Consider the following 57,671-nt stretch of genomic DNA (forward strand, 5'->3'; position numbering starts at 1 on the left):
TTTCAAACTATAATATTTTCATGGTTCGGTGTTCCTTTAAACGCCGCTCGGTGGCGCTCGTCTTTCAGGCACTTATCTAATATAGCGAGCGTCTATAAGTTTGTCAACTCTTTTCTCCATTTATTTTTTCCTCTCTCTGAAACTCCCCACAGTGCTAGGTTGTAGGCAACAATGGTGTATGCACTTTGCTGATTAAGGGAGGGTAGAGCGTGAATTTTCAGTCTGTGATTACTGTATTGCACCAGTTTTGGGGTGAAAGAGGTTGCTTAATTGCCCAGCCTTACGATATTGAGAAGGGAGCGGGTACGAAAAACCCTCATACATTTTTAAGGGCATTGGGACCGGAACCGTGGTCTGTGGCTTATGTTGAACCTTGTCGTCGTCCTACTGATGGACGCTATGGGGAAAACCCCAATCGCTTTCAACATTATTATCAGTACCAAGTTCTGATTAAGCCGTCGCCAGATAATATTCAAGAAATCTATCTCGATTCTTTGCGGGCTTTGGGGATTCGACCGGAAGATCATGATATTCGGTTTGTGGAAGATAATTGGGAAGATGCAACGGTGGGAGCTTGGGGTACTGGTTGGGAAGTTTGGTTAGACGGGATGGAAATTACTCAATTTACCTACTTCCAACAGTGTGGTGGGATTGATTGTCGTCCGGTGTCGATTGAGATTACTTACGGATTAGAGCGACTGGTGATGTACCTCCAGCAGGTGGAGGCAATTACTAAGATTGATTGGACGGACAATATTACTTATGGTGATGTTTTTCTGCAAAGCGAGATTGAGCAGTGTACTTATAATTTTGAGGGGTCGAATCCTGAGTTGCTGCTGACACTGTTTAATCTATATGAGCAGGAAGCTAGTCAATTAACTGAGCGTGGGTTGGTCGTACCGAGCCTGGATTATGTGATGAAGTGTTCGCACACGTTCAATTTGCTGGATGCTAGAGGTGTGATTTCGGTGACGGAGAGAACTCGTTACATTGGGAGGATTCGTCATTTGGCTCGGAAGGTAGCTCACTTATATGTTGAGCAACGGGAAAGGTTGGGTTTTCCTTTGCTCAAGGGGACAGCCGTTTAGGTTTGGTCGTAAAACACTAAAACGCAAATGAAGAGGAGGAATTTTAATTTTCCTTGTTTCTGGTGATTGGCGGGCAAGATGCCCGCTCCACAAAGCATTTTGGGATATTGTTCGATTTAGAAGCCCCTAAATAGAATTTTGTGGCTCATAGTCAGTTATTGAGGATTGAGGACAGGGGTTTTCAGGGACAAAATCCGACTACAAAAAAGTAGGTTTTTTCAGGGGTGACTTATGATTCAGACAAGTGGTGTATTGATCTGTCTTGGGTTCATTGTGGGATTGCTGTTGACGGGAGTACCAGGGGGTGGTTTTTGGGTTTTAGGTTTAGGGATAGTAGGGGCTGTTTTATTTAGAAAACCTAGATCAAGGCAATTTGGTAATAAATCCGAAATTTCTGGGAGTAAAACTAATATTTGGGAAAATACTCCCGACTCTAGAATATGGCTGGTGGCTGGGTTGGTGGGTTTGTTAGCAACTGGTTATTTTCAATGGCGATCGCCACTACCAGATGAACAAGATATCAGTAATTTTATTGCGTCGGAAAATAACGGTAATCAACAGCAACTGGTGATTGTGCGTGGGGAGGTTGCGAGTAATCCGCGTTTGACTCGCAGTCAACGAGGTCAATTTGTGTTAGCAGCTACTCAGCTGAATGAGGTGAAAAACGAAACTGGCCCGATAGATGTCCCTAAAGGTGTGACGGGGAAATTATATGTAACTGTGCCGATGCTTCAGGCTACTGGTTTATATCCTGGTCAACAAGTTGCGGTAACGGGAGTTTTATATCAGCCGAAAGCAGCATCAAATCCCGGTGCTTTTGATTTTCAGAAGTTTCTGAAGCAACAAGGCATATTTGCTGGTTTGACTGGAAGACAGATTAATTTTCTGGATCAGTATGGGGAACGCAAGTGGGGATGGTGGCAAGTTCGGCAACGTATTGTGCGATCGCAGGTTCGTTGGTTAGGTGTTCCAGCCGGTCCTCTTGTGAGTGCAATGGTTTTGGGTAGTAAGGCTGTTGATTTACCTGATGATATCCGTGATTTATTTGTGAAAGCTGGTTTGGCGCATACTTTGGCTGCTTCAGGATTTCACGTTTCTTTGGTGTTGGGTTTAATTCTACAGCTAACAAGGCGTGCATCTCAGAGAACACAATTTACTTGTGGCTGTTTGGCATTAATTATTTTCCTGAGTTTAACAGGGTTCCAGCCTTCGGTACTGCGTGCTGTAATTATGGGTTTTGCGGCGTTAGTGGGTTTGCTATTAAAACGAAAAGTTAAACAATTTGGATCTCTACTGCTGGCTGCAACTATATTATTGTTAATTAACCCGTTATGGATTGGGGATTTAGGCTTTCAATTGAGTTTTTTAGCGACACTAGGGTTAATTGTCACAGTTCCGGCACTTGTGAAACGCTTAGATTGGTTACCACTGGCGATCGCTTCTTTAATTGCTGTTCCCCTGGCTGCGACAATTTGGACTTTACCTCTGCAACTATTTGTTTTTGGGGTTATGCCCGCTTATGGTTTGTTACTAAATATTATCAGTACACCTTTGATTGCCACAATTAGTATAGGTGGAATTATCAGTGCGATCGCCGCATTAATTTGGCCGGAGGCTGGTAGCGCTTTAGCGGGGGTATTGTATTACCCTACTGATTGGCTAATTAAATTAGTAGAATCATTTAGCAACTTACCCGGTAATTCTCTCAGTCTTGGGAGTATATCTACTTTGCAGTTACTGGGCATATATGCAGTACTGATTGCGGTTTGGTTAGTACGTTGGTGGCAGAAACGCTGGTGGTTTGCAGGTTTAATGGCTATTGCTTTAGTAATCATCCCATTGTGGCATTCTGCAAATACACTATTCAGAATAACAGTCCTCGCCGCAGGAACAGAACCGGTTATCGTCATTCAAGACAGAGGTAGGGTGACACTAATTAACAGTGGTGATCAGGGAACTGGACGTTTTACGATTTTACCGTTTCTGCAACAGCAGGGGGTTAATCAAATAGATGCGGCGATCGCTAGTAATTTTAAATATCAGGATAATAATTCTTGGTTAGAAGTGCTGCAAGGTCTACCAATCAAAAATTTTTATGAATATTCCCCTAATCTCAAAACTACCTCAGCTATTCAGATAATTCAACAGGAACTCCAAAAGCAGCAAGGAATTTACCAACCATTAACACCTGGTCAAACAGTAAATACTGGTTCAGTAGTTGCGCAATTAATTAGTGAGCAGTTACCTATTTTACAATTTCAAATTCAAGATCAAAATTGGCTGTTGGTAGGCAATGTCAAACCTCAAGAAGTGGAAGAGCTAGTTAAATCAGGAAGTTTGGTACGTCCACAAGTGCTGTGGTCCAGCCCTCAGTCCTTAAAGAAATTAGCCCAAATATTGCAACCACAGGTGGCGATGTCTACCACTGGCTACGCCTCTAGTGCTAACCTTGACTCCAAAACCTTATCTGAACTGACTCAAAACCAGACACAACTATTTTTCACGAGAGAAGACGGCGCTATCCAATGGACACCCAAAGGTGAATTTGAGACATTCGTGCAACCAACAGAGAATAAATCTGCGGTTTTTTGAGAATGCAGATTCCTGAAGGGAAAGCTATCTATGTGGGTGAAAAAGCTATTTGTGCATATTCAGACAATGGTTTTCAGATATCCTCTCAATTTTTGATACCTTTAAACATTTCCTGTGCGGTCTGAAAAGCTTCTTTCATCACCACCTGAATTTTTTGAGGATCAGGTTTCTTACCACCCATCAAGTCACCAAAATAAACACAAGCACCTTCCCCCAACGCCCAAGTGTAAGCAGCAGCCCAGGAAGCAGCAATCACACTACCGAAACCAGGCACAAACTTGATTAACTCTCGTGCAACAGCCTGTGCTAGAAAACCGCCGGCGATCGCACTCACAACACCCCCTGTCTGTGATTTAGTTAACCTTTGACCATATAATTTACCTAGCAGACCTACCATTGAGACTTGCAAAGAAGTCAAAACTGGCATAGTAGCAAATGGTAGTGGCACAGCCGCCAAAGCTGCTGCCATAATTGCAAATGGTAAAATGTAACGCCTTCCAGTATCCCGGTAAATATCACCCAATTGCTTACCAGCGACATCATCTAATAACTGATAAATTGCTCTGGCTTCCGCTTCTGGAAGTAGTTCCGCCAGAGAATCCCGGAGTGATTCCAAGCCATAGAACACAGGCTGATAGCCATCTTCCTCCAACGTAAAGTCAATGAGGACAGAGCGATTATACATTCCGGCAAAAGCTTGCTCAATAGCTGCAAAGGCGCGTTTAACTTCCTCGTTATCTGGGGGATATTCAGAATGATTCGCTGTGGTGGGGGGATAAACCTCATGCAAACAGGTAACAACCAGAAGACAGGGAACCTCTGGATACTGCTGACGTAGTTGTTGAGCAATTTGTCGCAGTGTCTCAGTTGCGAAATCATTGATTTTGACAGTGAAAATTAGGACTCTAGCGCGGCTACTTGACTGTTGTAAATCACTAATTAAATCCTCAATTACTCCTTGAGTATCTTGATTGACATCTCCTAATCCCACCGTATCGGTAAAAATGAGTAATGGTAATTCGCTAGAAGGATAGGAATAACGCTCAGTATGTTGAGTATGGGGGCGAAATCCCTGACCCACAATTTCCGCCGATACTCCCGTTAATCCCCGGACAATTGAACTTTTACCAGATTGGGGCTTCCCAATTAGCAAAGCTTCTGTAGTTGGGAGTTCGGATCTAACTGTCGCCAGAATTTCTGCCACCTGAGTTTCACTCACACTAAACCACTGACCAATGGTCTGTGTTATTTGCTCTAAAGGTACGCGGTTCACTAAGCTGGTTTTAGTCTGATTCCAGATCCTTGTAATCCTTTGTGGCCAAGCACTATTCACCGACTTAGGGCTGTCATCAGTCGGGGTAGTAAATTCCTGAAGATCAACTGACTCCTGGTCAGGATGTGATTTCTTGGTCATCTATTCATACTACCAAAAATGCGGGAGTGAAAATATTTTCAGAATTATCTTGTGCAATCAGATTATTTTCTGCTATACTTGCTTATGTCTGTATACAACGACAAATAAATAAAACCTTACTTGTAGTTAATAAATTAGACAACCTAAAAAATCGCACATTGCGGGCGTAGTTTAGTGGTAAAACTTTAGCCTTCCAAGCTAATAATGCGGGTTCGATTCCCGCCGCCCGCTTATTAAAAACCCCTGTAAGTTAACTCTTGTAGGGGTTTTTTAACAAAATGAAAAACTAAAATATAAGTTAAGAGAATTTGGCGAGGAAAAACGATGAGTACGCTAGTCAAATCCATCAGCTTAGAAGAATTCCTGGAACTCCCCGAAACCAAACCAGCTTCCGAATATATTGACGGAAAAATTAGCCAAAAACCCATGCCTCAAGGAGAACATAGCCGTTTACAAGGTAAACTGGTCGCTACTATTAATGACGTTACGGAAACTTCAAAAACTGCCCTTGCTTTCCCCGAACTGCGTTGTGTTTTTGGCGGTGCTGCCATAATTCCTGATATTGCCGTATTCCGTTGGGAACGCATTCCCCGTGAAGCATCCGGTAGAATTACCAATCGGTTTCAAACTTATCCCGACTGGGCAATAGAAATCCTTTCCCCAGACCAAAGCCAAGCCAAAGTTCTCCGTAACCTGCTGCACTGTTCCCAAAATGGCACAGAAATAGGCTGGTTAATTTTTCCAGAAGAAGCCAGCATTTTAAGCATATTCCCAAATCAACGAGTTGAAATGCTCACAGGTGCAGACTCGTTACCCATTCTCAACAACATAGATTTATCCCTAACTGTTGAGCAAGTTTTTAGCTGGCTAACGCTTTAGTCCTATAGCTGTAATACAAAAGCATAGGTACTTATCACCTCATCAACTCAGTAAACTCCTCATTCTCAGCGAACCTTTGCGTTAAAAAAACATTACCCCTCTCCGCTAGCGGAAAGGGGATAAAGTGAGTTGATCAAAATCCTTACTGCTGAAAGCCAGCACTACCTAATAAGCATCTTGCAACTCGTAGAAATCAGGAGAGATATAATCCTTCCGCAAAGGCCAACCCACCCAATCTTCTGGCATTAAGAGCCGCTTAAGATTCGGATGACCTTCATAGACAATGCCAAACATATCGTAAGTTTCGCGCTCTTGCCAGTCGGCGGTTTTCCAGATCCAGTAAACAGAAGGAACGCTGGGGTTTTCACGAGGTAAAAACACCTTTACCCGGATTTCTTCAGGTTGATCAGCATTATCACTAATTTTAATCAAGTGATAGACACTAACCAAATCTTCTCCTGGTCCAAGGTCTACACCAGATTGAAACTGAAGACAATTAAACCCGTAAGCATAAAGGGCGGTAGAGATTGGGAGTAAAAAATCTGCCGCAACCTTAATGATTTCTACTCCTTTTTTATCAGGTTCCAAAGAGTCATGCTCAAAACCATTTTCGGTTAACCATTGGGAAATGGGACCGGCTTTAACCAGAGACTCTTCTGCTGCTGGTACTGGTTTAGAATCTTCTTCAGCCACGGTTCTGCTCCTTTTCTTGTGTCTTTGCTGTCAGCAGGGCGGGTGGAACTGGTAGACCAATAGCTTCTGTCAACTCTTTGGGTGGTGTGTAACGAGTTTCTGACTGCAAATATTTACCAGTTAAAATCTGCTCTGTGGGCTTGAGATTGTGAGTTGTGCTGTAGAAACGGTGGGTTTGCTTAATTTGACCCCGTTCCTGGATGGAATCATTAGCTATTTTTTTCCGCAATTTAATAATTGCGTCGATGATTGCTTCTGGACGGGGAGGACAACCGGGTAAGTAAACATCTACAGGAATGAGTTTATCAACGCCACGTACAGCTGTGGGGGAGTCCATGCTGAACATTCCGCCGGTAATTGTACAAGCGCCCATAGCGATGACATACTTGGGTTCGGGCATTTGTTCATAAAGACGCACTAGCTGAGGTGCCATCTTCATGGTAATTGTCCCGGCAGTGATAAGTAAATCGGCTTGACGGGGGCTGGAACGGGGAATAAGACCGAAACGGTCAAAGTCAAAGCGGGAGCCGATTAAAGCTGCAAATTCAATAAAGCAGCAAGCTGTACCAAACAGCAAAGGCCAGAGACTAGAAAGCCTCGCCCAGTTATGGAGGTCATCAACTGTGGTCAAAATGACGTTTTCTGACAGATCCTGAGTGATTGCCGGACGTTCAATGGGGTTGATGATTTGCTCTTTGTCTGGGGTTGTTAAGTTTGAATTCAAGACCATTCCAACGCTCCTTTACGCCATGCGTAGACTAGGGCAACTACAAGAATTGAAATAAAGACTAGGGCTTCAATGAATGCCAAAAGCCCTAGACGGTGGAAGGCAACCGCCCAAGGATACAAGAAGACTGTTTCTACGTCGAAGACGACGAAGACGAGGGCAAACATATAGTAGCGAATGTTGAACTGAATCCAGGCTCCACCAATGGGTTCCATGCCACATTCGTAGGTAGTGCGCCGTTCGAGGCTGTTACCACTGGGTCGCAGGAGCTTGGACGCTGAAAGTGCAAGGGCTGGAACTAGGCTACAGATAATGAGGAAGCCTAGTAAGTACTCGTAACCACTGAGGACAAACACAATGAATATCTACCGCTTATGGTGTAAATAAGGCTGTTAGTTTCTTTTACATTATATCTTTTTGCTTTTTCTGAACTCTGGGAAACAAACTGATTTTAGGTATCCATGCTTTAAGCAGATGATGGAAAAGTCTCATAGTTATGTCATAATTTTTAACGTATATTTAATATTTCTCCCCTGTGAGGTTTTAGCCATGAGCGAACAAGCTAGCGAACAAGCTGTTGAAACTCCGGAATTAGACTGCTATGAATGCCGTGCCTGTGGTTATGTTTACGAACCTGAAAAGGGAGACGATAGCCATAACATTGACCCTGACACTGCCTTTGCGGAATTGCCAATCACTTGGCGTTGTCCAGTCTGTACTGCAAAGAAGACTGCGTTTGCCAATATTGGACCTGCTGGTACGGTGTCGGGTTTTAAGGAAAATCTGGGTTATGGTCTGGGTGTTAACACGCTAACTCCAGGGCAAAAAAATATCCTGATTTTTGGGGCTTTGGCTCTGGGTTTCTTGTTTTTTATCAGTCTCTACGGCTTACAATAAGACCCGTTATCTTTTTTAACAGGTTCAGAGGGCTGCGATCGCCATTAAGATCAAAAATTTAGAAAAAAAGTCAAAAATACTGATGCATCTAATGGGTATTATGAAAAGCTGGCAAAGAATATTTGCCTTGGTGATGGTAGTTTTCTTGTGTATAGGTTGTAGTAAAGTTCCCTCTACAAGCTATAACCCTTGGGCGATTATTTCTGTGCCAACAGAGTCTAAGCTACTAGATATTGCCTTTACTGATAACCCTCAACATGGTTTTCTCGTAGGTAGCGATGCTACTCTTTTGGAAACAAATGATGGTGGGAATACTTGGCAACCGCTAACATTGGCACTCAATGACCCCAAGATTCGGTTTGATTCAGTCAGTTTTGCGGGTAAAGAAGGTTGGATATTAGGTGAACCATCTCTGCTATTGCACACTGATGATGAAGGTGGTTCTTGGTCGCGCATTGCTCTGAGCGAAAAGCTTCCTGGTAATCCCATTGCTATTTATGCTTTGGGAGAGAGTTCTGCTGAAATGGCTACAGATGTGGGGGCTATTTATAGAACTCAAGATGGTGGTATTAACTGGAAAGCTCAGGTAGAAGGAGCCGTTGGTGTGGTGCGGAATATGGAACGCTCCCGTGATGGCAAATATGTTGCTGTTTCGGCTAAGGGTAGTTTCTATTCTACTTGGGAACCAGGACAAAGTACTTGGGAACCTCATAACCGGAATAATTCTCGACGCTTAGAGAATATGGGTTTTGCTGAAAATGAGCAGTTATGGTTGCTCGCACGAGGAGGTCAGGTACAGTTTAGCGATCCCGATAACCTTGGAGATTGGCAAGAACCGCAAAATCCGGAGTTAGCTACTAGCTGGGGTTTACTGGATTTGGCTTATCGCACTCCTGATGAACTGTGGATTGGTGGCGGTAGTGGTAATTTACTCCGCAGTGGTGACGGTGGTCAAACTTGGGAAAAAGATCGTGATGTGGAAGGTGTCGCGGCTAATTTGTACAAAATTGTGTTCTTCAACTCTGATCAGGGATTTGTGATCGGCGATCGCGGCATTTTGTTAAAATATCAACCAAATATCGCCAAAAGTTTCTCACAAGAGGCCGCTTAATGGGATGATGGGCTTCGGTATTCACCCTGATTTCTGAGAAGTAAGTTACAACTTGTCACTCTTTCTAAACTTTGTAGGATAATAGACAATAACAATCTTTTTGAAGGTAGGAATCTAAATGTCAGGTACCACTGGAGAACGTCCATTTTCGGACATTATTACCAGCGTTCGTTACTGGGTAATTCACAGCATCACCATTCCCGCATTGTTTATCGCCGGATGGCTATTTGTCAGCACTGGACTGGCTTATGATGCTTTCGGCACACCTCGCCCTAACGAATATTACACACAAACCCGGCAGGAAGTGCCAATTGTGAAGGATCGTTTTGGCGCTAAACAGCAAGTTGAACAATTTATCCAAAAATAGTTTGAGATCATGACTAGCGGAAATGACATCAATCAACCAGTTTCCTATCCTATTTTTACGGTTAGATGGCTGGCCATTCATACTTTGGGTGTACCCTCTGTCTTCTTTTTAGGCGCGATCGCCGCCATGCAGTTTATTCAACGCTAGGAGAAAATTATGGACAGATCCCCTAATCCGAATAATCAACCGGTTGAACTCAACCGAACTTCTCTATACCTGGGACTACTTTTAGTGTTTGTTCTAGGAATTCTGTTCTCCAGTTACTTCTTTAACTAAGTAGAACAGTGTTTGTAAATCTTTGTTTATTGAATTAGTGCTGATTTGTTATTAAGGGAGGAGAGAAAGCTGTGTCTGCTGGAAGTGGAAGAATTCCCCTGTGGGTTGTCGCTACAATCGCAGGTTTAGGTGTAATTACAGTTGTAGGTATTTTCTTTTACGGAGCCTACTCTGGAGTAGGCTCTTCAATGTAAAAATAGCTTGAGTCTAGATTTTCTGGCAATTGTTTAAAAATTAGCATTAACAAACCGCTTGTTTTTCTTTATGAGAGACAGGCGGTTTGTAATTTTAAGAATACTAAGCCCAGAGACATTTACTGAGCAGGATATCTGTCTGTAACTACATTATTTAAATAAGGTATTGTTTTAGTAGCATTAACAGGTAATCTCTATGCTTAGAACTACGGGAAGCGCTCTTGACTGGTATTCGTTGTGCGTTGTAGTGCTATTCTTAAAAATGTTTGCGCTTTCAGCTTATCAAGGATTTTATCGGATCAGCAGACGTGAGTTTGTCAACCCAGAAGACTCCGCAGTATTCAATCAGCCACCTGCAAAGGAGGATTTACCACAAGTCCAACGAGCGGCTAAAGCTTGGCTGAATGATTTGGAGAACATTCCCATATTTATTGGTCTGGGAATAGCTTATGTGTTAACCGAAGCATCGCCAGGATCAGCAGCTTGGCTATTTTCTACTTTTACCATCGCGCGGATACTACATACCTTGATGTATCTTCTCGGTTTGCAGCCTTGGCGATTATTTACGTATGCAGTGGGAATCCTTTGTCTACTAGGAATGAGTTGGAATATAATAAGTGCGCTTTTATACTAAATAATTTAAAAGAGAATCCCACGCCTGGGAGACGTGGGAGCATTTTAATCAGCTAATTAGCTGATATCGTCGCTTTCCATGTACAACAAGAAAAACGCCATTGTCACTGCTGGAAAAACTAAACCAGTCAGAGGAACCAAAATAGATGGTAAAAAAGAAGCTGCCATAGTTAACTTTCCTCTTGAATAATTAGACAATCCTCGAAAACGAGCTTACTGCAAATTTCACCAGATTTTTGAAATTCTCAAAATTTTTAACACAATTGTGGGTAAACCAAATTAAATACCTAGTAATTCGTCTAGTTGGAAATTCGGTAAGTCTGGAGGAATCACATTCTTAACTACTGTGACTTTGTGACTTTCTTGTTGGGTAGTCTGATGGTAAGCGATCGCCTCCACAAGAATTTCCATACAACCAAAAGGAATATTTAATTGAGTCGTTACTTCCAAATTCCCCAAAACGTTAGGTAGCAAGTCTGTCAGTAAATGAGGGTCATCCAGTAACCAGCGAGTTTGGCAATCTTTCATCCATAATTTCACCACTATTTCGGGGGATACCAGAGGTAATTCTACCCTCACCCTCACAGAAGTCCCTGCAATCAGTTCACCATCTGGTACATATAATTGGGGAATTGGCAAAGGTTCCACAATGCTTCCTTCCAGAAGCGGGGTATGGGATAAATCTGAGATGTCTTCGTGCTGTTGTGCAGAGGAGTCGCTGTACATCACATCTAATGATGATTCAATATACTCATCTTCCACAACAAATTCCTGTGCTAACCAATCAGAATCTGTGGTGACAACATCTGGGAAAGAGAGAGAACTTGTTTCTACTATATTTTTTGTATCTGGCTGTTCTAATGTTGGCATCTCCTCGATGTCTAAAGGGTTAGCTGTAGTATCTGCGATCAAAGGTTCATCATCTGCTGTAATCTCCGTTTCCGGTTCTGGGTCTGATAATGAATTAATATCTACACTTGGACTTAAAAGGGGAATCTGTTCATCAGCTCTTGTCTGCTGATCTAAAACCTCAATCACAGATTCAGGTAAAGAATATCCTTGGCTTTGCATCCACTTTCTCAGTAAGGGGGATGAATGGAGATCAACCTCTGGATTTAATTCTAAATCTGGGGTCAGAGATACTTCTGCTACCGAATCACTAGCTATTAATTCAGGTGTATCTATCTCCGGAGAATCCTCAAAATCCTCAAATGATAGCGTCTCTGGTGTATGGTTGGGAATTTCTGCTGTTTGCGCAGGTAAAACTTTAAGGCGTTTTAAGTAAGGAAAAGTGCTGTTCAGCATCCGTAGAGGATGATGTTTAATAATTAGTTCTGCTAGGTTGATGGGGGCTAGAGTTTTTTCTTTGTCTTTAAACTCTTGATCTATAAAAGATTCTGTGTCTAAATCACCAGTACCGACAGCTTCACTCAGGGCGGTTTGGGGATTAATTTGATTTTCCGGTAGCTTTGGTAGTTGGGGTACTGGAGAATCGGCTAATTTATTCAGTTGAGATAGTCGCTGGGAGGCTACTGCTAATTCTATCGGGTTAAGTTGCGGAGGTAGTAACTGCTTGGGAGAAATTTGAGTTGACTGAGAATGGTTTGTTTGCAGATTTTTAGCGAGATTAAAAAGCCCTAAGTCAATGCTAATAGCTGATTCTGGCTTTTTTGGTGGTGTTATGGGGTGATCTAATAAATTTTGTTCTCTAAATTTAGCGGCTTTTGTAATTTCTAGTAATTGTGTAACATCTGCCGTAATCGTAAAAGATTGACTAGATAATAGTAATACTTCGCCAAATTCGCTGAATGAGCCGTATAAGTTGATATCTGCCAAAATCAATTGGGATTCACAATCCACGGGTATATCAATTGCAGAACTAATTGTAATGGGTAATAAGCTATTGGGTAGAGGCTGACGAACTTGGGTTAAAATTTCTGAGGCTAAGGGCGATCGCAGTTCAATGACTAATTCCAAGCTATGGAGAATGTCTGGATATGCTGTTTCACTTTCTTGATTTATCTGCTTTGGTCGCTCAACTCGCCCATGAATGACAAGTATTTCTCCCCAATGAGCAATGTAATTTTCCTGATCTAAAGTCAAGGATAGAGTTGTCGGGGCTTTTGTGGCTAAGGTCTCGTCAACTTGGCGATCGTCTAATAGAGTTTCAGCACTAGGTATAGCTAAATCCATTAAATTGTGTAAAATTTGTTCAGCCGTTTCACCTTTGAGGTCTACTGGGCTAACAGACTGATTGATATCTGTATTATCAATTGGGGTTACAGTTGAAAAGTCACTAGGCTGAGGTTCTACTACAATCCTGGATTGAACTTTGCTATCAGGAATAGCATCTGGATGGTCAGGTAAATTTGACTTTACATTCTTGTTCCTCGGTCGTTCTTCCCCTATACTAGTAGATTCACAGGGTAAGACTTGTAAACAGATGCCATATTCCCAAGACTTACTGAAAGAATTGGATATTATATTCCCAGAACATTGCAATTCCAAAATTCCCGGCTGAAGATAGGTAAAAGGAATTATCGGGATTAAACCTTCTGAGTTAGTGCGCCGCAATTGCTTTTCAATTCGCGCCTGGGCTGGAAGTTCTGGAAGTAAAGAATGGGTTATCCGTATTTCTACGTCAGTATTACGCAGGTGAGATCGAGCTAAGACTCTGTACCAACCTTCCGAAATTTGTAAGTTTGGCCATTCCAGATTATGCCAAGAGCGATCGCCCTGTTTCTGTATGAGAAATTGCCATTGTGCCATTATGAATTATGCCCAAACCAAAAAGGGTCTGAGTAGGATTGTGATGATTTTGCTTGCAAGTTTAACTCAGTAACTAGCAATTGCATCTCCCAATATTACTATTTGCAGAAAATTAGAGCAAGATTAATCTCTACTTCACAAAAGCTTTAACTACTTCATTTTTTCCAGTTCCTCTCCAGGAGTAACGCGAATTTCCATCCGTCGCCGTGTATTATCTTCACTGATACTAAGTATTTGTGAGGCTGCATATTATTTCGACCCATTCCCCAAGTTTCCCTGGAGGGAAATACTCCTTGTGAGTTTTCTCCGCAAGCGAGGAGGTGAACTGGATTTCTAGTTCAATTTTATGTATGTATTTTTATATTAAATCAGTATAATCACATAAATTTATTATTAAAAATAATTATTCAGACTTTGTAATTTATCTTCATTAATTCAGCCTGGTACATTTATTAAGGAAATGATCATAAAAATAATTATTCAGAAATAAATCATCAAGCTTTTGCAATTAGCAAATTTTACCCCTCTCCCTTGATGTATAAAATGTCTAGCAAATTTCATCAGTAGTTGTTAGCTATTTTTGCCCCAACGCAAAAAAATAGACCTCTATAATTAATAAGGTCTTATTAGACAAGAAAAAGCCTAATTTTATTTACAGGTTAATTAGAAAACTAGAAACTGTAACAGTTACGATAGTAAGCCAAGATTTGTTGTACACGTTCCTGATTTTCTAAACCAGAATTGGGTATCCCAAAAATCTGTAAGCCAGCAACTTGACTCTGATGGTAATCAAATTCTGTAGATGCTTGGGGAATTAAGCCAACTTGTATCCCTTCAACTTGACGTAAATGAGCAGCTATTTCTCTGTAAACTGCTAAAGATAAACCAGGAAATTTAATGGTTTCTGGAGTTTCCATATTTATGAAGCTTCGACTGTATTATCTGATGATGCGGCGTTAATAGGTTGTTCACCTACCATTCTTGCAACTTCAATCCCATATTGCTCCAGAATTACGATGGGATTGGAACCTTCGTTCATTTCAATACGTTTAATTAACAAACCACTTCCTAAGCGCTGTCCTGCTTGTACATGGCGACTGGTTTCTTCGTTCGGTACTTTAATAATCGCTTGAGCAGTTTGACCAATTAAAACTACGCCAGTTACCATCACACCTTCAGCTAACTCAGGTTGTGGTGGTGGTGGTAGCACAGCTTCTAGACTAGACTCAGGAAGCACTCCGGGCATAACTTCTGGTAGCACTGAGTCAGGACGAGGGTTTGGTTTGGTTGCTGTTGTTTTTGGTGGATTTGAGGCCACAGGAGGAGTATTTGCTCTTGGATTTGAAGGATTTGGACGAGTCGCGCTGGGTGTCGGCTGTGTTGGAGGAGTAGGTAAGATAGGTATTCGGGGAAGTCCGGCGGGAGCAACAATATTCCGACCATTATTTATAGGAACTATCGGCGGTAGCGGAGTCTGCTCAACAATTCCAGCAAATGGGTCATCTCTCCCTTTTGATACTATACGTTCACGCTCTATGCTATTAGTTGGTTGAATTAAACTAGCTGTAACAGAAGTTGTGGGTTGAGTAACGACAGGAGTACTAAAGGGTTCAGCCTCTGGTGTTGATTCTGCAACTGGGGGAGTAACGGCGGGATTAGGAGTGGGGTTAGGATTAGCTACATCTGGGGGATCTCCAATAGTACATCCAGCGATCGCTAACATTGAAAAAGCTACAAATACAATGGGAAAATTTTTGTCCATTAGCTGTTCTCAAAAGCTCTAGGAAATCTCAGTATTGCCTATTTAAATTTTAGGCAACTCATGTTACCTTTATAACCTATTTTGTGAACTTTCCAGGTTAGTTCTAGCACTACTAGGCAAGAATAAATCTCATTGAAGCAAGCTGATGGTTAATCTTCTGTGCCTACCATGAGTTCCTTTAACAAGCCCAGCCCTTTTTTGACTCTGCGAGAAACTGTGACTACACTAATTCCCAGATGTTCTGCAACTTGTTTCTGGGTCAAATCCTGTAAAAAGACACATTCTACGACTTCACGAGTACACTTTTCTAATTCAAACAGTGCTTGTTGGAGACGAATTTGATCTTCTTGAGCCAGTTGAAAGCTTCGGTACTTAGGATCTGGGACCAATTCCCCTAGACTAGTTGTACCTTCTTCTCCATCGACAATTGGAACATCCAAACTGAGAGGAGAGCGATTCACCCATGCTAATTTAATTTCTTGCCATTCATTGACAGAAATATCCAATCCTGCGGCTACTTCAGAGTCTGTAGGTTGGCGATTATATTTTTCGCGCAGGGTCCGTGATACCCCTATGGCTTGTTGTTGTATTGCTAAGTAGCGCCGAGGGATTCTCACTGCTACCCCTTTATCTCGGAGATAGTGTTGAATCTCACCGCGTATGTAGGGAATAGCAAAGGAGCTAAAGGCGTGTCCTTTGGAGATTTCGAATTTCTCAATAGCCCTAATTAAACCTAAATAACCAACCTGGACTAAATCATCATAACTTTCGGAACATTGATTTATCCAATAGTGGGCTTCCTTCCTAACAAGTCCAAAATTTATTTTTACTAGTTGGTTACGAATAGTTTCTGAACGAGTGTGTTCATACTCTTTCAATAACTGCCAAATTTCATTCTTGAGTTCATTACTGGTTGTAGTAGGCATAGCACCAAATCTATTGATTAAAATAAAAAGTGAATACCCGCTTAAAGAATTTGCAACTGTCGAATAAAGGACCAAAGGAGTATATCATTCTTTCTCAAAAGAAATTCTGTAAATCACAAGGTTCTCTGTATATGGCTTCGTTAATTCGACAATTTAACAAAATTAGAATAGGCGGAATCGGTATTTTGGACTGTTATTTAGGGTTTTCGATGTCTATAGAGTGCGAGTCCACATATGAATAAAATATAGAATTACCAGTCCATATACAAACCGAAATTGTACTTAACTTTATCAAGTTATTAATTTCTGATAAACGTGAGTTCCCATAATTGCGATCAGGATTAAATTTTCTATCCTCAGTAAAAATACTAAGATTTGTTAAATCCAATTAATAATTAACTGATACTAATTCTCTATAAGCTCTGGAGTCATGTTAAGTCTCAGCTATGGGAAGAAAGCTTGTTGAGCTACCAAGGTTTGAGAAATATAGCAGGGAACAGGGAACAGGGAACAGGCTGAAAACTCTCTAATTGTAAGGGTTTCATGATCTGTTTCTGTCCTAACGTCCTTGGCGGTTGCTATAGCGTTGTAAAATTGCAAACCCTGGGAAGTTAGGGGAGCCAGAGATGAGAAAAAACCCATCTGCTTCCACATCACAGGAAACAAATGGGTAGAATCTCGAAAACAAGATGAATAATTACACAATCATTCTAGAGAAGTTAGGCGCGATTTGGTTCGACTCTTGCATAAAACAGACCCCGAATCTTGACTTCTTTGGGTTCACCAGCACCTAAGTCAGTATCAGATGGCTGTTCGCTTTCAAAAGTACCAGCAATTTCACCACTAACGCTATCTACTTTCGCTATTTGTAGAGAGATAGTGCCATCAAGGGTTTCAACACGCTTAACATTGGCGCGGGTGAGTTCTTCATCATCAGCTTGGGCGGGAAGAGCGACGGCATTATCATAGCCAGAGACGACACCACGACCTTTAGGATCTAGGAAAGAAGCACCACGGTAGGAAGGAACTTTGAAAGTACCTTCAAAGTCTGTAGAGGTGTTGATACTGGTCAAACCAGGTTGTGTTTGAGCCACTAAATCTTTGATTGTGAAGAGAAAGGGTACTGATTCACCACCAGGAAGTTTGACGGTGATGGCTTGGAAGTCTAGACCATCAGCTTCAACAAAGGTGAAACTGTTATCGGTGTTAACTTTCAGGTCTCCTTGTACTTGGTCAATGGTAGAAGTGTATCTGGTCAATAATTTTCCAGGTACAAATTCTGCAACTTGCCGTTTATTAGCAGGTTCTTCTTTGACAAAGAAATTAGTTGGTTCTAAACAGAGTTCTCTGATGACATAAGATTTGCTGGATTCAATAGGAATCGAGCCACGGCTGGTTTCTGTGAGTTCGGGGCATTTGTTAGCCAAGCCAGTGTTTCTAATTTGTTCGTAACTCAGTAAATCTCTAGGATTGGACGCAGCAGTGGGAGCATCACTGCAAGCGGTTAATAGTCCCAGGCATACAGCTAAGAATGCAACAATTAAAGTGCGATACCTCATGTCAACCTCAATTTCAAAAATTAATATCTAAGTGGTCCAATTAATGCCATAGGCATTTTCAGTGTTGCCCAAATGGTGCTGTATGATCTGACCTGTTGTCATTACATACAGATACAGTCCATTGTTTTATAGGGAAATTAGCCAGATCATACGATTTTTTTTAACTCAAGATCAAAGCTCTCTAGTCTTATATAAAAATACTTAATGACGTTTTGCTGTCTTGGATGTTGTCCTACACCTGATTATGGTGTTTTTGAGGGAATTAAGGTTGTTGATATTTAAAAAGGATGTTTAACCTTGAAACTGTCTCTCTGACTCAGTTGTGGGTTGTAAAGATTTATTTTTATGTGGTCTATATATTTATTTATGCAGTGGAAAATTTTTAACCACGAATAAAAGCGAAGATTCTTCGGTAAATTTGAGTAGGCCTCATTTACACGGAGATTGTTGTATGACCAACGGCAAAAATTTTGAATCAGGGAAGTTATCGGCAGAATTGCAAGCGATCGCCACGGCAGTGCATGATGTAGCGAGAATTTCTCAAGGAGATACCATCGCTCTTTTAGCGTTGCTGCGTCATTTAGAACAGTTGCATCGAGATATCCGCGATAGTGCTTTCCAGGAAAGTTTGCCTGATAACCGCCAGAAACTATATTCTTTACTCAAAGATATTGAGTCTGAAGGAGGCTGGCCTTACATTGGGCGGATGAGACTAAAAGCTTTTTTAGGTACTTTGCCACCAGGCGCACTGGAAAATGATCAGGTTGAGGAAAATGATATATGGGAGAGCGATCGCACCTTGAATCGGTAGGCTAAATCAAGTTTTGAGTTCTGAATTAAAATTTTATTGCTCTTCATAACTCTTAACTCATAAATCTAAGGTTCAGGGGTTGTGAGCAATACCATGTATTATCTGTCACTATCAGAATGGATTATTTCCACTCACAAAAAAGTTTATCCTTGCTGATGACAGATTCTGGTATCTACTCTTCTCGTTAACCATCTGTTAATATGGCAAAAATTTCTGTCCGGTGATGCCAAGAGGTAATTAACTCGGCATTTACTGCACCCGGATGTCAGTATTTATGGTGCAAATGTTACATATTGTGTTAGTCAGTAATTTCTTAGGGAAATTTTTAGGAGATAGTAATCGCCATCACCTGCGAAAAGAGTTACATTCGGTTTAAACTAAATACGGCCAATTTAATTTGATTTATTAATCTCAATGTTCCGAGCTTACTCCATAATTTGACTGCAAACAGAGGTTTGAATGGCTGGTATAGTATCAGTTTCTCAAAAAGATTTAGCCCAGCGCCGAAAAAAAATACGTCGGCAACAGCAGATGAAAATAATTCAGGCTCTTTGGCGCACTGCTGCCCTTAGTGGTCTGGCTGGTGGTTTGCTATGGGTGGCACTGCAACCGATATGGGTGCTAAATACTCCCAAGCAAATTGTGATCAAATCAGGTGATCAAGTCTTATCTCCATCGGTGATGCAGTCATTACTGGTGATGTCTTATCCTCAGTCTTTATGGCGGATTCAACCAAATGCGATCGCCAATTCCTTGAAGCAGCAACCGACTATTGCAGAAGCAACTGTCAACCGCCGCCTTTTTCCTCCTGGATTAACCATCGAAGTTCAAGAACGGCTGGCTGTGGCTATAGCTCAGAGTCCTCAGCAAAAGTCTCCTGGAGACTTATTAGATGCTAGCGGGATTTTGATACCCTTAGACAAATATAAATTACTTAATCCCAGCCGCCAACTGCCAACACTCAAAATAATTGGCTCACCAGAACAGTATCGATCTGCTTGGAGTCAAGTTTATCCAGTATTAAGTCAAAGCTCAGTGAAAATCACGGAAATTGATTGGCAAGATCCCACAAATATAATTTTAACAACAGAATTAGGAGATGTACATCTTGGTGCTGTGAGTTCTAAGTTAACTGAGCAAATCAAAGTTTTAGCCCAAATGCGATATCTATCTGCAAAAATAGATTTTAGTCAAATACAGTATATTGATTTGAAAAATCCGGTATCTCCTTTAGTACAGTTGAACCAAGGTAGTCAAAACCTTAACTCCCAAAAACCTTAGAAACATCTGTTAATCTGAAGCATTAACCAAAAAAAATGGAGTAATTATGTATTAAATCAGTAACATAATAGAGAAGATATTAATATCTCCTTGAAGTTATACAGATCAATTTTAATTAAATTTAAGTATACTTCTGTAGAATTAGCTGTGCGATAACCTCCGGCATTGCGTACTTAGACTGATACCGTAATCAGCTTTCCCATGAACAAAGTTGTTCATGATCAAAATAAAGAACAGTGCCAGAAATTTTGGCAGTGTCAAACTATAGTTGACTCTTAAGTCAGAATATTTTAAACCAGGGGCTTCCTCGACTCGGAGGATCTGGTGCATCACACCTGAAAAAGTCGTTTATCTACCTCTCTAAATCTAATGACACTTGACAATAACCAAGGGCTTACCTATAAAAATTCCGAATCTGCGGGACAGCCGGGGTTTCCGCTCGCTGTTAACTCGAATAACCCCTTTAACAACTCTGGGCTGAACTTTGGACAAAACCATGATAGTAAAAAGATGTCTACGGAAAATAACCGTATTGGTGAAATTGTTCCAGGTCGGGTTGCCAATATCAAAGTAATTGGTGTTGGTGGTGGTGGTGGAAATGCGGTTAACCGCATGATTGAGTCTGATGTCTCAGGGGTAGAGTTTTGGTCAATTAATACTGATGCTCAAGCTTTGACTTTGGCTGGTGCGCCTAGTCGGTTGCAAATTGGACAGAAACTCACACGAGGTTTAGGCGCGGGTGGTAATCCAGCTATTGGTCAAAAGGCGGCTGAGGAATCACGAGATGAGATTGCTACGGCTTTAGAAGGTGCTGATTTAGTATTTATTACTGCTGGGATGGGAGGCGGTACTGGAACAGGTGCAGCCCCGATTGTGGCAGAAGTAGCCAAAGAAATGGGTGCTTTGACTGTGGGTGTGGTGACACGGCCATTTGTGTTTGAAGGTCGCCGCCGTACTACCCAAGCGGAGCAAGGTATTGAAGGACTGAAAAGTAGAGTAGATACACTAATTATTATTCCCAATAATAAGTTGCTGGAGGTTATACCAGAGCAAACCCCTGTACAAGAAGCTTTTCGCTATGCAGATGATGTGCTGCGTCAAGGTGTACAAGGGATTTCTGATATTATTACCATTCCTGGTTTGGTAAACGTTGATTTTGCCGATGTGAGAGCGGTGATGGCAGATGCAGGGTCAGCATTAATGGGAATAGGTGTGAGTTCTGGAAAGTCAAGAGCTAGAGAAGCGGCGATCGCTGCTATTTCTTCACCTCTACTGGAATGTTCTATTGAAGGAGCAAGAGGGGTTGTATTTAATATTACTGGTGGTAGTGATCTGACTTTACATGAAGTGAATGCAGCTGCCGAAGCTATATATGAAGTAGTTGATCCCAATGCCAATATTATTTTTGGAGCGGTAATTGATGACAGACTTCAAGGCGAAGTAAGAATTACGGTAATTGCGACTGGATTCACAGGTGAAATACCGGCAGCAGCCACCCAAAATGTAGTGGCTAATCCTAAAGTCACTCCTACTCCTAAGCGTTCAACTCCGCAGCAACCAGGAGTTAATCCCTCGACACCAGTGGCTGAACCTAAAGAGAAAATGGGATTAGATATTCCTGACTTTCTACGAAATCGGCGTACACCACGGAATTAATTACTGAGAAATCAAAGTTTTAGAGGAATTTTATAGTCTCAGATTGATCTGAATGTTGTATAAAATCTCATAGTTATCTAGTTTCACCACGGTCAGGGGTCAGTAATCTTATTGCTATCCCTGAATCAGTAAATTGGTGATCAAATTTTCCTACGCTATTCATAAATCACATCAACTTGGGGAGGAGTCTAATGACTCAGATATCTCTATTGTGGGAAATCAAAGTCAAAAGACTTGCCTCAAGAATGCGATCGCTGTTATTTAATGGAGATCACCTAAAATCCTGAAAAAAAACCAGGAAAGTAATTCAACTCAGGTAAATTATCTTAGTTTTTCAAAGTTTGGGAAATCCAGGAAATGACCTCTTCCCCTAAGCGAGTCCCATCTAGTCGGTCAATTTCACGAATGCCCGTGGGACTGGTAACGTTAACTTCAGTCAGATAACCGCCGATAACATCAATACCGACAAAAATTAAGCCGTCTTGACGTAACTTGGGGGCTAGTTCTGTACAAATTTCTTGCTCTCTGGGAGTAATGCTAGTTTGAGCCACAGTACCACCAGCGGCCATATTATTCCGAAAGTCATTACCGCTAGAAAGGCGATTCAACGCCCCAATGGGTTCACCATTTAGGAGAATAATCCGCTTGTCTCCTTCTTTAGCTTTTGGTAAATAAGTTTGCACCATGACTGGTAATCGACCACGGAGTGTACTTAGTTCTACAATGGAATTAAAATTGCGATCGCCAGCTTCTAAAAATAAAATCCCTTCCCCAGCCTTGTTACCCAATGGTTTGATAATTGCTGCTCCCTTAGCCTCAACAAACTTCCAAATTAACTGTTTATCTGCACTAACAATAGTTTCTGGAATTACCTTGGTAAACTGAAGGGCATACATTTTCTCATTTGCCTCTCTGATACCACTGGGACTGTTAACTATTAGAGTTTTGTTTTGGTCGATGTAGTCAAGAGTATAGGTGGCGTAGAGATAAGAATCATTCACAGGTGGATCTGTACGCATAAACACCGCATCCATTGATTCTAGAGAAGTAAAGCAGGGATCGCTCAATTTATACCAAGGATTAGCAGCTATCCACCGTCCCTCAACTAACTGCACTGGAACCAATTCCACCTGCTGTAAAATAGCCCAAGCCTTGCTATTGACTACACTGAGTAAATTTGTCTGAGTTACCCAAATTTCATGACCTAAGATTTGTGCTGCTTCCATCAGAGCAACGCTAGTATCATGACCAGGATCAAGCCGATTGATAGGATCAATAATAAAAGCTAATTTCACTTTGTTTGCCTCAATTACCAGGATTTCTCAGATTACCTTAGCTTAATGCGACACCTCTCAAACAATAGCTGTTTGCGTAGCTTAGTCAGATCAGTTCTGAGTTATCAGTAATCCCTATCAGTTATTTTGATGGCGTGAAACTTGCTCTGAATGAAAACTGCGGTCATCTTGTCTCTAACTACACACTATTGAGCTAACAACTCATCCAATTTACCTTCACTTTCTAAGGCTTGGAGATCATCACAACCACCGATATGGTGATCATTAATAAAAATTTGTGGTACTGAGCGTCTACCATTAGTTCTTTCGGACATTTTATCCCGTGCCGCCTCATCTCCATCAAGGCAATATTCGCTAAAATCAACACCTTTTTTGCTCAACAAACTTTTAGCACGGATGCAAAACGGGCAATAACTCCAAGTATAAATTTCAACTTTCGCAGTCATAAGGGCTTTTATGAGATTTAAGACTTTTTTATTTTAGCGGAAACAGCAACTAGCCTCTAGACTAAGGATTTGCAGTAGTATTCCCCAAAAAAGGGGATCAGATTCAACGGGTGTCTACAACATATTCAATCAGTTGGGTCAGACGATGGCGGAGGGTTTCTAATCCTAATCGCTGACTTGCGGAAATAAACACAGCTAGGGGAAACTCTTCTTGAGCGATCGCCAGTGTAGCACTATCAACTTGGTCAATTTTGTTAAAAATCACCAGTGCGGGGCCGGGAGTTACCGGCATTTGTGCCAAAATTTCCCTGACTGAACGAATATGGCTCAACCAAGCCGGATGAGACAAATCAACTAAATGCAATAAAGCATCAGCTTCTGTGACTTCCTCTAAGGTGGCGCGAAAGGCATCCATTAAAGAGGCGGGCAGTTCGTGTATAAAACCTACTGTATCTGTCAAGAGAATTTCCTGAGTTTCACCAGCATTACCATGAGCAATTACAAGGCGGCGGGTGGTGGGGTCAAGGGTGGCAAATAACTGGTCGGCGGTGTAAACTTCGGCGTTGGTGAGAGCATTCAACAAGGTAGATTTACCCGCGTTGGTATAACCAACCAAAGCCACAGAGGGAACTTCCTGATTTTGCCGTCTCAGACGTAACCGGGAACGATGTGCCTGTAACTGGTTAACTTCTTGTTGCAGTCGGGAAATGCGTTTTTGAATCGCCCGGCGTTCTGTTTCCAGTTTAGTTTCACCAGGGCCACGAGTCCCAATACCACCACCTAACCGGGACATAGCCAGACCTCTACCACTGAGTCGCGGCATCATATATCCTAGCTGCGCCAGTTCTACTTGCAATTTACCAGCACGGGACTGGGCGCGTTGGGCAAAGATATCTAAAATTACTTCGGTGCGGTCTACTACCCGGACACCAATTTTTCTTTCTAAGTTACGGACTTGAGCGGGTGAGAGGTCACGGTCAAAGACAACGAGGTTAGCTCCCAGGGTTTGGGCGGTGAGGGCGATTTCTTCAACTTTACCTTCACCAACTACGGTTTGTGGATGAATGCGCGATCGCTTTTGTTGTAGTGTTTCTAATACATCACCACCAGCCGTATCCACCAATCTGGCTAATTCCAATATGGTGTCCTGGAATCGTTGAGGAGTTGTTTTTTCAGTAATTACACCCACAATCAATACCCGGTCATGATCAGCGTCTACTTCTTGGGCGACAAATTCCCGTTGAAATTCTGCTTCCAGACCTTCCACCAAGTCGAGAAAATCCTGCTGTGATAGCACGTCTAAACTCATCGGCGGTGATACGCTAGAGTAAAGCCCTGAGTCTTGAGCCACATTTTTCTTTGAGGAAGATTCTTCTGGTAACTTTTGGTTAGTTGCTGATGGCTGATTTGAAACTAATTGTTGATTGTTCGATATTAAGTGAGCCAAATAGGTTTCTTTCACGTAGCCAGTGGAACCACCACCACGCCGTGTAAATCCAGTGCCAGTGATATTTATGACAACCAGAGCATCTAAGCGTTGCAGTGCCATTGCTGTCAGTGCCGATTCATTGGGCGGTTCTGGCTTGAGATGGGTAGCTATACAACGAATACCGCTCAGACGTTCTGCACCGTAACGAGGCAGTTCTAGCGGTGGGATTTGGGTTTGACGTGGTGTACCTACCCCTACACGCATAACTTGTCCGCGACGGTTGAGGTAGGCACACACAGGCTGATTGATTTCTGTGCTAATTGCTGCCAGACGCTGGGCGAACTCAGAGGTGATGAGGCGATCGCCTGCGATGCGCTGGTGGTACAGTCGCTGTAGTTGCTTCAGCTGACTGGATTTTAATCCTTGGAGATTGCCAAAAATAGTTTCTATAGGCGTTTATGACCAATAAATGGTCCCCCGAATGCTTACTTATGTCTATTTTACAACAGCCTTTTGCCTGCAAACTCTTTCTTTTGGGGGTGGGAATCTTTATTTTTGGGGAAATTTTCTCTAGAACCCTCAGACTAGAAGTTTGGGGCTACACAGAGAAAGCCTGCCTACGCAGGCTAAATGCAGGTATTCGTTAATTCAGATCAAAGTTCTTCTTTTGTTAAATCAATTTCCCAGTCTTCACCATCCAAAACGGCAAACTCTGTTAATTCCGGGTCATTCAAAAAATCTTCGGCTGTGGCGGCAATAAAAGGTGCTAGTATTTTGTGTCGTTCTGTTACAGGTAATCGAGCAATTTCTTGAAGAGATATCCGTTGTTGCTGCTGAGGATTTGATCTAATACCAAAAACTTTAGAAGTGGGTGAAGCAACAAATTTAAACATCTATTTCACCAGCTTGTTGGAGTGCAAAATTAATCAAAGTTTCACTTAACCTAATTCCGCGAACAATCATTCTGTGAATTGCTTCTTTAATATTAATAGAATATCCTTCTTGCTTGGCACGTAACAAAATACCAATAGTACCTGTAAGAGAAAGACCGCTTAACCTAGCAACTCGTCTACCAACAGCTTCATCAATGCACACAGTGGGGATATTTTCATTGATAGCAAGTTGGATTACAGAAGCCTCTCCTAAATCTAGAGAATTTAGTAAGAAAGGAGAAATATGATTTAAAGGTGTTGGCATTTTTTCTAGCCAATTAGCATCTTCAAACTCATTCACAGCAAATCCGCTTGTACCTCCTGCGAGTATTTCTTGTCCCACTTCAAAAGGAACCAAAACTTGGGTATATAAAGTTTGAAGAACGCGTAAATCTCCTGTAGCCGCTACTATAGAAATAAGTGGTGCTGTGTTGGTAACAATTATATTCGTTTCAGGCATTATTTAAGTCAGATAAAAGTTCCTCTTGTGTTAAATCAATCATCGCCACACCATAACGATGTAAATTAAGCAAAAAACTTACCCTATCTATACCTGCTAACTGTGCAGCTAAACCAGAAGAAATTCGTTTCATTTCAAATAGTTTGACTGCCATTGCCATTTTTGCCTCTTGCTCAAATTCTTCTCTGGTTTGCTGAAGGGCATCTGGTAAAGTTTCTGGATACTCGATTTTAAGCTGTGACATAATAATTATTTGGAATTATTCTTTTAAGGAGCGCTTGTAATTTCAGATGCCTAAAATTCACCTGCTTGGATAGTCTTCATAAAGTCCTTCGTCTTCTGGTGCGTAGCCTTGCACATACAAGCATTTCACGAATTAGAGTCAAAACCGCTTAGTATTTTTTGATTTATAAGTTTTGCTAATTTAGCTTCTATGCCTGCATAATTATTTGATATTTCCCGAAAAATTCTTGTAACATCGCTAGACTTATTTTCAATATTTGACATTCCACCTTGATCAACAATATATTGCAATCTCATGAGTAGTTTTTCAATATTATCTAGCTTTCCAAATAATTCACCTGCTTCCGATGTGTCAAGTCCTGGAAGCTCATGCAGCTTTGTCACAACTTGGTTAAATTCAATTGGTGCTTGATTTACAAATACTACTGTAGAACTAGGAATTACAGATGGTGCAATCGCAGCCAACTCAGCCATTTTATCTGCTAATGCCCTTGCAATTGCCACGGATGTTTTTATTTCCGAGTATGATAAAATTAGTGACTTAAGTTGGGGAAACCCAGAGTTGACTTTGTTCTCAAGAGTACCAATTTTTTCTTGTAGTTCATTCAACTTTTTATTAGTAGTAATTTTCAAAAAACCTAATGACACAACTGCTACAGTATTAGCAGCATTTTTAATATCTTTAATTACTCCTCTCACAGAACTTAGGAATAAAATTGCGTCTTTTATTTGCATCATCATTTTAAGTTACTCCTCAAAGCATATAAATCTCTATTTAACCTCCAATATTCAGACAAAGCAATTACTCTGCTATAAACCTCACTATTCTTATTAAGAGAATGAGCCGTTGTTTTTAACATTTCATAAGCAGAATTAGCTGTATCAGCTACCTTCTCATAATCCTGATTATCTATATATTCTTTATATAATTTAGCAGTATTACTTAATCCTTGAAGCATTATATTATCAATTCCATCTGTTTGGTGTAAAGATCTCATTAATTCTTGATAAGACATCGCTTCTTGAAATTCTTTAATTCCCTTTATAATGGGATGAACATCATACCAAGTTTCACTTTCTCCATCTTTATCAAAATAGCGATATTCCAAAATACAGCGATTGAATAATAATCCCCGATACAGTTGATCATTCTCTATATCTTTAGAATGGTGAACTGTTGCTAGTGCTTCCCATTCATTAGCAAGAACTGTATTGCGATATGTATTTCTTAACTCGCTAATTGAACGTTGTATGGCTTTGTTAGGAATTGGCAAGGTGTCAGTGTATTTAAGAGCTTCCCTCATTAATAATAATAAATTTCGCAGATGACCTCCACTCATCAAGCATATTGCCTCTAATGCTTGACGTTCTTCAAATATATCAACAATGGAGAGGTTAGGGTCTATTGAATCCAGACGTTTTTGTAATAATTCAGTAAGTTTATTAATTCCTAGTTCATACTTTTCATTTTCGGGGTTTCGCACCATAATCATGGGTAATACCTGAGTATTTCCGTAAATATTACTTAAATCAGCAGCACGATTAGAATACAGTAAAGAAATTGGCACTGTATAAATCAGATGGCAATCTAAAGCTTGCAGTTGTTCACTGCGGTCTAGAAAAATTTGCTCATGATTGCTGCGTCCACCTTCTTGCAGTATGGGTACAATCCGATCTAGGTTATCAGCAATTAAGACTAGCTGAGAATAACCCTCAGGTAAGTTATTTTTGGCATCTTTAATGAACTGATTCAATGCATCAATCAAAGTAATTGTATGCGAATTGACACACTCACGAATTTTTTGGCGTTGGCTGGATTCAGTTCTCAGATTAGCTGTGATTCGAGCAAACTGGTCAATTTGCTCTTCTTTATCTAAATTCTCTAGAGATACGTCAGTCAGTGCTAAATCTTTTAAATCTTGCCAACGATCGCTTAACCAGTTCAATAAACTAACTGGATTAGCATTATCTTTTAACGCCCTCAATAAATGACGTGTACAAGCTAAAAGAATATCTGTATATTGGGCATCTTCTGGATCAATATCTTCTTCATCAGCAGCAAAATAGACTACAAAGCAACCTTTTTCATCTAAATATTGCTGAAGTCGCAACAATTCCGTTGATTTACCAGCACCTCGATGACCCGCATATAGTTGAGAGGTCATTCTGTCGGACAGCAAAATTTCTTTCCCCACTTCTACCAAGATGTCGCCATCTCCGCGCACTTCTGAACAATCCACATAAGCCGGATCTCCAGCAGGTAGGGGTCGGAATGGGTCAAATGTGTTATATATCCGCTTTAATATGGCAAAATCTTGAGTCATAGGTTTTAATTTCGTCTGCTAGCGTCATATTAACTCTTTTCAGCCAGAGAGAGGTTTGTTGACTTTGCAGGACGGTTTATTGGCTGGGGATTTTTTCCAGTTCATGTCAAAAGTTAATCAGAATATGGATTTGTGTCACGCATCAGCGCAAGCGAAGCACGAAGTGCGTTAGGCGCAAAGGCGCAAAGGTAGGAAGGTATTTTTGGCATTTCGCACTTTAGTTTAGCAATGTATTTTTTCTGCTACTTAATGGTATACTTGTACTACTCATGCAGGAATCAATACTCAATTTAGTCAGGCGCAGTGGCGAATGGTATCCCAAATGCTGTTCAAAACTGTCGCTTGGCTTTTATGCTAAAAAAGACACTATAAGTCTATGCTAGGAATTTATTCAGGCAGATTTACAAATATTTCCGTAATCAAAACCCTATTTCTTAGTCAACAACTTTTCTAGACAGGAGGATTTTATGAATAGCTGCGTTTTAATGGCAGAAATCATTCAAGAACCACAGTTACGTTACACAGCAGATAACTTAGCCATTACGGAGATGTTGGTGCAGTTTCCTAATTCCCAACGCACAGAAGACCAGTTAGTTACTTTAAAGGTGGTTGGCTGGGGGAATATGGCTACAGAAATTCAGCAAAATTACCATCAAGGCGATCGCGTCCTCTTAGCCGGAAGGTTAGGAATGCATACTGTGGATCGTCAAGAAGGTTTTAAAGAAAAACGCGCCGAGCTAACAGTACAACAGATTCAGTCTTTAGGAAGTAATTTCAGCCCATCATCAACTGTCACTTCCACACCCCCACAACCTTTACCAAGCCCAGCCCCAGTCAGCGCCCCCGTTACCACTCCCGTTAGCGTTCCGCCCCAACCCACAAACTTTGTACCCACACCTCCGCCCGCAAATTTGGAGCGCAGCAGTTATCCCCCAGTCACAGAGCAAGAACCAGACCCAGATGACATTCCTTTCTAAACTGGCTATACACATAGGGGAAATATTAAGTGCGATCGCTGATCATTGATAACTACGATTCCTATACATTTAACCTTTATCAGATGATCGCCCAAGTCAATGGAGAACTTCCCCTAGTGATTCGTAACGATCAACTTGACTGGGAGAATGTAACTAAATTGACATTTGATAATGTTGTCATTTCTCCCGGTCCTGGTCGCCCAGAAAAAGCTGAAGACTTTGGTATCTGCCGAGAAGTGATACAAAATCTAGATGTACCAATACTTGGGGTTTGTCTTGGTCATCAAGGACTAGCCCATGTCTATGGCGGAACTGTGATTCATGCGCCGGAAGTCAGACACGGGCGATTGAGTCAGATATATCACAATCAATCTGAATTATTCCGCGAAATTCCCCAAGGCTTTTCCGTTGTCCGCTACCATTCTTTGATAGTTGCAGAAGAATTACCTAACTGTTTAGAAAAAGTAGCTTGGACCGAAGAAGGGCTAATCATGGCGCTGCGTCATCGACATTTACCATTTTGGGGAGTGCAGTTTCACCCAGAATCCATTTGTACAGAATACGGCTGGAAGCTGTTAGAAAATTTCCGAGATATTACGGAGCAATTTTGGGGGTTGGACTTCCACTACCCTCAGTTTTCCCCTGCTCCCCCTTCCCCAGCTTCCGTTCATTCTCAGTATGAAGTTTGTAGTAAAAAATTAGATATCTATCCTGATGCAGAACAGGTGTTTGTAAATTTGTTTGCGGAAGATACTCACGCCTTTTGGCTGGATAGCAGCTTAGTGGAATCCGGTGTTTCTCGTTTCTCCTTTATGGGAGGAAGTGGTGGTTTAAATAGCTTGTTGATTGAGTATTGTACCCAAAGTCAAGAAATATCTATTACTCAGTTAGGTACTGTGACACGCCGCACAGAAAGTATTTTTGACTATCTCAAACGGGAAATTAATCAGAGAAAGTGTATATCTGATAACTTACCTTTTGATTTCCATTGTGGGTTTGTGGGGTACTTTGGTTATGAACTCAAGGCGGAATGTGGTTCTGAGTTAGTCCATTCTGCGTCCCTTCCTGATGCGATGTTTCTCTTAGCTGATCAAATGATTGTGTTTGACCATCAAGAGGAAACTATATATTTAGTATGTCTGACTCAAAATCATCAAAGGACACAAGCCGAAACTTGGTTGGAGTCAACAGAGAAACAACTCTGCACATTAGCGCCGCTTCCGCCTATTCAACCGCTTAGTCAAGAACCGATAGTTTTCCGCCTCAGTCGTTCTCATGAGACTTATATCAATGATATTAATCAATGTCTCAGGGAAATTAAGGAGGGTGAAAGTTACCAAATTTGTTTAACTAACAAGTTTTATACAGATAGCACTCCTAATCCACTGGAATTTTATCGCCGTTTACGCCGAGTTAATCCAGCCCCGTATTCGGCATTTTTGCGCTTTGGTGAGGTTTGTATTGCCTGTTCATCTCCAGAAAGGTTTTTACGCATTGACCGCGTCGGATGGGTGGAAACGAAGCCGATTAAAGGAACTTCTAGGCGGGGACAGACTCCGGAAGAAGATCACATACTACGTGAACAATTGCAGAATAGCGAAAAAGACCGCGCCGAAAATTTAATGATTGTGGATTTGTTACGCAACGATTTAGGCTTAGTTTGTGAAGTTGGTAGCATTCAAGTTACAAAGTTGATGGATATAGAAACTTATGCTACGGTGCATCAACTTGTTAGTACGATTCGGGGTTGTTTGCGCTCAGATATGACTGCAACTGATTGTATTAAAATGGCGTTTCCTGGTGGTTCGATGACAGGTGCGCCAAAAATTAGAACTATGAAAATTATTGATGAATTGGAGCAAGAATCCCGTGGGGTTTATTCAGGCGCGATTGGGTTTTTGGGGTTGAATGGTGCAGCAGATTTAAATATTGTGATTCGGACTGCGGTTTTCACGCCTAATGGTACTTCTATTGGTGTTGGCGGTGGTATTGTGGCTTTGTCTGATGCGGAAGGGGAATTTGAGGAGGCTATGCTGAAGGGGAAGGCTTTAATTCAGGCTTTTGATTGAATTAGGACTTACGCATAATCTACATTTTCTTGGCGTTCTTGGCGGCTTGGCGGTTCTATAAATCAAGATTTTCGGCAATTGTTGCGTAAGTCCTGTGAATGTCACGCAGAGTCGCAGAGAGTTTTTATGAGTGTGGATGAGCGATCGCCTACTGAGACTACAATATCTGCAAGGTGCGATCGCTACAAATCACTGTATTAGCGGAAATTACCAGGATTCAAACGTCCTGGACTAGCAGGTTGAGACTGAGGATTACTAACTGCGCCACTTCGCAGAGTCCCACCATCTTCAGGTGCGAGGTAAGGTTTCAAATTGATTCCAGCTTTACTAGATGCAGTGGGGCGATTATTACCACCACCTAACAGCGTGCGACCTAAATTGTATAAGTCATTCACCCCTCCCCGATTAGCGCCATAAGTATTCACAGGTAGAGTTTGTTGTCCATTATCAGCCGTCATCAAGTTTTGGAAAACGTCATTACGTACCGCATAAGGATCTTTTTCAGGGGGTACTGTTAGCACAATCCGGCAGAAAGGATTATTCTCCGTAGTTACACAGACAATATTTTCATTATTTTCTACAGCTATTTGCAGTTCCTGTAAACCATCCGGGCGATATACTTCTAAGCGACTGGCGATCGCTTCACAGCGTCTTTGGGGATTCCAGCCATCACCTAAAGCTCGAGGAGCCGCCCAAGGGAAAAACTCTCCTGACTGATTTTGTGGTTGATACATAACGGTATATTGTCCATTATAAAACTGACAACTAAACCGAGTTCCACTAGTCACAGGAGGTATATTTGTTGGTGTATTTATTGGTGCATCTATAGGCGCTGATGTACCCCCTGAAGGTATTGTGGGGACAACAATAGCACCAGAATTACCATCATTAAATTGAGCTAAAGCCGCAGAATTACCCAACAACAAAGATAAACTAAGACTACTCAAAAATACGACTTTTAAAGTTTGTAAAGACATAAATTATTGCCCAGTGTCCATCGAGTAGGAAGTTGATAATTTAAGTGACGTATAATTGGGGATTTTTGATTCATCAAGAACCCGATTTTTTTTCTTCTTGTGCTTTTTTTGCTTGCATTAGTTGTTGTACCCGCGCTTGTACTTGTAAATGTCGCTCAACTCCCTCATAAGAGTAGCGATTATAATTACTACGGGAAATTAAACTTTCTAAATAACTCACCCGTTCATTACCACCTGGATGAGAAGATAACCACAGAGGAATAGAATTTTTCTGTTCCTTTTCTAACGTCACCATTAAATTACGCAAACCATCAGCAGCATATCCACCAGCCACAATCAAACGTGTCCCCATATTATCAGCTTGACGTTCCATTTCTCGGCTATAACTAAGGGCAAATAGTTGACCGATATTACCACCTAGAGGTAAATACTGGGTAATATTAGCAATCAGATTTCCTTGAGTCGCTAATTGGAAGCCATGAGATAGGACTGTGTGAGCTAATTCATGACCAATTAAACCAGCTAATTCCGCCTCTGAATTGGCTTTAGCGATCGCCCCAGCATTAATAAAAACTTTACCGCCAGGTAGTGCAAAAGCATTCAGGTCTTCTTCGGGAATTACAAAAAATTCATATTTAAAATCATCCCTTCCCGCAACATTAACCAATTTCTGACCAATTTCATTCACATAAGCTGTGACAGTTTCATCCTCAATTAAATTCCACTGTTTTTTTGCCTGTGTTGCTATTGATTCACCGATAGACGATTCACCTCTTAACAACATAACAGTAGAATCAATCGCCGAAAAAGGACCTAGAATACTACCAGTAACTGCATAACCTAAAGCACCTGTAATTATATTTGTGATCGTATTACCTCGAATCTCTGAATTAATGTGAGACTTGAAGTTACGCAAATTTTTAGCAGCTAAATCTTGAAATTTTGCAGATTGAGGATGATCAGGATTTAGTAGTGCAAATTGACGCGCTGTTAAAGACGCTTCCATCCATTTTTCAGCCTCAACTAATGCAGCTACTCTCGCTTGAATTAAAGTTGATTCCTGGGGATAAAGAGAAACTGCACGCTCCAATACATCCAGTGATTCTTTTGGGCGATTGTATTGTTTTAAAACCTCTGCAAAACGAATATGACCAGGAATAAATTCCGGATATTGTTCTACCAATAATTGCAGAGGTACTATAGTTCTGGTTTCCAAATTATTAGCAATTCCCGCCGCCGATTCCCGCCAATATACTCGACCGGCTGGAGAAAGTTGCTCAGGGTCAAGTATTGCAAATTTCCTTTCTGGGTCTGTAAATTTTGTGGTGAAAGGTTCTTTTACCTGACGATATAGCTGTTCGGCTTCAGCGATTTTTCCTGCTGAAAAAAGCTGATCTGCTGCTATGAGTTTTTGCTGACGAGCCAATTCCTCTGGACTGAGTTTAGGTAACTCAGGTTGTGGTGGAGTTTCCTCAGCCTCGATTTTTACAGGTGTATTGGTAGTGTCAATAATCACAGATGCAGTCGATTCTTCGGCGGTAACAGGTGCGATGAACTGCATGAAGATAATTAACAGCAATGTCCCAAAAGCCAACAGCAGAGACTTTCTGGTTTTTTTCATAAATTTATAGAATAATATAGTTTAAACTCGGATAGGAATAGCTGCTTCTGGGTTGTATTCTTTACCCTGACAACACTCATCTACCCAAGCAGCCAGACTAGAAGCGTGATGACTATGTAATAAATTCCCTAGATGGGGAGCGTCTTTGAGTTTGGGTGATATTTGACCATGATTATGGCGGGAAACTGGGGTTTGAAGACACTGGCGTAAAAATAAAACCCCGATTAAACAATTTAGCTGGAGTAGAAGACTGCAAAACCTCATCGGTACAGGAGCCAACGGTGAATCTTCAAACTTTCGGGAGGGTAGAGTTTTGGTTTTGTTCAACACCTCAATAGTAATTGCTAAAGGCGATCGCACTGCTGGAACTTCTAGTAGTAAACCAGACAATCGTTTACGAGAATTTACTAACTTAGTCGCAACTGCAACCGATGAAACCCGTTTTTCTGTGGTGACAATCTCAGAATTTTCCCTCGATGCTGTCACAAATTGATCTAATCTAGGTAAATTCAAACACAGAGTTTCAGCCGGCGCAAGCTGAGAAGCCACTGTAACCACAGGTACAGCCTCCTCATCCCACTCAGTTGTAGATACAGAATCCTCTGAACTACTTAAACTTAACTCATCATCAGGATTAAAATTCAGACCTAAAGCCGAAACTATCTCATCAGGATTGTTATTCAGACTCAGAATAAAAGAAATCACCTCATTAAACTGTGGCTCTAAAACCGACAAAGTAGCCAAAATAAACCCAGAAAAAGGACGGCGCAGACCATCATAACTACCCCAAACCCTCATTTTCACCAGCCAAGAACGATTTTGCTCATAGTAACTTAGCCACTTAACTTTTACAGATTGACGTAACTGCTGAATATTCATAGATGCCTCCCTGTAGTAATTTATATTTTAAATATACTTACTTCTCAGTATGAAATCGAGAGTAGAGCATTTTTTTCACACATTCACCGCCTAACAAATGTTGTTCCACCACCAGAGGTACTTCATCAGGTCTCACCCCGCAATACCAGACCATATCCGGTAAAACCAGCACCATTGGTCCATTACCACATTGTCCTAAACAGCCGCTAGCCATTACCGTCACATCGGAAATTTCTAAAGCCACAAAAGCCGTTAATACCTCCGTTGCACCTTGTTTTTTACAGGTGCGATTTTGGCATACTCGCACACATTTAGAACCACTCTTAGGGTCGATTTCCGGAAAATTACATGATTTACTGATATTTGACATTGATTTTATCAGTGGTAGATACCTTGATTCCTGCTCCTCTCCTGAGTAAGCTACGGTGTACACACATCCAAAGAGACTTTCCCGAAAAACCGGATTTAAGTAGAAATTCAGTTCCCCTATTGTGTGTACAGAGTAGCCTTGGTCAATAGAGCTTTCTAATCACTAATAGCTAATCCCTTAGAAGCCAGCCATTCCGGGTTGAAAATGCGCGACTGATACCGAGAACCGTTGTCACACAAAATAGTTGCAATAGTATGTCCTGGCCCCATTTGCTTTGCTAACGCCACCGCAGCGCCAACGTTAATACCCGTAGAACCACCCATTAATAGCCCATCTTTCCGCAACAGTTGATAAACCACCCGCAAAGCTTCTGTATCATCTATTTGGATAGCATCATCAATAGGTGCGCCTTCCATATTCGCAGTGATACGGCTATTTCCAATACCTTCACTAATCGAACTGCCTTCAATCTTCATTTCACCAGTTTTGATATAGCTATACAATCCGCTACCCATCGGGTCAGCCACCACACATTTCACATCGGGATTCTGCGACTTTAAATACAAAGACACCCCAGCAAAAGTACCACCAGTACCAGTTGCAGCAGTCCAGCCATCAATTTTACCGCTTGTCTGTTGCCAAATTTCCGGCCCCGTAGTTTCATAGTGGGAGAGGCGGTTAGCTAAATTATCAAACTGATTTGCCCAAATAGCATTATCTAACTCCGCCGCAATTCTCCCCGATAGTTTCACATAGTTATTCGGGTCTTTGTAGGGAACCGCCGGCACAGGACGCACTTCTGCACCCAGGGTTCTGAGAGCATCAATTTTTTCTTGGGATTGGGTATCAGGAATAATAATCAGGCATTTATAACCTTTAGCGTTGCAAATATGCGCTAAACCAATTCCCGTATTCCCTGCGGTTCCTTCCACCACAGTCCCACCAGGTTTAAGTAAACCCTTCTTTTCCGCATCTTCAATAATATAAAGTGCAGCGCGGTCTTTCACCGAACCCCCCGGATTGAGAAATTCTGCCTTAGCCAAGATTTCGCAACCTGTGTCTTCACTAAAGCTATTTAAGCGAATCAGGGGTGTGTTACCAACGCTACCGACAAATCCATTTTTGATATCCATTTTGACGTTCCTGAGTGCTGTTATATGAAAATTTTGGCGTATTGCGGTGGTAATTTTGACAAATTCTGCCACCAAAATCCTAATACACCATACACACTCTCACTGAAAACTTCTTCTCTAAAACTCGATATGAGACTAAAATATTTTTTATATTCTATATTTCTGGAATGTAAGTGTAAGAAGTTGAATCTAAACTCTGGCTTCTCAATAGTTCAGTTAGAAGCAGTTTTACAGTGGTTATTTTATCTATTGTCAAATAATATACAATAGTTACATTTGTGATCATTTCATTATTTTAGAGCGAGTCAAAACTGATGACATCTCCAGATAATCGCTATAGAGAAATAGAGGAACGAGAACGGAAATTACGGGAACGGGAAGTTGAAGTCCGACTACGGGAAATGGAAGCTGATATTAACTTACCTATTCATCAAACAGTCAAACATCAACCAGATAAACCCAAAAAATCCTGGATACAAACAATTGTGATTGGGGGGAAATTATTTTTTCTCGGTGTTACAGCCTTAGTTGCTGTGAGAATAGCTTCAGCAATTGCGACGATAGTGATTATCTCTGCATTAATCTGGATGTCTTACAAACTATTTTTTGATTCCGAAGAAAAATCTCGTTAATTACACTGACAAATTTATTCATGATTTAGAACGAGTTTCTCAACTAGGTTTAGAAAAATGCACTCAAGCCAAGTCCTTAAATATGCCACAAAAAAATCAAGATTATCGCAATTTAGCTGATTCTCTGAAGTCTGCATCTACACTACTAAATTTACAGGCGCAGTCATCATTTCATGAAGAGATTATGACTGTTTGTAATCATTTAGTTAATCCCAGTTTTCGCATTGCCGTTTTTGCCCCTTTTAATTATGGGAAGTCTACTTTATTAAATGCCGTCTTGGGAAGTCGCACTTTACCAATTAATTTAATTCCGAGTACAGGTGCAATGATTACTGTTAAGTATGGTTCTAATGTGCGAACTCGGATTATATTGGTAGATGGTACAGAAGTTGACCGCAGTGGAACAGAGATTTTACAGGATTTTGCTATTCTTGATAGTAATAGGCAAATGCGAAAGGATGTCGCCTCCGTAGAAGTTTTTTATCCTCATCCCCTATTAAAAACTGGTGTAGAATTTATTGATTTACCAGGAACTAATGACCAGGAAGCTCACGATAATTTAGTTAAAGATACACTTTTAGGTGTCGATTTAGTAGTTCAGTTATTAGATGCACGTCAGTTGATGACTTTAGGTGAACGGAAAAATTTAGGTGATTGGTTATTTGATAGAGGAATTAAAACAGTTATTTTTGTCGCTAATTTCCTGAATTTACTGGAACCAGAAGAACAGAAACAAGTACAAAATCGCTTGTTATTTGTCGCCGAAAGTTTTCGTACAGATTTACCGCCAGGTTTTAGTAATTTATATCGGGTTGATGCTTTACCTGCTTTACGCGCCAGATTAAAGGGTGATGTGGCTGCGGCTAATGGTAGCGGTTTGACTGGTTTTGAAACAGCTTTGCAGAGTATTGTGGATATTTTACAACAAAATAAAGGAGGTATGCGGTTAAAGAGAGTGCAGGCGATCGCATCTCAAATTCAGGTATCATTGAAAGCTAAGATTGACCCTCTCTTAGATGAAATCATAGTTATTGATCATAAACACAATCAGGAATTTTTGATTAAAGAAAAAGCTGCTAACTTAATTAGTCAAGGTTTTAGCAAAAGCATAAAAGAGTTATCTGATTGGCTACAGCTACCTAACTTATTACAAAAATATCAAACTGATGGTGCAGTTGCATTAGCCGAAAATAAATTTAATCTTTGGCAAAATAACACTCTAAAAAAAGACTTCGACCAGTTGCGGTTAGCGGTAATTAAATGGCTATATGATGCTTATGATTTCTTTAAAGAAGAACGACCAGAAGATTTATTAATTCGCTTCCCTAGTCAACCGGAAATCAATTTACCACCAAAACCAGGTAACACTCATCAGTTAAATGAACCAGGTTCAATTGCAATGGGTGGTATTGGTTGGTTATTGGGTGGCCTTATGGTTGGGGCTGTAACTGGGAGTATTTCTTATTTATTCAATAAAAAAATTCAAAAACAAGATCAACAATTAGCGAAAGAATCATATCATCAGCAGGTTGCTAAAATTTGTGTCATAGCTATTGAAGATTATTTATCTAATTTCAGTATTAAAAGTTTATCAAATTTAGCTGAGTATGAAAAAAAAGCTGATAAAATTATTCGCTTTACAGTTAGCCAGAAAACAGACCTTATTGAAAAACGTACTTATTTGCAGCAATTACAAAATACTTTTAATAAATTATTATTTGAATTAGAAAAATTACAAATACCTTTAAATTATCAACCTTATCCAGAAATACCCAAAAACCAAAATACTCACCGTGTATATATCCCCAAATGGGAGAAAGTGCAAACTAAATCCACCAAAAATACTCAGACAAGGGTAGAATTTCCCAAACAGACTACTTCTCCTCCTTCCCATCAGGTAGATAGGAAATTTCGTAATTGGGAAATTGATGAGGAAATGGAGAGGTTGAAAGCAGAAATGGGTTCTCCTGGTTCTCAAAAACGCCAACAGCAACCACCATCTAAACCACCTAAAACCCAGGCGGAAAAACACAAAATTGCTCATGCTTATCAGATTTTGGGCTTACGTTCTAGTGCTTCTTGGGCTGAAGTGAAACAGACCTATAAAACTTTAGTTAAAAAATATCATCCTGATTTATTTATCAACCCGCAAATTAAACAACAAGCAGAGGAGAAAATGCGGTTATTGAATGAGGCTTATCGGGTTTTAGGAGATTATTATAGATAAGTTCAGTGATGCTTCCATGAAAAAACAGTTAAAAAATTATCCCTTCTAATCAGAAGAGATAATTAGCATTTTAAATGCAATTACTCTCAAATTAATTGAATAGAAACTCAATGCTGGATCAAACTGCAATCTAATGGCGGTAAATTTCTCTCAAGTACTTTTTGATGTCTTGATCCTGGAATACAAAGCCTGCATCCAGCAATTTGCTCGGTGAGACGCGCTGCCCCGTCAGAACAAGCTCCTGCCCCATTTGCCCCATAATTGCTTTGATCAAGAAAACAGGAGCAGAAACAAAACTCGGTCTGTTCAAAGCTTGACCCAGACTTTGAGCAAAAACCCGATTACTACATGACCCTGGCGAAACAAGGTTGATCGGTCCATTTAGCTGCGGGTGATCAAAAATAAACCCGATAGCAGCAACTAAATCGCGCAAACTGATCCACGACATAATTTGATTTCCCGTTCCAGATTTTCCACCCAGGAAATAACGAAATGGAGTTGCCATTGCTGGCAGCCCACCCCCACTGCGATCGAATACGACCCCGATTCGCAGCAGCGCGACTGGATTACCTGCTTCAATGGCTGGCTCCGTTGCTCTTTCCCATTGGTCAATCAGTTCCTGCAAAAAACAATTTCCTGTCCGGCGATCGCTGTCAGCTTCGGAAAACGCCTCGTGGTCATCGTCATAAAATCCGTAGGCACTTACTGCTGAAGCGTTAATCAGTCGAATATCTGGATTCCGTTTACAGACTTCTACGCAAATGTTGGTGGTATTCAGACGGCTATCGGTCATGACTTTTTTGTAGTCATCTGACCACGATTGGTCACTCACACCAGCACCCGAAATGTTGATGATGACACCTAACTCTTGAACTGGGGATGCCGAAAATTCCTCCCAGGAATAGCAATCCGCCGCAAATGGAAATTTTTGTTTAAGCGGCTGCGAGGTTCTCCCCACTAACACCAATGGACAAGATTTTTCATGGAGTAGCTGAACCAGTCTGGTTCCAACCATTCCACTTGCTCCGCAAACAACAACTTTTTTCATAACCTTTGAATGTAAATTTATTTATTTGCTCACTTTTTAAAACCTAAAATTGCAAAGACTGCGGCCGTAATAGCTACAACGACTCGTACCCAATGCAACAGCACCCAAGTTTGCAATTTACTGGTTGCTTCTGCTGCACTATACTCCAGATTCATGAAGGCAAAATTGGTTGGTAAATGGTAAATCAGGGTAATTGCTACGGTAATGAACAATCCAAATAAAGCCACCAGCCAAAATGATCGGGTTACAGGGTTTTTCCAGTTGAAAACAACAGACAACAGAGTTGCAATTAAAGCAGGTAAAAGGGTAGCTGCTGTGGGGGCTAAAAGAAGGGGAAATTTAACCTGGAAATCTTGCATGAATGCGATCGCATCAATGGATTGCCAATAGGTTGCATAACTCATGCCAATATTAATCATGTTGCCAGCAAAAGCAGCGATCGCAATAATGGCAATAATGGCTACTATGTTTTTCATTTCCCCACACCTCAGTAAATACCGTCCGAAATAAGAGTAAAAGCGCAACAAGCTGTAAGGGGATAGTGACACTAAGCGCCCCATAGACCAAACCTGAGTAAGGGAGACAGCCATTGTGTTGCTAGACCATTGGCAGTATGAATCTGTCTCACACAAAGGCGCAAAGATTAAGAGTTTGAGTAAGGGAATTTTTGGTTTTCATACCTCAGTTAAGCAACGCCTCGTTTCCTTTGTTGATGAGACGATACACAATGTAAATGTGGGCAATCAGCAGGATCGGAAAAAACAAGATCGCCACAAACCACATCACGCCGATATATTTATTGAACAGATCAAGACTGATGGCGATGCGCCCGACATTTATGATGTCTGCAAAGCCGATCAAGGTGAAGAGCCAAATCAACGGCACTGCTAAACTAGACTGTCCTCGTAGAGCTAGAGCCGCAATTAACGCACTGATGGCAGCTAGTAAATCACCGTAGGCGATCGCAGATAGAGCTTCCTGGGGCAAAGACGGATCTACCTGTCCAACCGCCAACAACGTAAAACCCGCGAATCGAAAAACGTGCAACAACAGCATTGGCAAAACGGCTGTTTCAAAGGGTAACTTTGAGAGGCTAGGTTGCACGTACCAGAAAAATATCAATGTGTACAGAACTAATCCTATGGTGCTTTGACCGCCCAAGATTATCCAGTTATTCATGCTGATTTAGTTTCTCTATGCTGAAGTTAGATGTTTTTATTCATTTGCTGAAAGAGTAATCCTGGTGCTACGCGACTCATCAACTTCAGTTGTGCCGACTGTCCGGGAGTAATTTCGTCAGTATTGTTTTTAAGTCCTTTAATTAGTGCTGCGACTAACTTTTCAGGTGATATGCGGGGGAATGACGGATCTAGGTCAGTAGCCAGTTCGGTATCAACAACAGGTGGCAATAACTCCACCACTCGAACTGAAGTGTCCGCTAGTTGCGCCCGCAAGCTTTGGGTGTAGGAGTGCAAAAATGCTTTACTCGCGCTGTAAACTGGGGCTGAGGCGTAAGGTGTGTAGGCTAAACCGGAGCTAACGTTGATAATAACTGACTCACGCCGCAGCATCCCTGGCAAAAAATAGTGAACCAGACGCACTGGGCCTGAAACATCAATATCTATTTCTTGCAGTTGTTTCTCCAGAGGGAAACCCTGAGTGACATCAAAGGAGTGCATGATTCCGGCATTGTTTACCAACACATCCGTGCCGCCATCTGCATCCATGCTGTCTCGCAGTGAAATAATAGCCGCCTCATCAGCGACATCACAGACATAGGAAGAAATATTGGGATGGTTAGCTGCTGCTGCTACCAGCTTATTATGATCTCGTCCAGTGATAACAACATGAGCGCCTTCAAATGCGAGCGATCGCGCCATAGCTAATCCAATCCCTGAACCGCCGCCCGTGATGAGAATGCGCTTTTTATTTAGATCCATTATGATTATTCCTCCAGCCAGTAATGGCAAATTCAGTTAACTTGCAAAACACAAGCGATTTAGCTTGCGAAACAAGAGTAACTTTTTAACTGGTAAAATGCAAGCTATACTTTGAAGACTATTTACCCCCATGTAGCTCATCCATGACGACTGGCAAAGACACACCGCGCTCGAATTGCCCTATTAGCTGCGCTCTAGATTTATTAGGAGACCGATGGACGCTGGTGGTGCTTCGTGATGTGCTATTGGTGCAGCGCCGGGCATTTTCAGAAATCGCCGTTAGCGAAGGTATCGCTACTAACACACTCACTGACCGACTTGAACGCTTGATCGAGAGTGGTGTGCTAGAGCGACGAAGAGATCCCCTCGATGGCCGCAGTCGTAGATATGTTCCAACTGAGCGTGGTCTAGAGCTAATTCCGGTACTAGTCGATTTGATGGTCTGGGGAAATAAGCATACTTCGGGATCTGGTCCCGCCGAACTTGTGTCCCGCGCTGTGAGCGATCGTGAAGGGTTACTTGCCGAACTCGTTCAACGTGCGCGCGATTTTGATGACTAGGCAAGCGTTCTTTTGACATACCTCCTCGTCCTAAAGAAGCGAGGATTCCTTGACACTTCGCTGGAACACGCCACAAGTGGTCTTATCGTCCCTCCATGTCCGTGTCAACGAAGAGCCGGGGGAGAAAACTTCAGCATTTTCAAGATTCCGGTACAATGGATACACCATCTTTCACATTCAACAGCCCAGAAGTGATAATTTGATCCTCTGCTTCTAATCCTGCTAAAATTTGATAATTATCATCTTTAATATTACCTAACTTTACCCGCCTTTGGCGTGCTATCAATTGATATCCACCTTGTGGTAATTCTTCTTTTTCAACAATATAAACAAAAGTTTCTGCACCCATACGAGATATAGCTTTAGTCGGGATTAAAACTCCAGAACGTTCGTTTAAAATTACTCTAGCCCGTACTAATTGATGTGGTTTTAAGGCATTGGCAGAATTATTCAAAAGTGCTTTAACCACCAGTGATTTATCTTCACTATTAGTATCTGGAGAAATATCAGATATTTTACTACTACTAATAACTTGTCCTTGGGTATCTAAAATCTCTAGTGGTATTCCTGGACGTAATTGGCTACTTTGTGCTGGTGAAACCGAAATATTCGCTTCTAATGGTTGGTTTTGAGAAACTTGTACCAGTGGAGTGGAAGTATTAACTAAATCACCAACTTGCACTGCAATATTCCCAATAGTACCGCTAAAAGGTGCTGTAATTCGATAATTTTGTGGCTGTGTTTGGCGATTTTTCAGATTTATTTCAGCTTGTTGCACAGCTTTTTCTGCCTGTGATAGGTTGCTTTTTTCTGCTTGAATCTGGGTATTAATTGCAGCTAAACGAGCCTTGGCGGTATTCAATCTGGTAGCATATTGATCTCTAGTACGTCGAGATACAGCTCCTTGATCTGCGAGGTCGGCATAGCGTTGATAATCCTGTTGCTGTAATTGCAAGTTAGACAGATAAGATTGACGTTCTGCTTCTAAACTTTGAAGTTTCATCCGGGAATTTTCCCGTTGTGTAATTGCAGCTTGTTTGGAAGCGTTAATTTCATCCATTGTTACCTGTCGAGAATCTACTTGCAAAATTGCAGTTCCTGCTACTACTGAATCTCCTGATTTGAGCAAGATTTTGGTAACTTGTCCGGGAATTTTTGATGGTATTTCTACTGAACGCTGAGACTCTAAACTAGCAACGAAATCTGAACTTTCCTGCACCATCCCAATTTGTACTGTTGATATTTTGACTCTTACTCCTGGAGTTTTAATATTAGTAATTGCTGTTTGGTTTCGAGGATGAAACCAGCGCCAAGCTATTGCCGTTCCACCACTAATAATTAGTATAAAGGCTAACAATAATATTAGCGATCGCCGTCGTTTAATAGATGACTTATCTGAGGATTGTGAAATATCTTGAAAATCAGTTTGCGGCTCAGGGGATGTCATAGGGAACCCAACAAATTAACTAAAACATAATTGGTTATTTCGCCATGATAACTATTAATTTAGTTTGAGACTTCAGGAAAAGATATATGTTGCATATCTCAATATAATGTCTCATAAATTTGGCTGTAATCTATCTGAAAGTGAATGATAACAGTTCCAAGTCAATGGAAAATCGGTAACAACTCTTCGTAATCCATAGCTAAAAATATATAGATAAATCGATATCACTATATAATTAATTACGAATTACGAATTACGAATTACGAATTATTCACAGGTTACTAATTGCTTGGGCAAATAGCTGAGAAACAAAAGGTAAAATTTCCCGGCTTTTAGCGTTAGCTTTACCTTCAGTAAATAGGACCAAAATGTAAGGATGCTGATTGGGTAGTTCAATATACGCTGCATCATGACGGACTTGGCTTGTCCAACCTGCTTTTGACCAAATTTCAGCATCTGGAGGAAGTCCACTACCTAAAAAACCTGTAACTTGATCTTCTTCGACATCTGTGGGTAAATCATTGGGGTTGAGGCTACGTTTGAGCAAATTCATCATGGCTTGCGATCGCCCACTAGACACAGCCACCCCACCCACAATACTATGAACTAACTTAGCGATCGCATTAGTAGTTACCATATTCCGGTTATCCAGCATTTCCCCGTAAAACGCCCGTTCCCGACCATAGGGACCATCACCCCAAGTTTTTTGACAGACATTAATCGTCTCCATTTCCTCCCAACCCAAAGACTGGAAATAGCGGTTCACAATCTGACGTTGATATTTCCAAGTTTCAAAGGGTCCCATAGGTAACTCCGGCCCCGAAGTCGTCCCACTGAGAATATCGACAATTAAACTAGTCGCATCATTGCTAGAATCCACAATCATATCTTTCAAGGCGCGTTCCAACTCCTGGGAAGATTGAATCATGCCTTTTTCCAACCATTCATTAGCAGCGACCAAATAAAACAGCTTCACAACACTCGCCGGGTAAATCCGTTCCACACCGCGATAAGTAAAACCACGGGCTGTATGGTTCCAAAAAGCATCAGGAGTCAAAGCACCACCAGTATTTACAGGGACGGGAGGATCATACACAATCCAAGTTAGAGCCACTTGGTTCCTGGCTAAAGTCGGAAATTTTGCCCAAGTTGCTTCTAAAATACCATTACCAATATTTTCCAGTTGTTCGTCTTTTCTCAAGAAAATCATTGCAGAATGCTCTCTAATTCAGAATCCCAAATATTCAACTTGACATCGGCAGAAGAATACCACTGTATTGCTAATCTGAATTTATACAATTCCCCCCAATGTCAGTCCCTGACAACTCAAGCCGCATCTGGGCGACATTTGCGAATCACCTCAAATCATCAGGAGTCAGCATTTCAGGTGTATTTGTGTGAGGATGACTATCCAGGGTGGGTATCTTATGCCGATTTGGGTATATTACAACCTGCTACTGTACTTTATCAGGCTAAATCAGTTTCTCAGTCCGAGATTACCAAACTCCTCCCAGATGTCATCGCCTTTACCCAAAAAGCCCTGGAACAATCAAATTATTATCTCTGGGGTGGTACAGTCGCCCCCAACTATGACTGTTCGGGGTTAATGCAAGCGGCTTTTATGTCTGTGGGTGTTTGGTTACCTAGAGATGCTTATCAACAGGAAGCTTTTATTTCAGCAATTACTATGGCTGAGTTACAACCAGGGGATTTGGTATTTTTTGGCACTCCGCAAAAAGCTACTCATGTGGGGCTGTATTTAGGCGATGGTTATTACATTCATAGTTCCGGAAAAAACCAGGGACGGAATGGGATAGGAATTGATATTCTCTCGGAACAGGGAGATGGGGTGAGTCAGTCATATTATCAGCAGCTGCGAGGTGCTGGTAGGGTGATGGAGAGTTATAAACCACAGAGACACTGAGGACACAGAGGAAGATGAGGAGTGGGTTAGTTTCCCAGGAGTTAAATCCGGAGAATGGGGCGATTTCGTTAATTGTCCCAGATGTTTCCGTGGTTGTGCCGATACGGGATGAGGTGGAAAGTTTACCACTTTTGCTAGAGGCGATCGCATCTCATATCAGCGATGGTGATCTCAGTTATGAAATTATTTGTGTAGATGACGGTTCTACAGACGGTTCGGCGGCATTTCTCAAGGAACAAGCCCAAATCCGCACTGATTTAAAGGCGGTACTATTGCGGCGGAATTACGGACAAAGTGCCGCAATGGCCGCGGGGTTTAAATATGCTACAGGTAAAGTCATTGTCACCTTAGATGCTGACCTGCAAAATGATCCGGCTGATATTCCGTTGTTATTGGCGAAGTTAGCAGAAGGCTATGATTTGGTGAGTGGTTGGCGACATCAACGCCAAGATGCGGTAATTTCCCGCTTAATTCCTTCTAAAATTGCCAATTGGCTAATTGGGAAAGTCACAGAAGTCAAATTACATGATTATGGTTGTTCTCTCAAGGCTTATCGGTCGGAAGTCCTAGCAGATATGAATCTCTATGGAGAACTGCACCGCTTTTTACCTGCTTTGGCTTACATCGAAGGGGCGCGAATTACGGAAATTCCTGTGCGTCACCATGCGCGGCGGTTTGGTCGCAGTAAATATGGAATTTGGCGGACTTTTCGAGTGATGATGGATTTGTTAACCATTTATTTTATGAAGAAATTCCTCACCCGCCCCATGCACGTTTTTGGACTGTTGGGTTTAGGTTCAATGGTCACAGGAACTCTGATTGGGATGTACTTAACTTTTATTAAATTAGCTTTCAGTGAATCCATTGGCAATCGCCCTTTGCTAATTTTGGCAGTTCTGTTGTTAGTGACTGGGGTACAGCTATTTTGCTTTGGTCTGTTAGCTGAATTGTTGATGCGTACTTACCATGAATCTCAAGGTCGTCCCATTTATCGAGTGCGAGAAATAGTAGCAAAAAATATTAAGTAACGTAACAATGTGATTAACGAACACTTAAAACAAACATAAATCTGCTTTGAAAGTTTTTCAAACATTAGACGTTAAACTACGACGTAACCTGCTGGTGTTATTTACAGCAGGTTTATTATTCTGGTCTAGTATTGCCTCGTTATTGCCGACTTTACCCCTGTATATTGAAGATATTGGGGCTACCAGTCAACAGATTGGCTTTGTCATGGGTAGCTTTGCAATAGGGATGTTAGTATTTCGCCCTTGGTGTAGTAATTTAGCAGATCGGCGGGGTCGTAAAATTGTCTTGCTAATTGGAATGTCAGTAGTGGCGATCGCACCTTTGGGTTATATTTTTGCTACTTCTATTATCCCACTCATGATTTTACGTGCCTTTCACGGCTTGAGTATTGCTGCTTTTACCACCGCTTACATGGCATTGGTGGGAGATTTAGCCCCTATACAAAGTCGTGGTGAAGTTATTGGTTACATGAGTTTGGTAAATCCCCTGGGTGTGGCTATCGGCCCAGCCTTGGGGGGATATTTACAAGCCGCAGCTGGTTATACACCTTTATTTATCTTGTCTGCGACTTTGGGTCTGGCGGGAATGTTATGTATCATACCTATTGTCAATCCAGATATAGAGGAAAAAGGGGAAAATAGCGCTGATAATCATCTATTTTGGCGCTTATTATTAACTTCTCGTATTCGTATACCTGCAATCATCATGTTATTAATTGGCATGGTGATCGGGACTGTACATACCTTTGCACCGTTATTTATCAAGTCCACTAATATAGATTTGAATCCAGGATTATTTTACACAGTCATAGCGATCGCTAGTTTTAGTGTCAGGCTATTCATTGGTCGGGCTTCTGATAAATATGGTAGAGGTTTATTTATTACCCTCAGTTTAATTGCTTTTACCTTCGCCATGATCGGCATCTGGCAAGCTGATAGCACCCCTGTTTTATTACTCTCAGCATTTGTCGAAGGTACAGCTTCGGGAACATTAATTCCCATGATGGCTGCAATGATGACAGACCGCGCCCACCCACACGAACGGGGACGTATATTTGGCGTATCGATGGTGGGATTTGATCTTGGGATTGGGATCGCGGGGCCGATACTCGGTTCCATCGCCCAACAAGTAGGCTACCGTAATATGTTTGGTTTTGCTGCTGGTTTAACTTGCTTGGCAATTTTGATATTTCTCACCCAGTCTAGCCATAACCTCAATAATTCTCTACGCTTTGCTTTCGGCCGTGCCGCAGATACTTATTCCTTAAATAATGCCAACTAGACACTAAAAAAGGCAAAATAGAATCACATCTACTTTGCCTCTTTCCTATTGAAAACGGGCGAGGAGGGATTCGAACCCCCGACACCGTGGTCCGTAGCCACGTGCTCTAGTCCACTGAGCTACACACCCTTACAAGAATTTAATCATAACACCTCTCTCAAAATAATGCAAGAGATCAAGCCAGATAATTTTTTAACACACCTGGATCATCAAGGAGAAGCCCAGATGGTAGATGTATCTGCAAAAGTAGCGACCATCCGCCAAGCCGTAGCTGCTGCTAAGGTGCGAATGCTACCGGAAACCTTCGCCGCCATTCAAGCTGGTAACGCCCCTAAAGGCGATGTATTGGCAACAGCGCGGTTAGCGGGAATTATGGCTGCTAAACAAACGGCGACATTAATTCCCCTGTGTCATCCCTTACCCCTACAAAAAATTACCGTGGAGGTGACACCCAAACCCCAACTACCCGGTTATGAAATTCAAGCCACAGTCAAAACTAAAGGAGAAACTGGTGTGGAAATGGAAGCTTTAACGGCCGTTTCTGTGGCGGCTTTAACTTTATACGATATGGCTAAGGGTTTAGAAAAATCAATCCAAATTGAATCAATTCATCTAGTCAGTAAAACTGGGGGAAAATCAGGAGACTATTCTGCACCTGTATAAAAGGTCTTGTGGCCAGAGAAGCCTAAACACTTTAAAATGAGTAAGTACATGGTAAATATTGTAGTTTTAAATAAATCTTTATGCCTCCTCGTTGGCCTCGCAAACCCGATCGCAAAGATCCCGCATTCCGCAAGTTAGATGACCGGATTAATTTTGCTGTTCATGTGGCACTGACTACAGCTGTTAATTCTAGTTTATGGTTTTTCCATAACTTAAAATCAACTACCTGGGAATGGCTACCCTGGTTAACAGCCGGTTGGATATTAGTATTGTTGGTGCATCTAATCTATATTAGTGCGATCGCCAACTATACCGAAACTCCGACTACATCCACCTGAAGACAGACTGTTGAGGCTAGGGCGATTGTAACCTGTGGGAGTAGATTCATCTGGATAATTGGGCAATAATGAATAAAGAACCGGATACTTATTAACGTTTTTTATTCATCTAAGGTGATTTTTATGTCTACAACTAATACCACAGAATTACTAGAGGCCCTAGCTACTGAAATTGGCGAAGCCGTATATATTGACATTGCTAAATGGCATCTTTATTTATCCGATGCCAAACTGCATAATATGGTTGCTGAAAAGATGTACTTTTTAATTACTTCCCAAACTGTAAGTGAAGAACGAGTGATCGAAGTTTTGGAATCTATTTCTATAAAAATTGCCGGCGGGAGGAAGGAATTACCTTTAAATGATTTTCTACCTTTGCAATGTCAGGTGAATTTGGTGGATATTTTGGAGAAGTATCAACGCCAATTTTAATTTATGAATCTCACGCAGAGGCGCATACTTCGACTTCGCTCAGTAAGCAGAGTCGCAGAGTGGAGGTTATTGAGGTAAATGAGTTTTTCTAGAGTTAATTTTGATTGAGATTTTTTTAAGGAAAAAGAAAAATTGGCGTTGCTGAATTGAGATATGAATTAGTGTCACGCAAAGGCGCAAAGGTACGAATAAAAATAAAGGTGACCTTAGCATTTCATACTTTGATTCAGCAACGCTGAAAAATTTGATTTATTTACTCTCTTCCCCTCTTACTCTCTGCGTCTCTGCGTCTCTGCGTGAAACCCTTAACTAGGAAACAGCCTCTTCAACTACTGTTTCCCCCTGCTGTGAATTGGGGAAAAATGCTTTAGTTATCCAGTAAGTAAAAATATGGGACAGTAAACCCAAGGGACCAGCAAATAAACATAAGGACAGAGAGTGAAATGTCCAAATTCCTGTTTTCTGTCCTTCTAAATATATCCACCGCCCGACAAATAAATCCATTACTAGAAAATGAATCCAACCAGTTGCGGCTGCTGTTTCATCACTGAAAAATCGTGCAATATCAGCTAGTTGAGGATTGGATAAAGCGGCGGCGTTTTCTGGTGTAATGCTGCTGATAAATAAATACAAATATGCACCAGCTAAAACTACGAAGGGTAAATATGATGCCATGACTCCCCGTGTGAGTTTCCAGTTGGGGAGAAAAATCATTAATACCCAAAAGGGTAAAACGAAGACATTGGCAATGTCAAATAGTTGGGAGATATTCATAAAGCTACTAATTGTGATTCTATTTCTGAAGGTTTTAAGTCACGACCAATAAAAACTAAGCTGGTTTGTTTGGTTTCTGCTACTTTCCAAGGACGGTCATAAAATTTATCAAACCTATTTCCTACACCTTGCATTACTAGGCGCATGGGTTTGTTAGGGACGGCGACAAAGCCTTTGATGCGATAGATTTCTTGTTGATTAACTATTTTTTGCAGTTGTTGTTGCAATTTTTCTGGGTCAAAGCTGCGGTTTAATACTAGGTGAGTTGAGGTAATCTCTTCGTCGTGTTCGTGGTCTTCTTCTGTGTCGTGATGGCTGGGACGGCTATCTAAGTTATCTTCGACTGCGGCTTGGAATCCTAATAAAATTGATGCATCTAGTGTACCGCGATCGCTGGCGACAATTTTCACGACTCTGGGCAATTCTTTCTTGATTAATGCCTCTACTTGCTGTCTGGTTGCTAAATCAACTAAATCAGTTTTATTCAAAACTACTAAGTCTGCACAAGCTAGTTGATCCTCAAACAGTTCTTGCAAGGGTGTCTCATGTTCTAGGCTATCATCTGCTTGCCGTTGGGTGGCGATCGCCTCTGGGTCACTGGCGAATGTGCCTGATGCTACTGCTGCACAATCTACCACGGTAATCACTGCATCCACTGTAGCCGCAGCGCGAATTTCTTGCCAGCGAAAGGCTTTGACTAAAGGTTTGGGTAAAGCTAAACCGGAGGTTTCAATGATAATACAGTCAATGCTGTCTCGGCGCTTAATTAATTGTTGCATCGTGGGATAAAACTCTTCCTGCACGGTACAACATAAACAACCGTTGGTTAATTCAAAGATATTACTGCTATCTTCTCCATCTTCGGGGCAAATCTCACAGGATTTCAACAGTTCCCCATCAATACCCAGTTCACCAAATTCATTGACTAATACTGCAATGCGGCGACCTTGGTTGTTTTGTAAGAGGTGGCGAATTAAGCTGGTTTTACCACTGCCTAAAAAGCCTGTAATTACTGTGACGGGAATTTTTGTAGCCATTGTTTAGGTTTGTCCAGATTTTCCCAGTACCCTAAGTTTGAATATTTACAACTATAGATACTGATATTAAGCTGGTTTTCGAGTGTAACTCAGTTATTCTAAGCTGAAATCCCACAGGAATGCTCAAAAAATTATTGATCAAACTTTGATTAGTGTTTCAAGCCTTGAAAGTAACGAGGGTAGATTCTGAAAACATCATATAGCAATCCTAAATGATATGTGAGAGTTCAATAAGCCTCAAATGCCTATAAAATAAGGATTTTTATTTCAGTATTTTCTCACGTTTGGGTTAAGATTGCTATATCATCTCCGTTTTATTACTGATTTAACCTCTATATTTTGTCTCCCCTCCTCGCTACTGGGGATGCTTAGGGGGTGGGGTATACACTGTAGTAAAGATAACTCATTAATACCAATTATTTGTGAGGCTGCATATTCAATTGACAGAAGAGGTATATATCTCACAATCTAGAGAAAATAGCCATAGCAACAGATCAAATGTACTTATATTTTAGCTGTTTTTATCGAATTAGCTGTTTAAAAATTGCTTTAATTGCAGATAGAATTTGTTTAAAATTCTTAGGTGTTTCTGGACTGCTGTTTGACCACGGTGATTGTTTCAAGTATGTCCAGTAAAGTTCTTTTGTAGGACTAATACACCATATATGCCAAGGTTTTAAAGAACCAATAAAGTGAATTATTATTGATTGCTCATTAACCTGGGAATTACGACTATATAAATCAACTAATGAATTCCATTTTTGGTCTACATTCAAAAATTGACCATCAATCACTTTGTTTAAAGCATCTTGATCCCATAGCTTAATGATCTCAGGATGATTACGAATCAGTTGAATAGATATCTTACCAATATTCAGATTACGCCAAGTTTTTAAGTTAATTAACATGACACCAGAGTTAAAATAGTAATTGCTATTAAGTTCTAGCCTTTTTTTTGTTGTCACAACTTTTTTGCCATTAGCTGCAACTATATAATCAGATATATCATAATTATATAACTCAAGAATGGAACCATTAACAATTAAATCGGAATCAAGATAAAGTATTTTATCAATATTATTTGGGAGAATCTCCGCAGCTAGTAATCTGTAATATGCCGCAGAAGATATATGTTGAGAAACTTTTAAGTGTTCAACTTCTGCATCTTCTACTTCATAAATCAAAAAGTCAATTTTAGCTTTGGTCTTGAGTTGGTGAATTTTTTCCTGAAAGTTACTGGTGATTTTTTTAGTTATTATATGGACTGTTTGTAAATTATCTAGGTTATTTAATATCAGGGAAGTTACAGCTGCACCAAAGTGTTGTTCATACTTACCATCAAAACAAAACAAAACTTCCATATTTTGATTCCTTAAGTCTTATGTATACGCGCAAAATTTTACAAGTATAATATTATTACTTATTAACCATAAATAAAACATATTAATTTGAATTGTCAGGAATAGTTTAAAGTCTGATTTTGCCAGACGGTTAGGTGAAACGCTACTAAACTCAACTTTATCCATTTACCTGATGGTGAACCCATAGCTTATAACCCATATTAGTAAAGGCTTTTAACTTTGGAAACTTCCCAGTTCAGGATTTATAGCTTTGAAAAATCATGCGACTGGAATCCCTTGACTGGATAAAGCTGAGTTTAGTATTTTGATTTTAAGGGTGATTTTAATCACTCCTAAGTATTGAATTTTTATTCTGCGGTAGCGAGTTCAGTTTTACCACGTTGGCGACGGCGTGTTAGGCCATTGAATACCATCACACCGATGGATTTAATCAAATTACCTTCCAATTCCTGGAACATCTTCATGTTCATCCCAAAAGCGGCGTTAGCTTCTTCGACAATGCGATCGCCTGTAGCATCATCAATAGGTAATTCATCTAAAGTTTGGCGGTATTTCGCCTTAAATGCCTTCTCGTCGGTAATATCTGCAAACTCATAAAAAGCAGTACCTTCACCCTCAGACAAATTCATCGCTGTCACCGCAATGTTTTTCAGTATTTGACCCCCGGATAAATCACCCAGATAACGAGTATAGGAATGAGCAATTAATAATTCTGGTTCTGTTTGGGAAATTTCGCGGATGCGTTGCACATAAGCTGTACCTGCTGGGGAAAGTTTCACTTCTTCCCGCCAGTTAGCACCAAAATAGTAACTCAAATCTTGCTCTAAGGTATGCTTGCGGTTGAGTTGGGTGAAGTTGATTTTGCCGATAATTGGGTGCTGACTGTGCTTTTCCATCTCCTCTTCCATCGCCGAGTAGATGAAGTAGAAATTACCGACTAATTTCCGGTAGGAGTTTTTTTCCACAACTCCTTTCAAAAAACACTTGACAAAACCAACATTTTCTGCCATTGTATGGGCTTTTTTAGTTCCTACACGTAATTTGCTGGCTAAATTGCTGCTCATACTAAAATTTCTCAACTTAAAAGGTTAACTACTGAAGTGCGATGTTATGAATGGCTAAAAAATGCCATTAAAAAGTTAGATTAAAACTATTTGATGAAAATTTATATTAAAATTTTTTAAGTAGCCTGGACTGCGACTGGGATCAGAACTGCGATCGCCTCAGTAAAATAGTCAGATTTGATGCTTTTTTTAGTCCTGACAAAATCTTGATAATCGCCCCAGAGTTAAATCCGTAATCATACTTAAATAAATGGGATTAACCTGATTTGTAAAATCAAAATGAGTATATATTACAGATGAACAGTTATCTCAGTTGAAATTACTGAATTAACGTGTAAAGTAATATTTTCTCATTTCATGGTGTGAGCAGTTGAAATTTATGGTGACATCTATAAATAGAACCCCAAAAGAGATTGTAAGTAGTTCTCGGTCAGAATCTCCAACATCAGCAACAGCTGTGAATGGCAATTTAGGGCTGGACTTATTATCACTACCCACAACTGCCTTATTTGGCACAGATGGGATTCGGGGAGAGGTGGGAGAATTACTGAATGCACCTTTAGCTTTACATATCGGTTTTTGGGCTGGTGTGGTTTTGCAAAATCAGAGTTCTCAACCTGGTCCAGTGATTCTGGGGCAAGATTCCCGCAACTCTAGCGATATGCTAGCAATGGCTTTAAGTGCAGGTTTAACAGCCTCTGGGGTAGAGGTTTGGTATTTGGGATTATGTCCCACTCCTACAGTTGCTTACCTGACTAGCATTACTGAAGCCATTGGTGGGGTGATGATTTCTGCCAGTCATAATCCACCAGAAGACAACGGGATTAAAATTTTTAATGGATTTGGTGGTAAGTTGTCCCCAGCTTTACAGGCGGAAATTGAGGCGGGATTACGGGGAAATACGGTTACAGGTAAAGTTCGTAATTGTGGACGGCATTATTCCCGGCGGGAATTAGTCAGTCATTACGGCGATACTGTAAAACAATCCTTGCAGAAGATTAATAATCTTCAAGGGCTGAAAATTGTTTTAGACTTAGCCTGGGGCGCAGCTGTGGGGTTAGCGCCAAAAATATTTACGGAGATGGGTGCAGAGGTGATCTGCTTACATAATGAAGCTGATGGCGATCGCATTAACGTTAACTGCGGTTCCACTCACTTGGCAACTCTCCAAGCCACAGTGCAAGAACACAACGCCGACTTAGGTTTTGCCTTTGATGGCGATGCCGATCGCGTCTTAGCTGTAGATCATACTGGTAGACAAGTAGATGGCGATTACATTCTTTACCTCTGGGGAAAACATCTCCAAGAACAGCAACAATTGCCAGATAACCTGATTGTATCCACAGTCATGGCTAACTTAGGCTTTGAAAGGGCTTGGGAAGAACAAGGCGGGAAATTAATTCGCACCTCTGTAGGCGATCAATACGTCCAAGCCGAAATGATGCGGACTGGGGGAATGTTAGGCGGTGAACAATCAGGACATATTCTGTGTCGCCATTATGCTGTCACAGGTGATGGTTTATTAACAGCTTTACACATAGCAGCCTTAGTCAAAGAAGCTGGTGTTTCTCTCAGCCAAATGTTAGAAAATAGCTTTGAAACTTATCCGCAATTATTGCGAAACGTGCGAGTCATTGACCGCGATCGCAGGTTAAACTGGCAAGACTGTCAACCCTTACAAATAGCGATCGCCCAAGCCGAAGCCGCAATGGGTGATGCAGGTAGGATATTAGTCAGGGCTTCAGGTACAGAACCACTGATCAGAGTCATGGTAGAAGCCGCCAACGCCGAACTAACTAACCATTGGACAAATGAATTAGTATTCCAAGTTCAGCAACACCTAGCAGCATAAACTCCTGGAGATCCTACATCTTTTCAGCTACGCCAAAACCCAGTAGAAATGTTATATGTTCAAAAGCAAAACCAAATCCCCAAAATCAAAAAACCAGAATCCCAAGACCTCTTCTACCCTCAACCTCAAAGAACGGTTAGCCCAAAAGCGTAAAACCCTACAAGCCCGTCAAGAATTTACCAAACTACTGACCATATCTGGTTCAGTCAGCGTCTTCTTTGGCATTCTATTTTTTCTCGTAGGTGGAATTAAGGCAGTAATTCCTGGGGTATTAGCCATCTTAATCATGTCATTTTCATACAAATACCCCCGTTATGCCTTATTTGCCTTTTTGATTTATCTGCCTTTTGGCGGCACTATCACCTACTACATTGGTAGCAACCCCATTCTGCAACTAGCTAAAGATACCTTCTACATTCCCGCCTTGATCGGATTTTGGCAAATGTGTCGCCGAGAAAGACTACCCCTGATAGTTCCCAAAGCCGTGAAAACGCCATTATTTATCTTAGTCGGCTTGTGCTTCCTCACCCTGATCTTTATCAATGGTATACAACAGCTAAATCCTCCCCCAGTAGGACTTTTAGAAAAGGCAGAAAGAGAAATTCCCATAGCTATGGGGATTCTGGGAATCAAAGTCCTTTTAGGCTACATACCCTTAATTACTTGTGCTTACTATTTAATTCGTAATCAAAAAGACTTCCTGTTTTTATCCCGCCTACAGGTAGTGATCATCTCGATCTGCTGTACCTTGGGAATTATTCAATACTTCTTACTCACAAGCGGCATCTGTGAAGGTACAAGAAACGCTACAGGCGCACTCTTATTTAAAGCAGCAATAGAAGCACGGTGTTATTTTGGGGGTTCTCTACTTTATAGCCCCAGCCAGGGAGTAATTCGCCTACCAGGAACCTTCGTCGCCCCTTGGCAATGGGCATGGTTTTTAATTTCTAGCACCTTTTTCGCCTTTGCCACCGGTTTCACAGATCCGAAACCCATTTGGCGGCTAGTCGGTTTAGGTTCTTTAGCCGCCGTGTTTATTAATGCAGTCATTTGTGGACAGAGAATTGCATTCGCCCTAGTCCCAGTCTTTTTTGTCGTCTTGCTATTCGTAACTGGTGAAATTCGTAACCTGAAACGCTTTATCCCTATGGGATTAGGACTAGCCCTCATTCTGGGAATGGCTATGGCAATTAACCCAGGACTTTTGCAACAGAGGATAGATAGTTTTGTGGGTCGAGTGGAAGCTGCACCACCGGAAGATTTTATTTTTCA

General features: G+C 41.2%; 59 protein-coding genes, 2 tRNA genes and 1 pseudogene (1 of these 62 running past the window's edge). 27 read left to right on the forward strand and 35 right to left on the reverse strand.

Translation table 11 applies throughout. The features are described 5' to 3' along the window. The first annotated feature begins 209 nt into the window (after positions 1-209). Both glyQ and VB620_RS15080 read left to right on the forward strand, forming a co-directional pair. Positions 210-1,088 carry a glycine--tRNA ligase subunit alpha gene (glyQ, locus tag VB620_RS15075; RefSeq protein WP_323196976.1) on the forward strand — a complete coding sequence of 293 codons (879 nt, stop codon included), beginning with the start codon at positions 210-212 and terminating at the stop codon, positions 1,086-1,088. A 231-nt stretch (positions 1,089-1,319) separates the two neighbouring features. After that, positions 1,320-3,680, forward strand: coding sequence for a ComEC/Rec2 family competence protein (locus VB620_RS15080; protein ID WP_323196977.1), 2,361 nt, complete (start codon positions 1,320-1,322; stop codon positions 3,678-3,680). A gap of 85 nt (positions 3,681-3,765) precedes the next feature. On the opposite strand, the gene VB620_RS15085 is transcribed toward VB620_RS15080, so the two are convergent. After that, on the reverse strand, positions 3,766-5,094 hold the full coding sequence (locus tag VB620_RS15085; protein ID WP_323196978.1) for a YcjF family protein: 1,329 nt from the start codon (positions 5,092-5,094) through the stop codon (positions 3,766-3,768). 160 nt (positions 5,095-5,254) lie between these two features. Between VB620_RS15085 and VB620_RS15090 the strand changes: the two genes are divergently transcribed. Together VB620_RS15090 and VB620_RS15095 are read left to right on the forward strand one after the other, a co-directional pair. Next, a tRNA-Gly gene (locus VB620_RS15090) sits at positions 5,255-5,325 on the forward strand. A gap of 93 nt (positions 5,326-5,418) precedes the next feature. Next, on the forward strand, positions 5,419-5,973 hold the full coding sequence (locus tag VB620_RS15095) for a Uma2 family endonuclease (protein WP_323196979.1): 555 nt from the start codon (positions 5,419-5,421) through the stop codon (positions 5,971-5,973). 165 nt (positions 5,974-6,138) lie between these two features. Here VB620_RS15095 and VB620_RS15100 read toward each other — a convergent pair whose 3' ends face one another. The 3 genes from VB620_RS15100 to ndhC are packed head-to-tail and all read right to left on the reverse strand — an operon-like array spanning position 6,139 to position 7,749. Continuing rightward, positions 6,139-6,666, reverse strand: coding sequence for an NAD(P)H-quinone oxidoreductase subunit J (locus VB620_RS15100; RefSeq protein WP_323196980.1), 528 nt, complete (start codon positions 6,664-6,666; stop codon positions 6,139-6,141). Then, on the reverse strand, positions 6,659-7,396 hold the full coding sequence (locus tag VB620_RS15105; RefSeq protein ID WP_323196981.1) for an NADH dehydrogenase subunit K: 738 nt from the start codon (positions 7,394-7,396) through the stop codon (positions 6,659-6,661). Before VB620_RS15105 ends, VB620_RS15100 begins: the two co-directional genes overlap by 8 nt. Continuing rightward, positions 7,387-7,749, reverse strand: coding sequence for a photosynthetic/respiratory NAD(P)H-quinone oxidoreductase subunit C (gene ndhC / locus VB620_RS15110; protein ID WP_323196982.1), 363 nt, complete (start codon positions 7,747-7,749; stop codon positions 7,387-7,389). Before ndhC ends, VB620_RS15105 begins: the two co-directional genes overlap by 10 nt. Positions 7,750-7,942: 193 nt before the next feature. On the opposite strand from ndhC, the gene VB620_RS15115 reads away from it, so the two are divergent. The 7 genes from VB620_RS15115 (at position 7,943) to VB620_RS15145 (ending at position 10,872) form a co-directional block, all read left to right on the forward strand. Next, on the forward strand, positions 7,943-8,290 hold the full coding sequence (locus VB620_RS15115) for a rubredoxin (RefSeq protein WP_323196983.1): 348 nt from the start codon (positions 7,943-7,945) through the stop codon (positions 8,288-8,290). 91 nt (positions 8,291-8,381) lie between these two features. Continuing rightward, a complete protein-coding gene (locus VB620_RS15120) occupies positions 8,382-9,401 on the forward strand; it encodes a photosynthesis system II assembly factor Ycf48 (protein WP_323196984.1) in 1,020 nt (339 codons plus the stop codon). A gap of 118 nt (positions 9,402-9,519) precedes the next feature. Continuing rightward, complete coding sequence (psbE, locus tag VB620_RS15125) at positions 9,520-9,768, forward strand: cytochrome b559 subunit alpha (RefSeq protein ID WP_323196985.1); 249 nt, start codon at positions 9,520-9,522, stop codon at positions 9,766-9,768. A gap of 9 nt (positions 9,769-9,777) precedes the next feature. Continuing rightward, positions 9,778-9,915, forward strand: a complete 138-nt coding sequence (psbF, locus tag VB620_RS15130) for a cytochrome b559 subunit beta (RefSeq protein ID WP_194000792.1) — start codon at positions 9,778-9,780, stop codon at positions 9,913-9,915. Between the two features lie 9 nt (positions 9,916-9,924). Beyond that, complete coding sequence (locus VB620_RS15135; protein ID WP_172644234.1) at positions 9,925-10,044, forward strand: photosystem II reaction center protein L; 120 nt, start codon at positions 9,925-9,927, stop codon at positions 10,042-10,044. A 71-nt stretch (positions 10,045-10,115) separates the two neighbouring features. Further along, a complete protein-coding gene (locus tag VB620_RS15140) occupies positions 10,116-10,238 on the forward strand; it encodes a photosystem II reaction center protein J (protein ID WP_006197409.1) in 123 nt (40 codons plus the stop codon). A 196-nt stretch (positions 10,239-10,434) separates the two neighbouring features. Then, entirely contained in the window at positions 10,435-10,872 is a 438-nt protein-coding gene (locus VB620_RS15145; protein ID WP_323196986.1) for an MAPEG family protein, read from the forward strand. A 56-nt stretch (positions 10,873-10,928) separates the two neighbouring features. Here VB620_RS15145 and psaI read toward each other — a convergent pair whose 3' ends face one another. The 6 genes from psaI to psbO all read right to left on the reverse strand — a co-directional run bounded on the left by psaI (position 10,929) and on the right by psbO (position 17,887). Continuing rightward, positions 10,929-11,039, reverse strand: a complete 111-nt coding sequence (gene psaI / locus VB620_RS15150; protein WP_323196987.1) for a photosystem I reaction center subunit VIII — start codon at positions 11,037-11,039, stop codon at positions 10,929-10,931. A gap of 111 nt (positions 11,040-11,150) precedes the next feature. Then, positions 11,151-13,640, reverse strand: a complete 2,490-nt coding sequence (locus VB620_RS15155) for a hypothetical protein (protein ID WP_323196988.1) — start codon at positions 13,638-13,640, stop codon at positions 11,151-11,153. A gap of 671 nt (positions 13,641-14,311) precedes the next feature. Then, the gene (locus tag VB620_RS15160) at positions 14,312-14,557 is read right to left on the reverse strand and encodes a hypothetical protein (RefSeq protein ID WP_323196989.1); all 246 of its coding nucleotides are present in this window, start codon (positions 14,555-14,557) and stop codon (positions 14,312-14,314) included. 2 nt (positions 14,558-14,559) lie between these two features. Then, a complete protein-coding gene (locus VB620_RS15165; RefSeq protein ID WP_323196990.1) occupies positions 14,560-15,402 on the reverse strand; it encodes a hypothetical protein in 843 nt (280 codons plus the stop codon). Between the two features lie 149 nt (positions 15,403-15,551). After that, entirely contained in the window at positions 15,552-16,328 is a 777-nt protein-coding gene (locus tag VB620_RS15170) for an RNA polymerase sigma factor SigF (protein ID WP_323196991.1), read from the reverse strand. A gap of 719 nt (positions 16,329-17,047) precedes the next feature. Beyond that, a complete protein-coding gene (gene psbO, locus VB620_RS15175) occupies positions 17,048-17,887 on the reverse strand; it encodes a photosystem II manganese-stabilizing polypeptide (protein ID WP_323196992.1) in 840 nt (279 codons plus the stop codon). Between the two features lie 451 nt (positions 17,888-18,338). Here psbO and VB620_RS15180 point away from each other — a divergent pair, with 451 nt between their 5' ends. The 3 genes from VB620_RS15180 to ftsZ all read left to right on the forward strand — a co-directional run bounded on the left by VB620_RS15180 (position 18,339) and on the right by ftsZ (position 21,635). Then, positions 18,339-18,698, forward strand: a complete 360-nt coding sequence (locus tag VB620_RS15180; RefSeq protein WP_323196993.1) for a hypothetical protein — start codon at positions 18,339-18,341, stop codon at positions 18,696-18,698. A gap of 459 nt (positions 18,699-19,157) precedes the next feature. Then, positions 19,158-19,979 carry a cell division protein FtsQ/DivIB gene (locus VB620_RS15185; RefSeq protein WP_323196994.1) on the forward strand — a complete coding sequence of 274 codons (822 nt, stop codon included), beginning with the start codon at positions 19,158-19,160 and terminating at the stop codon, positions 19,977-19,979. Positions 19,980-20,348: 369 nt separating this feature from the next. Then, positions 20,349-21,635: a cell division protein FtsZ gene (gene ftsZ / locus VB620_RS15190; protein ID WP_323196996.1), complete on the forward strand. Its 1,287-nt coding sequence runs from the start codon at positions 20,349-20,351 to the stop codon at positions 21,633-21,635. A 326-nt stretch (positions 21,636-21,961) separates the two neighbouring features. On the opposite strand, the gene gshB is transcribed toward ftsZ, so the two are convergent. The 8 genes and pseudogenes from gshB to VB620_RS15230 form a co-directional block, all read right to left on the reverse strand. Next, the gene (gene gshB, locus VB620_RS15195) at positions 21,962-22,930 is read right to left on the reverse strand and encodes a glutathione synthase (RefSeq protein WP_323196998.1); all 969 of its coding nucleotides are present in this window, start codon (positions 22,928-22,930) and stop codon (positions 21,962-21,964) included. 185 nt (positions 22,931-23,115) lie between these two features. Next, positions 23,116-23,376 (reverse strand): glutaredoxin 3, encoded by a 261-nt coding sequence (gene grxC / locus VB620_RS15200; RefSeq protein ID WP_323196999.1) that lies wholly within the window; start codon positions 23,374-23,376, stop codon positions 23,116-23,118. Between the two features lie 103 nt (positions 23,377-23,479). Then, positions 23,480-25,255, reverse strand: coding sequence for a GTPase HflX (gene hflX / locus VB620_RS15205; protein ID WP_323197043.1), 1,776 nt, complete (start codon positions 25,253-25,255; stop codon positions 23,480-23,482). A 203-nt stretch (positions 25,256-25,458) separates the two neighbouring features. Next, a complete protein-coding gene (locus tag VB620_RS15210) occupies positions 25,459-25,698 on the reverse strand; it encodes a hypothetical protein (RefSeq protein ID WP_323197000.1) in 240 nt (79 codons plus the stop codon). After that, a complete protein-coding gene (locus VB620_RS15215) occupies positions 25,691-26,197 on the reverse strand; it encodes a DUF3368 domain-containing protein (RefSeq protein WP_323197001.1) in 507 nt (168 codons plus the stop codon). Before VB620_RS15215 ends, VB620_RS15210 begins: the two co-directional genes overlap by 8 nt. Further along, positions 26,190-26,444 carry a UPF0175 family protein gene (locus VB620_RS15220; RefSeq protein WP_323197044.1) on the reverse strand — a complete coding sequence of 85 codons (255 nt, stop codon included), beginning with the start codon at positions 26,442-26,444 and terminating at the stop codon, positions 26,190-26,192. Before VB620_RS15220 ends, VB620_RS15215 begins: the two co-directional genes overlap by 8 nt. Positions 26,445-26,566: 122 nt before the next feature. Continuing rightward, entirely contained in the window at positions 26,567-27,181 is a 615-nt protein-coding gene (locus VB620_RS15225; RefSeq protein WP_323197002.1) for a hypothetical protein, read from the reverse strand. A gap of 269 nt (positions 27,182-27,450) precedes the next feature. Beyond that, a pseudogene (locus VB620_RS15230) lies at positions 27,451-28,764 on the reverse strand (ATP-binding protein); the annotation flags it as partial. A gap of 467 nt (positions 28,765-29,231) precedes the next feature. On the opposite strand from VB620_RS15230, the gene VB620_RS15235 reads away from it, so the two are divergent. Continuing rightward, on the forward strand, positions 29,232-29,741 hold the full coding sequence (locus tag VB620_RS15235) for a single-stranded DNA-binding protein (RefSeq protein WP_323197003.1): 510 nt from the start codon (positions 29,232-29,234) through the stop codon (positions 29,739-29,741). A 29-nt stretch (positions 29,742-29,770) separates the two neighbouring features. Further along, a complete protein-coding gene (pabB, locus tag VB620_RS15240) occupies positions 29,771-31,810 on the forward strand; it encodes an aminodeoxychorismate synthase component I (RefSeq protein ID WP_323197004.1) in 2,040 nt (679 codons plus the stop codon). Positions 31,811-32,007: 197 nt separating this feature from the next. On the opposite strand, the gene VB620_RS15245 is transcribed toward pabB, so the two are convergent. The 5 genes from VB620_RS15245 to VB620_RS15265 form a co-directional block, all read right to left on the reverse strand. Beyond that, positions 32,008-32,787: a COP23 domain-containing protein gene (locus VB620_RS15245; protein WP_323197005.1), complete on the reverse strand. Its 780-nt coding sequence runs from the start codon at positions 32,785-32,787 to the stop codon at positions 32,008-32,010. Positions 32,788-32,860: 73 nt separating this feature from the next. Continuing rightward, positions 32,861-34,408, reverse strand: a complete 1,548-nt coding sequence (locus tag VB620_RS15250; RefSeq protein ID WP_323197006.1) for a M48 family metallopeptidase — start codon at positions 34,406-34,408, stop codon at positions 32,861-32,863. Between the two features lie 21 nt (positions 34,409-34,429). Further along, the gene (locus VB620_RS15255; protein WP_323197007.1) at positions 34,430-35,287 is read right to left on the reverse strand and encodes a DUF5331 domain-containing protein; all 858 of its coding nucleotides are present in this window, start codon (positions 35,285-35,287) and stop codon (positions 34,430-34,432) included. 37 nt (positions 35,288-35,324) lie between these two features. After that, complete coding sequence (locus VB620_RS15260; RefSeq protein ID WP_323197008.1) at positions 35,325-35,657, reverse strand: (2Fe-2S) ferredoxin domain-containing protein; 333 nt, start codon at positions 35,655-35,657, stop codon at positions 35,325-35,327. 155 nt (positions 35,658-35,812) lie between these two features. Further along, on the reverse strand, positions 35,813-36,790 hold the full coding sequence (locus VB620_RS15265; RefSeq protein ID WP_323197009.1) for a cysteine synthase A: 978 nt from the start codon (positions 36,788-36,790) through the stop codon (positions 35,813-35,815). Between the two features lie 314 nt (positions 36,791-37,104). On the opposite strand from VB620_RS15265, the gene VB620_RS15270 reads away from it, so the two are divergent. Further along, positions 37,105-37,422 carry a hypothetical protein gene (locus VB620_RS15270; protein WP_323197010.1) on the forward strand — a complete coding sequence of 106 codons (318 nt, stop codon included), beginning with the start codon at positions 37,105-37,107 and terminating at the stop codon, positions 37,420-37,422. An 82-nt stretch (positions 37,423-37,504) separates the two neighbouring features. Next, positions 37,505-39,649 carry a dynamin family protein gene (locus VB620_RS15275; RefSeq protein ID WP_323197045.1) on the forward strand — a complete coding sequence of 715 codons (2,145 nt, stop codon included), beginning with the start codon at positions 37,505-37,507 and terminating at the stop codon, positions 39,647-39,649. Between the two features lie 130 nt (positions 39,650-39,779). On the opposite strand, the gene VB620_RS15280 is transcribed toward VB620_RS15275, so the two are convergent. The 5 genes from VB620_RS15280 to VB620_RS15300 all read right to left on the reverse strand — a co-directional run bounded on the left by VB620_RS15280 (position 39,780) and on the right by VB620_RS15300 (position 42,941). Then, positions 39,780-40,697, reverse strand: a complete 918-nt coding sequence (locus VB620_RS15280; RefSeq protein ID WP_323197011.1) for a TIGR01777 family oxidoreductase — start codon at positions 40,695-40,697, stop codon at positions 39,780-39,782. 29 nt (positions 40,698-40,726) lie between these two features. Beyond that, complete coding sequence (locus VB620_RS15285) at positions 40,727-41,173, reverse strand: DUF1772 domain-containing protein (protein ID WP_323197012.1); 447 nt, start codon at positions 41,171-41,173, stop codon at positions 40,727-40,729. A 205-nt stretch (positions 41,174-41,378) separates the two neighbouring features. Further along, a complete protein-coding gene (locus tag VB620_RS15290; protein ID WP_323197013.1) occupies positions 41,379-41,876 on the reverse strand; it encodes a hypothetical protein in 498 nt (165 codons plus the stop codon). Between the two features lie 26 nt (positions 41,877-41,902). Beyond that, on the reverse strand, positions 41,903-42,637 hold the full coding sequence (locus tag VB620_RS15295) for an SDR family oxidoreductase (RefSeq protein ID WP_323197014.1): 735 nt from the start codon (positions 42,635-42,637) through the stop codon (positions 41,903-41,905). Positions 42,638-42,755: 118 nt separating this feature from the next. Next, positions 42,756-42,941 (reverse strand): hypothetical protein, encoded by a 186-nt coding sequence (locus VB620_RS15300; RefSeq protein WP_323197015.1) that lies wholly within the window; start codon positions 42,939-42,941, stop codon positions 42,756-42,758. On the opposite strand from VB620_RS15300, the gene VB620_RS20885 reads away from it, so the two are divergent. Beyond that, a complete protein-coding gene (locus VB620_RS20885) occupies positions 42,886-43,197 on the forward strand; it encodes a winged helix-turn-helix transcriptional regulator (RefSeq protein WP_407674228.1) in 312 nt (103 codons plus the stop codon). The genes VB620_RS15300 and VB620_RS20885 overlap by 56 nt on opposite strands. A gap of 139 nt (positions 43,198-43,336) precedes the next feature. Here the strand turns inward: VB620_RS20885 and VB620_RS15310 are convergent, their stop codons facing one another. Together VB620_RS15310 and VB620_RS15315 are read right to left on the reverse strand one after the other, a co-directional pair. Beyond that, positions 43,337-44,644, reverse strand: a complete 1,308-nt coding sequence (locus tag VB620_RS15310; protein ID WP_323197017.1) for an efflux RND transporter periplasmic adaptor subunit — start codon at positions 44,642-44,644, stop codon at positions 43,337-43,339. A 271-nt stretch (positions 44,645-44,915) separates the two neighbouring features. After that, entirely contained in the window at positions 44,916-45,854 is a 939-nt protein-coding gene (locus VB620_RS15315) for a serine hydrolase (protein ID WP_323197018.1), read from the reverse strand. A gap of 6 nt (positions 45,855-45,860) precedes the next feature. Between VB620_RS15315 and VB620_RS15320 the strand changes: the two genes are divergently transcribed. From VB620_RS15320 to VB620_RS15330, 3 genes are read left to right on the forward strand one after another with little or no spacing between them, the layout of a single operon-like run. Then, a complete protein-coding gene (locus VB620_RS15320) occupies positions 45,861-46,568 on the forward strand; it encodes a C40 family peptidase (RefSeq protein ID WP_323197019.1) in 708 nt (235 codons plus the stop codon). A gap of 14 nt (positions 46,569-46,582) precedes the next feature. Then, the gene (locus VB620_RS15325; RefSeq protein WP_323197020.1) at positions 46,583-47,596 is read left to right on the forward strand and encodes a glycosyltransferase family 2 protein; all 1,014 of its coding nucleotides are present in this window, start codon (positions 46,583-46,585) and stop codon (positions 47,594-47,596) included. Between the two features lie 46 nt (positions 47,597-47,642). Beyond that, on the forward strand, positions 47,643-48,878 hold the full coding sequence (locus tag VB620_RS15330; RefSeq protein ID WP_323197021.1) for an MFS transporter: 1,236 nt from the start codon (positions 47,643-47,645) through the stop codon (positions 48,876-48,878). A 55-nt stretch (positions 48,879-48,933) separates the two neighbouring features. Here VB620_RS15330 and VB620_RS15335 read toward each other — a convergent pair. Then, positions 48,934-49,007 (reverse strand) — tRNA-Arg (locus tag VB620_RS15335). A 36-nt stretch (positions 49,008-49,043) separates the two neighbouring features. Here VB620_RS15335 and moaC point away from each other — a divergent pair. The 3 genes from moaC to VB620_RS15350 all read left to right on the forward strand — a co-directional run bounded on the left by moaC (position 49,044) and on the right by VB620_RS15350 (position 50,311). Further along, the gene (gene moaC / locus VB620_RS15340; RefSeq protein WP_323197022.1) at positions 49,044-49,541 is read left to right on the forward strand and encodes a cyclic pyranopterin monophosphate synthase MoaC; all 498 of its coding nucleotides are present in this window, start codon (positions 49,044-49,046) and stop codon (positions 49,539-49,541) included. A gap of 80 nt (positions 49,542-49,621) precedes the next feature. Further along, a complete protein-coding gene (locus tag VB620_RS15345; protein WP_323197023.1) occupies positions 49,622-49,879 on the forward strand; it encodes a hypothetical protein in 258 nt (85 codons plus the stop codon). 123 nt (positions 49,880-50,002) lie between these two features. Continuing rightward, positions 50,003-50,311, forward strand: a complete 309-nt coding sequence (locus VB620_RS15350) for a DUF3181 family protein (protein ID WP_323197024.1) — start codon at positions 50,003-50,005, stop codon at positions 50,309-50,311. Between the two features lie 309 nt (positions 50,312-50,620). Here the strand turns inward: VB620_RS15350 and VB620_RS15355 are convergent, their stop codons facing one another. From VB620_RS15355 to VB620_RS15370, 4 genes are all read right to left on the reverse strand, one after another. Then, positions 50,621-51,085, reverse strand: a complete 465-nt coding sequence (locus VB620_RS15355) for an ABA4-like family protein (protein WP_323197025.1) — start codon at positions 51,083-51,085, stop codon at positions 50,621-50,623. Further along, a complete protein-coding gene (cobW, locus tag VB620_RS15360) occupies positions 51,082-52,122 on the reverse strand; it encodes a cobalamin biosynthesis protein CobW (protein WP_323197026.1) in 1,041 nt (346 codons plus the stop codon). Before cobW ends, VB620_RS15355 begins: the two co-directional genes overlap by 4 nt. Positions 52,123-52,643: 521 nt before the next feature. Then, a complete protein-coding gene (locus VB620_RS15365; protein WP_323197027.1) occupies positions 52,644-53,483 on the reverse strand; it encodes a glycosyltransferase family 8 protein in 840 nt (279 codons plus the stop codon). A 347-nt stretch (positions 53,484-53,830) separates the two neighbouring features. Next, positions 53,831-54,547: a biliverdin-producing heme oxygenase gene (locus VB620_RS15370; RefSeq protein WP_323197028.1), complete on the reverse strand. Its 717-nt coding sequence runs from the start codon at positions 54,545-54,547 to the stop codon at positions 53,831-53,833. Positions 54,548-54,926: 379 nt separating this feature from the next. Here VB620_RS15370 and glmM point away from each other — a divergent pair, with 379 nt between their 5' ends. Then, positions 54,927-56,399: a phosphoglucosamine mutase gene (gene glmM, locus VB620_RS15375; RefSeq protein ID WP_323197029.1), complete on the forward strand. Its 1,473-nt coding sequence runs from the start codon at positions 54,927-54,929 to the stop codon at positions 56,397-56,399. Positions 56,400-56,454: 55 nt separating this feature from the next. Next, a protein-coding gene (gene hpsL, locus VB620_RS15380) for a hormogonium polysaccharide biosynthesis protein HpsL (RefSeq protein WP_323197030.1) crosses the window boundary here: on the forward strand, positions 56,455-57,671 show its 5' portion. Its footprint extends 433 nt past the window's final position; only the first 1,217 of its 1,650 coding nucleotides appear in the window; it begins with the start codon at positions 56,455-56,457; its stop codon lies off the right edge, out of view.

Origin of the sequence: Nodularia harveyana UHCC-0300, from assembly GCF_034931085.1 — a bacterium.
Lineage (GTDB): Bacteria > Cyanobacteriota > Cyanobacteriia > Cyanobacteriales > Nostocaceae > Nodularia > Nodularia harveyana.

Coding starts and splice junctions, on each gene's coding strand:
- VB620_RS15165 (WP_323196990.1), bottom strand. CDS start 15,402: ATGGACAAAAATTTTCCCATTGTATTTGTAGCTTTTTCAATGTTAGCG.
- VB620_RS15260 (WP_323197008.1), bottom strand. CDS start 35,657: ATGTCAAATATCAGTAAATCATGTAATTTTCCGGAAATCGACCCTAAG.
- VB620_RS15170 (WP_323196991.1), bottom strand. CDS start 16,328: ATGCCTACTACAACCAGTAATGAACTCAAGAATGAAATTTGGCAGTTA.
- VB620_RS15105 (WP_323196981.1), bottom strand. CDS start 7,396: ATGGTCTTGAATTCAAACTTAACAACCCCAGACAAAGAGCAAATCATC.
- VB620_RS15270 (WP_323197010.1), top strand. CDS start 37,105: ATGACATCTCCAGATAATCGCTATAGAGAAATAGAGGAACGAGAACGG.
- VB620_RS15315 (WP_323197018.1), bottom strand. CDS start 45,854: ATGATTTTCTTGAGAAAAGACGAACAACTGGAAAATATTGGTAATGGT.
- VB620_RS15080 (WP_323196977.1), top strand. CDS start 1,320: ATGATTCAGACAAGTGGTGTATTGATCTGTCTTGGGTTCATTGTGGGA.
- VB620_RS15235 (WP_323197003.1), top strand. CDS start 29,232: ATGAATAGCTGCGTTTTAATGGCAGAAATCATTCAAGAACCACAGTTA.
- VB620_RS15290 (WP_323197013.1), bottom strand. CDS start 41,876: ATGAATAACTGGATAATCTTGGGCGGTCAAAGCACCATAGGATTAGTT.
- psaI (WP_323196987.1), bottom strand. CDS start 11,039: ATGGCAGCTTCTTTTTTACCATCTATTTTGGTTCCTCTGACTGGTTTA.
- VB620_RS15095 (WP_323196979.1), top strand. CDS start 5,419: ATGAGTACGCTAGTCAAATCCATCAGCTTAGAAGAATTCCTGGAACTC.
- VB620_RS15250 (WP_323197006.1), bottom strand. CDS start 34,408: ATGAAAAAAACCAGAAAGTCTCTGCTGTTGGCTTTTGGGACATTGCTG.
- glmM (WP_323197029.1), top strand. CDS start 54,927: ATGGTGACATCTATAAATAGAACCCCAAAAGAGATTGTAAGTAGTTCT.
- VB620_RS15350 (WP_323197024.1), top strand. CDS start 50,003: ATGTCTACAACTAATACCACAGAATTACTAGAGGCCCTAGCTACTGAA.
- VB620_RS15135 (WP_172644234.1), top strand. CDS start 9,925: ATGGACAGATCCCCTAATCCGAATAATCAACCGGTTGAACTCAACCGA.
- VB620_RS15365 (WP_323197027.1), bottom strand. CDS start 53,483: ATGGAAGTTTTGTTTTGTTTTGATGGTAAGTATGAACAACACTTTGGT.
- VB620_RS15370 (WP_323197028.1), bottom strand. CDS start 54,547: ATGAGCAGCAATTTAGCCAGCAAATTACGTGTAGGAACTAAAAAAGCC.
- VB620_RS15085 (WP_323196978.1), bottom strand. CDS start 5,094: ATGACCAAGAAATCACATCCTGACCAGGAGTCAGTTGATCTTCAGGAA.
- VB620_RS15215 (WP_323197001.1), bottom strand. CDS start 26,197: ATGCCTGAAACGAATATAATTGTTACCAACACAGCACCACTTATTTCT.
- VB620_RS15275 (WP_323197045.1), top strand. CDS start 37,505: ATGCCACAAAAAAATCAAGATTATCGCAATTTAGCTGATTCTCTGAAG.
- VB620_RS15245 (WP_323197005.1), bottom strand. CDS start 32,787: ATGTCTTTACAAACTTTAAAAGTCGTATTTTTGAGTAGTCTTAGTTTA.
- VB620_RS15280 (WP_323197011.1), bottom strand. CDS start 40,697: ATGAAAAAAGTTGTTGTTTGCGGAGCAAGTGGAATGGTTGGAACCAGA.
- VB620_RS15120 (WP_323196984.1), top strand. CDS start 8,382: ATGGGTATTATGAAAAGCTGGCAAAGAATATTTGCCTTGGTGATGGTA.
- VB620_RS15145 (WP_323196986.1), top strand. CDS start 10,435: ATGCTTAGAACTACGGGAAGCGCTCTTGACTGGTATTCGTTGTGCGTT.
- moaC (WP_323197022.1), top strand. CDS start 49,044: ATGCAAGAGATCAAGCCAGATAATTTTTTAACACACCTGGATCATCAA.
- VB620_RS15180 (WP_323196993.1), top strand. CDS start 18,339: ATGACCAACGGCAAAAATTTTGAATCAGGGAAGTTATCGGCAGAATTG.
- VB620_RS15210 (WP_323197000.1), bottom strand. CDS start 25,698: ATGTTTAAATTTGTTGCTTCACCCACTTCTAAAGTTTTTGGTATTAGA.
- VB620_RS15355 (WP_323197025.1), bottom strand. CDS start 51,085: ATGAATATCTCCCAACTATTTGACATTGCCAATGTCTTCGTTTTACCC.
- VB620_RS15345 (WP_323197023.1), top strand. CDS start 49,622: ATGCCTCCTCGTTGGCCTCGCAAACCCGATCGCAAAGATCCCGCATTC.
- psbO (WP_323196992.1), bottom strand. CDS start 17,887: ATGAGGTATCGCACTTTAATTGTTGCATTCTTAGCTGTATGCCTGGGA.
- VB620_RS15255 (WP_323197007.1), bottom strand. CDS start 35,287: ATGAATATTCAGCAGTTACGTCAATCTGTAAAAGTTAAGTGGCTAAGT.
- VB620_RS15295 (WP_323197014.1), bottom strand. CDS start 42,637: ATGGATCTAAATAAAAAGCGCATTCTCATCACGGGCGGCGGTTCAGGG.
- VB620_RS15155 (WP_323196988.1), bottom strand. CDS start 13,640: ATGGCACAATGGCAATTTCTCATACAGAAACAGGGCGATCGCTCTTGG.
- VB620_RS15115 (WP_323196983.1), top strand. CDS start 7,943: ATGAGCGAACAAGCTAGCGAACAAGCTGTTGAAACTCCGGAATTAGAC.
- VB620_RS15160 (WP_323196989.1), bottom strand. CDS start 14,557: ATGGAAACTCCAGAAACCATTAAATTTCCTGGTTTATCTTTAGCAGTT.
- VB620_RS15185 (WP_323196994.1), top strand. CDS start 19,158: ATGGCTGGTATAGTATCAGTTTCTCAAAAAGATTTAGCCCAGCGCCGA.
- grxC (WP_323196999.1), bottom strand. CDS start 23,376: ATGACTGCGAAAGTTGAAATTTATACTTGGAGTTATTGCCCGTTTTGC.
- ftsZ (WP_323196996.1), top strand. CDS start 20,349: ATGACACTTGACAATAACCAAGGGCTTACCTATAAAAATTCCGAATCT.
- VB620_RS15285 (WP_323197012.1), bottom strand. CDS start 41,173: ATGAAAAACATAGTAGCCATTATTGCCATTATTGCGATCGCTGCTTTT.
- VB620_RS15310 (WP_323197017.1), bottom strand. CDS start 44,644: ATGACATCCCCTGAGCCGCAAACTGATTTTCAAGATATTTCACAATCC.
- psbF (WP_194000792.1), top strand. CDS start 9,778: ATGACTAGCGGAAATGACATCAATCAACCAGTTTCCTATCCTATTTTT.
- VB620_RS15325 (WP_323197020.1), top strand. CDS start 46,583: ATGAGGAGTGGGTTAGTTTCCCAGGAGTTAAATCCGGAGAATGGGGCG.
- psbE (WP_323196985.1), top strand. CDS start 9,520: ATGTCAGGTACCACTGGAGAACGTCCATTTTCGGACATTATTACCAGC.
- VB620_RS15320 (WP_323197019.1), top strand. CDS start 45,861: ATGCTCTCTAATTCAGAATCCCAAATATTCAACTTGACATCGGCAGAA.
- VB620_RS15225 (WP_323197002.1), bottom strand. CDS start 27,181: ATGATGATGCAAATAAAAGACGCAATTTTATTCCTAAGTTCTGTGAGA.
- VB620_RS15265 (WP_323197009.1), bottom strand. CDS start 36,790: ATGGATATCAAAAATGGATTTGTCGGTAGCGTTGGTAACACACCCCTG.
- cobW (WP_323197026.1), bottom strand. CDS start 52,122: ATGGCTACAAAAATTCCCGTCACAGTAATTACAGGCTTTTTAGGCAGT.